This is a genomic window from Gilliamella sp. wkB292 (assembly GCF_001690235.1).
Lineage (GTDB): Bacteria > Pseudomonadota > Gammaproteobacteria > Enterobacterales > Orbaceae > Gilliamella > Gilliamella apicola_F.
Genome location: NZ_LZGO01000062.1, coordinates 1 through 57,671, shown reverse-complemented (window position 1 = coordinate 57,671; position 57,671 = coordinate 1). Strand labels below are relative to the sequence as shown.

General features: G+C 34.7%; 48 protein-coding genes, 1 tRNA gene and 1 pseudogene (1 of these 50 running past the window's edge). 39 read left to right on the top strand and 11 right to left on the bottom strand.

The features are described from left to right. The 5 genes from aspS to A9G09_RS07495 form a co-directional block, all read left to right on the top strand. Window positions 1-340: the end of an aspartate--tRNA ligase gene (gene aspS / locus A9G09_RS07515; RefSeq protein ID WP_065634250.1), read on the top strand. It extends 1,418 nt beyond the left edge of the window; the window shows 340 of its 1,758 coding nt (coding positions 1,419-1,758); its start codon lies off the left edge, out of view; it ends in the stop codon at window positions 338-340. Window positions 341-351: 11 nt separating this feature from the next. Further along, on the top strand, window positions 352-792 hold the full coding sequence (nudB, locus tag A9G09_RS07510) for a dihydroneopterin triphosphate diphosphatase (protein WP_065634249.1): 441 nt from the start codon (window positions 352-354) through the stop codon (window positions 790-792). 21 nt (window positions 793-813) lie between these two features. After that, a complete protein-coding gene (locus tag A9G09_RS07505) occupies window positions 814-1,227 on the top strand; it encodes a hypothetical protein (RefSeq protein ID WP_065634248.1) in 414 nt (137 codons plus the stop codon). Between the two features lie 79 nt (window positions 1,228-1,306). Continuing rightward, window positions 1,307-2,770 (top strand): 4-hydroxy-3-polyprenylbenzoate decarboxylase, encoded by a 1,464-nt coding sequence (gene ubiD / locus A9G09_RS07500; protein ID WP_065634247.1) that lies wholly within the window; start codon window positions 1,307-1,309, stop codon window positions 2,768-2,770. A 124-nt stretch (window positions 2,771-2,894) separates the two neighbouring features. Continuing rightward, the gene (locus A9G09_RS07495; protein ID WP_065634246.1) at window positions 2,895-3,956 is read left to right on the top strand and encodes an SEL1-like repeat protein; all 1,062 of its coding nucleotides are present in this window, start codon (window positions 2,895-2,897) and stop codon (window positions 3,954-3,956) included. Window positions 3,957-3,993: 37 nt separating this feature from the next. On the opposite strand, the gene ppc is transcribed toward A9G09_RS07495, so the two are convergent. Then, complete coding sequence (gene ppc / locus A9G09_RS07490; RefSeq protein ID WP_065634245.1) at window positions 3,994-6,639, bottom strand: phosphoenolpyruvate carboxylase; 2,646 nt, start codon at window positions 6,637-6,639, stop codon at window positions 3,994-3,996. 348 nt (window positions 6,640-6,987) lie between these two features. Between ppc and A9G09_RS07485 the strand changes: the two genes are divergently transcribed. The 9 genes from A9G09_RS07485 to A9G09_RS07445 all read left to right on the top strand — a co-directional run bounded on the left by A9G09_RS07485 (window position 6,988) and on the right by A9G09_RS07445 (window position 16,579). Next, entirely contained in the window at window positions 6,988-7,479 is a 492-nt protein-coding gene (locus A9G09_RS07485) for an NADH-quinone oxidoreductase subunit J (protein ID WP_065634244.1), read from the top strand. Between the two features lies 1 nt (window position 7,480). Further along, entirely contained in the window at window positions 7,481-7,783 is a 303-nt protein-coding gene (gene nuoK / locus A9G09_RS07480; protein WP_065634243.1) for an NADH-quinone oxidoreductase subunit NuoK, read from the top strand. Beyond that, complete coding sequence (locus A9G09_RS07475) at window positions 7,780-9,627, top strand: NADH-quinone oxidoreductase subunit L (RefSeq protein ID WP_065634242.1); 1,848 nt, start codon at window positions 7,780-7,782, stop codon at window positions 9,625-9,627. Before nuoK ends, A9G09_RS07475 begins: the two co-directional genes overlap by 4 nt. A 17-nt stretch (window positions 9,628-9,644) precedes the next feature. Further along, window positions 9,645-11,189 (top strand): NuoM family protein, encoded by a 1,545-nt coding sequence (locus A9G09_RS07470; protein ID WP_065634241.1) that lies wholly within the window; start codon window positions 9,645-9,647, stop codon window positions 11,187-11,189. Between the two features lie 207 nt (window positions 11,190-11,396). Beyond that, window positions 11,397-12,923: an NADH-quinone oxidoreductase subunit N gene (locus A9G09_RS07465; protein ID WP_176700965.1), complete on the top strand. Its 1,527-nt coding sequence runs from the start codon at window positions 11,397-11,399 to the stop codon at window positions 12,921-12,923. Window positions 12,924-13,114: 191 nt separating this feature from the next. Beyond that, complete coding sequence (gene yajC / locus A9G09_RS07460; RefSeq protein WP_065634239.1) at window positions 13,115-13,447, top strand: preprotein translocase subunit YajC; 333 nt, start codon at window positions 13,115-13,117, stop codon at window positions 13,445-13,447. 60 nt (window positions 13,448-13,507) lie between these two features. Then, on the top strand, window positions 13,508-15,364 hold the full coding sequence (gene secD / locus A9G09_RS07455; RefSeq protein ID WP_081297515.1) for a protein translocase subunit SecD: 1,857 nt from the start codon (window positions 13,508-13,510) through the stop codon (window positions 15,362-15,364). A gap of 9 nt (window positions 15,365-15,373) precedes the next feature. Then, window positions 15,374-16,375, top strand: coding sequence for a protein translocase subunit SecF (gene secF / locus A9G09_RS07450; protein WP_065634237.1), 1,002 nt, complete (start codon window positions 15,374-15,376; stop codon window positions 16,373-16,375). A gap of 128 nt (window positions 16,376-16,503) precedes the next feature. Next, window positions 16,504-16,579: transfer RNA gene (locus A9G09_RS07445), tRNA-Ala, on the top strand. A 215-nt stretch (window positions 16,580-16,794) separates the two neighbouring features. Here A9G09_RS07445 and A9G09_RS07440 read toward each other — a convergent pair. The 7 genes from A9G09_RS07440 to A9G09_RS07410 all read right to left on the bottom strand — a co-directional run bounded on the left by A9G09_RS07440 (window position 16,795) and on the right by A9G09_RS07410 (window position 26,549). Beyond that, the gene (locus A9G09_RS07440; RefSeq protein ID WP_065634236.1) at window positions 16,795-17,655 is read right to left on the bottom strand and encodes a putative type VI secretion system effector; all 861 of its coding nucleotides are present in this window, start codon (window positions 17,653-17,655) and stop codon (window positions 16,795-16,797) included. Next, a complete protein-coding gene (locus A9G09_RS07435; RefSeq protein WP_141671544.1) occupies window positions 17,648-18,016 on the bottom strand; it encodes a hypothetical protein in 369 nt (122 codons plus the stop codon). Before A9G09_RS07435 ends, A9G09_RS07440 begins: the two co-directional genes overlap by 8 nt. 286 nt (window positions 18,017-18,302) lie before the next feature. Further along, window positions 18,303-19,412 (bottom strand): DUF6708 domain-containing protein, encoded by a 1,110-nt coding sequence (locus A9G09_RS07430; RefSeq protein ID WP_065634234.1) that lies wholly within the window; start codon window positions 19,410-19,412, stop codon window positions 18,303-18,305. Window positions 19,413-19,456: 44 nt separating this feature from the next. Next, complete coding sequence (locus A9G09_RS07425; protein ID WP_141671543.1) at window positions 19,457-20,515, bottom strand: DUF6708 domain-containing protein; 1,059 nt, start codon at window positions 20,513-20,515, stop codon at window positions 19,457-19,459. Between the two features lie 40 nt (window positions 20,516-20,555). Next, a complete protein-coding gene (locus A9G09_RS07420) occupies window positions 20,556-23,234 on the bottom strand; it encodes a T6SS effector BTH_I2691 family protein (RefSeq protein WP_065634232.1) in 2,679 nt (892 codons plus the stop codon). Next, on the bottom strand, window positions 23,221-24,078 hold the full coding sequence (locus tag A9G09_RS07415) for a DUF4123 domain-containing protein (RefSeq protein WP_065634231.1): 858 nt from the start codon (window positions 24,076-24,078) through the stop codon (window positions 23,221-23,223). Before A9G09_RS07415 ends, A9G09_RS07420 begins: the two co-directional genes overlap by 14 nt. Further along, the gene (locus A9G09_RS07410; RefSeq protein WP_065634230.1) at window positions 24,078-26,549 is read right to left on the bottom strand and encodes a type VI secretion system Vgr family protein; all 2,472 of its coding nucleotides are present in this window, start codon (window positions 26,547-26,549) and stop codon (window positions 24,078-24,080) included. The genes A9G09_RS07415 and A9G09_RS07410 overlap by 1 nt, the downstream gene beginning before the upstream one ends. A gap of 513 nt (window positions 26,550-27,062) precedes the next feature. Between A9G09_RS07410 and A9G09_RS07405 the strand changes: the two genes are divergently transcribed. The 6 genes and pseudogenes from A9G09_RS07405 (at window position 27,063) to A9G09_RS07380 (ending at window position 34,991) form a co-directional block, all read left to right on the top strand. After that, window positions 27,063-27,551: a hypothetical protein gene (locus A9G09_RS07405; protein WP_065634229.1), complete on the top strand. Its 489-nt coding sequence runs from the start codon at window positions 27,063-27,065 to the stop codon at window positions 27,549-27,551. 721 nt (window positions 27,552-28,272) lie between these two features. Next, window positions 28,273-30,228 carry an extracellular solute-binding protein gene (locus A9G09_RS07400; protein WP_218056865.1) on the top strand — a complete coding sequence of 652 codons (1,956 nt, stop codon included), beginning with the start codon at window positions 28,273-28,275 and terminating at the stop codon, window positions 30,226-30,228. 1 nt (window position 30,229) lies between these two features. Next, a complete protein-coding gene (locus A9G09_RS07395; protein ID WP_065634228.1) occupies window positions 30,230-31,318 on the top strand; it encodes a microcin C ABC transporter permease YejB in 1,089 nt (362 codons plus the stop codon). Beyond that, window positions 31,318-32,349 (top strand): ABC transporter permease, encoded by a 1,032-nt coding sequence (locus A9G09_RS07390; RefSeq protein ID WP_065634227.1) that lies wholly within the window; start codon window positions 31,318-31,320, stop codon window positions 32,347-32,349. Before A9G09_RS07395 ends, A9G09_RS07390 begins: the two co-directional genes overlap by 1 nt. Beyond that, window positions 32,346-33,920 (top strand): annotated as a pseudogene (yejF, locus tag A9G09_RS07385) (microcin C ABC transporter ATP-binding protein YejF); the annotation flags it as partial. The gene A9G09_RS07390 and the pseudogene yejF, both read left to right, overlap by 4 nt. Window positions 33,921-34,127: 207 nt before the next feature. Beyond that, window positions 34,128-34,991 (top strand): hypothetical protein, encoded by an 864-nt coding sequence (locus A9G09_RS07380; protein WP_065634225.1) that lies wholly within the window; start codon window positions 34,128-34,130, stop codon window positions 34,989-34,991. Window positions 34,992-35,061: 70 nt separating this feature from the next. On the opposite strand, the gene frdD is transcribed toward A9G09_RS07380, so the two are convergent. Both frdD and A9G09_RS07370 read right to left on the bottom strand, forming a co-directional pair. After that, the gene (gene frdD / locus A9G09_RS07375; protein ID WP_176700963.1) at window positions 35,062-35,430 is read right to left on the bottom strand and encodes a fumarate reductase subunit FrdD; all 369 of its coding nucleotides are present in this window, start codon (window positions 35,428-35,430) and stop codon (window positions 35,062-35,064) included. 14 nt (window positions 35,431-35,444) lie between these two features. After that, window positions 35,445-35,849 (bottom strand): hypothetical protein, encoded by a 405-nt coding sequence (locus A9G09_RS07370; protein WP_065634224.1) that lies wholly within the window; start codon window positions 35,847-35,849, stop codon window positions 35,445-35,447. A gap of 621 nt (window positions 35,850-36,470) precedes the next feature. Between A9G09_RS07370 and A9G09_RS07365 the strand changes: the two genes are divergently transcribed. The 8 genes from A9G09_RS07365 (at window position 36,471) to yciH (ending at window position 45,219) form a co-directional block, all read left to right on the top strand. Continuing rightward, on the top strand, window positions 36,471-38,489 hold the full coding sequence (locus A9G09_RS07365; RefSeq protein ID WP_065634223.1) for a KUP/HAK/KT family potassium transporter: 2,019 nt from the start codon (window positions 36,471-36,473) through the stop codon (window positions 38,487-38,489). Window positions 38,490-38,564: 75 nt separating this feature from the next. Beyond that, on the top strand, window positions 38,565-39,197 hold the full coding sequence (tmk, locus tag A9G09_RS07360) for a dTMP kinase (protein ID WP_065634222.1): 633 nt from the start codon (window positions 38,565-38,567) through the stop codon (window positions 39,195-39,197). Window positions 39,198-39,204: 7 nt separating this feature from the next. Next, on the top strand, window positions 39,205-40,191 hold the full coding sequence (holB, locus tag A9G09_RS07355) for a DNA polymerase III subunit delta' (protein WP_065634221.1): 987 nt from the start codon (window positions 39,205-39,207) through the stop codon (window positions 40,189-40,191). A 63-nt stretch (window positions 40,192-40,254) separates the two neighbouring features. Next, window positions 40,255-41,655 (top strand): MBOAT family protein, encoded by a 1,401-nt coding sequence (locus A9G09_RS07350; RefSeq protein WP_065634220.1) that lies wholly within the window; start codon window positions 40,255-40,257, stop codon window positions 41,653-41,655. Window positions 41,656-41,673: 18 nt separating this feature from the next. Further along, window positions 41,674-42,984 carry a DUF459 domain-containing protein gene (locus A9G09_RS07345; protein WP_081297513.1) on the top strand — a complete coding sequence of 437 codons (1,311 nt, stop codon included), beginning with the start codon at window positions 41,674-41,676 and terminating at the stop codon, window positions 42,982-42,984. Then, window positions 42,977-44,152, top strand: coding sequence for a GDSL-type esterase/lipase family protein (locus A9G09_RS07340; RefSeq protein WP_065634218.1), 1,176 nt, complete (start codon window positions 42,977-42,979; stop codon window positions 44,150-44,152). Before A9G09_RS07345 ends, A9G09_RS07340 begins: the two co-directional genes overlap by 8 nt. A 33-nt stretch (window positions 44,153-44,185) precedes the next feature. Beyond that, window positions 44,186-44,890: an orotidine-5'-phosphate decarboxylase gene (pyrF, locus tag A9G09_RS07335; RefSeq protein ID WP_065634217.1), complete on the top strand. Its 705-nt coding sequence runs from the start codon at window positions 44,186-44,188 to the stop codon at window positions 44,888-44,890. 8 nt (window positions 44,891-44,898) lie between these two features. Continuing rightward, window positions 44,899-45,219: a stress response translation initiation inhibitor YciH gene (gene yciH / locus A9G09_RS07330; protein ID WP_065634216.1), complete on the top strand. Its 321-nt coding sequence runs from the start codon at window positions 44,899-44,901 to the stop codon at window positions 45,217-45,219. Between the two features lie 50 nt (window positions 45,220-45,269). Here the strand turns inward: yciH and tmaR are convergent, their stop codons facing one another. Beyond that, entirely contained in the window at window positions 45,270-45,590 is a 321-nt protein-coding gene (gene tmaR / locus A9G09_RS07325) for a PTS system regulator TmaR (protein WP_065634215.1), read from the bottom strand. A 311-nt stretch (window positions 45,591-45,901) separates the two neighbouring features. Between tmaR and accD the strand changes: the two genes are divergently transcribed. The 11 genes from accD to A9G09_RS07270 all read left to right on the top strand — a co-directional run. Further along, entirely contained in the window at window positions 45,902-46,792 is an 891-nt protein-coding gene (gene accD, locus A9G09_RS07320; protein ID WP_065634214.1) for an acetyl-CoA carboxylase, carboxyltransferase subunit beta, read from the top strand. A gap of 6 nt (window positions 46,793-46,798) precedes the next feature. Then, window positions 46,799-48,070: a bifunctional tetrahydrofolate synthase/dihydrofolate synthase gene (folC, locus tag A9G09_RS07315; RefSeq protein WP_065634278.1), complete on the top strand. Its 1,272-nt coding sequence runs from the start codon at window positions 46,799-46,801 to the stop codon at window positions 48,068-48,070. Window positions 48,071-48,074: 4 nt separating this feature from the next. Further along, on the top strand, window positions 48,075-48,668 hold the full coding sequence (locus A9G09_RS07310; RefSeq protein WP_176700961.1) for an SPOR domain-containing protein: 594 nt from the start codon (window positions 48,075-48,077) through the stop codon (window positions 48,666-48,668). A gap of 56 nt (window positions 48,669-48,724) precedes the next feature. Further along, window positions 48,725-49,210: a CvpA family protein gene (locus A9G09_RS07305; protein ID WP_065634277.1), complete on the top strand. Its 486-nt coding sequence runs from the start codon at window positions 48,725-48,727 to the stop codon at window positions 49,208-49,210. Between the two features lie 18 nt (window positions 49,211-49,228). Then, entirely contained in the window at window positions 49,229-50,755 is a 1,527-nt protein-coding gene (purF, locus tag A9G09_RS07300) for an amidophosphoribosyltransferase (protein ID WP_065634212.1), read from the top strand. Window positions 50,756-51,208: 453 nt separating this feature from the next. Continuing rightward, a complete protein-coding gene (locus tag A9G09_RS07295; protein ID WP_065634211.1) occupies window positions 51,209-53,908 on the top strand; it encodes an inverse autotransporter beta domain-containing protein in 2,700 nt (899 codons plus the stop codon). A 116-nt stretch (window positions 53,909-54,024) separates the two neighbouring features. After that, window positions 54,025-55,098 (top strand): hypothetical protein, encoded by a 1,074-nt coding sequence (locus tag A9G09_RS07290; RefSeq protein ID WP_065634210.1) that lies wholly within the window; start codon window positions 54,025-54,027, stop codon window positions 55,096-55,098. A gap of 155 nt (window positions 55,099-55,253) precedes the next feature. Continuing rightward, a complete protein-coding gene (locus A9G09_RS07285; protein ID WP_065634209.1) occupies window positions 55,254-55,460 on the top strand; it encodes a YheU family protein in 207 nt (68 codons plus the stop codon). A gap of 86 nt (window positions 55,461-55,546) precedes the next feature. Then, window positions 55,547-56,179, top strand: coding sequence for a cAMP-activated global transcriptional regulator CRP (gene crp, locus A9G09_RS07280; protein ID WP_065634208.1), 633 nt, complete (start codon window positions 55,547-55,549; stop codon window positions 56,177-56,179). Window positions 56,180-56,241: 62 nt separating this feature from the next. After that, window positions 56,242-56,973 carry an isoprenyl transferase gene (locus tag A9G09_RS07275; RefSeq protein ID WP_065634207.1) on the top strand — a complete coding sequence of 244 codons (732 nt, stop codon included), beginning with the start codon at window positions 56,242-56,244 and terminating at the stop codon, window positions 56,971-56,973. Continuing rightward, the coding region (locus A9G09_RS07270) for a phosphatidate cytidylyltransferase (protein WP_065634206.1) at window positions 56,967-57,671 on the top strand (705 nt) is incomplete at its 3' end. The genes A9G09_RS07275 and A9G09_RS07270, both read left to right, overlap by 7 nt.

Here is a 57,671-nt window from a genome sequence, read left to right as displayed (position 1 = left end):
TGACATGGTTATTAATGGTTATGAAGTAGGGGGCGGTTCAGTGCGTATTCATCGCAGTGAAATGCAACAAGCGGTATTTTCAATTTTAGGTATTAATGAACATGATCAACGTGAAAAATTTGGCTTTTTACTTGATGCCTTAAAATATGGAACCCCGCCTCATGCAGGACTGGCATTCGGATTAGATCGCTTAACTATGCTATTAACAGGCACGGATAATATTCGAGATGTGATTGCATTTCCGAAAACCACAGCTGCTACCTGTTTATTGACTGATGCACCGAGCCCGGCAAATCCAGCAGCATTAGTAGAACTAGGAATCGAAGTTTGCAAAAAATAGCGAAATGTTAAATGCAAACATTTAAAAAGCCTGAATCGGTGTTAGTTGTTATTTACTGCCAAAGCACTTTGCGTTGTTTGATGATGCAACGCAAAGATGATCCTAATTTTTGGCAGTCAGTAACAGGCAGTTTAGAGAATAACGAATTGCCAGTTGAAACGGCAATTCGTGAAGTGTTTGAAGAAACAGGTATTGATATTGTTGGTAGTAATTTGTCGTTAGTCGATGCTAAACATGTGGTTGAATTTGAAATCTTTCCACAGTTTAGACATCGATATGCACCACAGGTTGAGATAAATAAAGAACATTGGTTTTATCTGCCTTTGACTACAGAGGTAGAACCTATGTTGAGTGAACATTTAGCCTATCAATGGATGTCAATTCAAGATGCGGCTAATTTGACCTTATCGCCTAATAATCGAGAGGCGATCAAGAAGATTGTAAATTATTAAAATTCAGTTAAGAGGTCGGGTATGAAATTAAATCGTTACATTATGTCAATTTGTTTATCTTTTTTTACCCTAAATAGTTATGCTGAAATAAACATACCAAAGTGTCAAATTAACCAAAATCAATACATGATTTTTGATGAATATGATACTCAAATTGCAGAAAAAATAATTGATTATAAATTACATGATCAACCTGAAAAACGAGCGAGTAGTATTATTAAAATATTTGCTAATGATAATAGTGAAAATCGAAATTACTGGTTAGCTTCTTTTCAATTTGACGATAACACTACGCAATATTTATTCTTTCAAGTTAAACCAGAAAAGTTTATTGAAGTTGATCAAAAACAATTTCAAACCTTATTACCTAAAATTATTGAATGCAATCAGAATAAACAAACGCCCATTTATAGTGAAAATTTTGATGAAGATTAATCCAAGACATAAGTCAAACATCATTTAATAAACAAAACCCCTTTGGATTGGGTATCAAAGTAACAGGGAGTAATAGTGAATGAATTTTTCTAATTTTCGTGATTTTTTAACTTATCTTGAGCAACAAGGTGAATTAAAAAGAATTACTTATCCTGTTAGTCCTTATCTTGAAATGACCGAAATTGCCGATAGAGTTTTACGTGCACAAGGTCCCGCATTATTATTTGAAAACCCTATTGGTTATACGATGCCTGTATTATGTAATTTATTTGGTACAACAAAACGGGTTGCAATGGCAATGGGGCAAGACGATCCCTCGGCATTACGTGAAATCGGGCAGCTTTTAGCTTTTTTACGTGAACCTGAACCGCCAAAAGGTATTCGACAATTTTTCAATGTTTTACCGAAATACAAGCAGATATTGAATATGCCGGTTAAGCGCCGATCATCGGCCGCTTGTCAAGAAGTGGTATTAAAAGATGAACAAGTTGATTTAACACAATTGCCTATTATGCATTGCTGGCCAGGGGATGTTGCTCCATTACTTTCTTGGGGATTAACTATTACTAAAGGTCCTTATAAAGAAAGGCAAAATGTTGGTATTTACCGATTGCAATTATTAGCCAAAAATAAATTAGTGATGCGCTGGTTGTCGCATCGAGGTGGTGCACTTGATTTTGCCGAATGGCAACAAGCTCATCCTCATGAAAAATTTCCTGTGGCGGTGGCTATTGGCGCAGACCCTGCAACAATTTTAGCCGCAGTTACACCAGTACCCGATACTTTACCAGAATACGCATTTGCAGGGTTATTAAGGCAAGGTCGAACCGAGGTAGTTAAAGCATTATCTAATGATTTAGAATTGCCAGCCACAGCAGAAATTATTTTGGAAGGTTATATTGATCCAAATGAAGTGGTACCAGAAGGGCCTTATGGTGATCATACCGGTTATTATAACGAAGTTGAAAATTTTGCTGTTTTTACTGTTACCCATTTAACTCATCGCAAAGATGCCATCTATCACTCAACTTATACTGGACGACCACCCGATGAACCGGCTGTGATGGGATTAGCGTTGAATGAAGTTTTTATTCCCATTTTACAAAAGCAGTTTCCCGAGATTGTAGACTTTTATTTACCGCCAGAGGGATGCTCATATCGAATAGCTGTTGTGACTATCAAAAAGCAGTATCCTGGTCATGCTAAACGTATCATGATGGGGGTTTGGTCCTACTTACGACAGTTTATGTATACCAAGTTTGTCATTGTTTGTGATGATGATATTAATGCACGTGATTGGAAAGATGTTATGTGGGCGATTTCAACACGTATGGATCCTCATCGAGACACCACGTTCATTGATAATACTCCGATTGATTATTTAGATTTTGCTTCTCCGGTTTCGGGCTTAGGATCTAAAATGGGATTGGATGCCACAAATAAATGGCCAGGAGAAACTAACAGAGAGTGGGGCAAAATAATTAAAAAAGATCCTAAGGTCGTTGCTTATATTGATGAAATTTGGGATAAACTTGGCGTGTAGCCAGTTAATAATAATGCTTGATAAACAATATCTTTTACATAAATTTACTTAAAATAAACAAAAACTATCACCTTTTTATGCATTTATGTATAATTATTCCCCATGTTATGGCAATTAAATAATTATGAAAAAATTTCGAATTTTATTGGCGCTTATGTTTTGTTTTTCTTATGGCGCCTTGGCAAGTGAAACTAAAACTCAGACAGATACTGAACTGAAGGTTGCAGATCCTGGTTCATTAATCCCTTCTTTACGGGTTTCAGCTGAAAAAGGTGATGCACAAGCTCAATTTTCATTAGGAACTATTTATAAACAAGGTTTAGGTGTTGAAGTTAGTGATATTCGAGCCTTTTTTTGGTATAAAAAAGCAGCGGATCAAGGGTTAGCTAAAGCGCAAAATAATCTGGCTTATATGTATCAAAATGGTTTGGGTACCACAGCTGATCTTGTGCAGGCATTTCAATATTATAAACGCGCAGCAGACCAAAATTATGCCTTAGCTAAATATAATTTGGCGTTAATGTATAAAAATGGTGAAGGGACAACTAAAAATACCTTAAGTGCAATTGATTATTTTACTCAAGCTGGCGAGCAAGGCGTTTTAGATGCTTACCTTAATTTAGGTATCATGTATTTTTTTGGCGATGGTGTTAAAGAAGATAAAATGGTTGCAGCAGATTGGTTTAGTAAGGCCGCTAAAGGCAACAATCCTGAAGCTCAATACTATTTAGGTTTGATGTCAGAACATGGTGATGGTTTGACTAAAGATTATGTCGCTGCTACTTATTTTTATACTCAAGCTGCAGAACGAGGGCATGTACTGGCGATGTATAACTTGGGTATTATGTATGCAACAGGAACTGGCACAAAATCTGATAATTCTAAAGCTGCATACTGGTTTACTAAAGCGGCTGAAGCAGGTAATGCTGATGCACAATACAATATTGGCGTGATGTATGAAGTTGGTGGCGGCGTGCCAAAAGATGCCAAGAAGGCTGTAGAATGGTACATTAAAGCCGCAGAACAAGGTAGTGTTGATGCGCAATATAATTTAGGTATAAAGTACCTTGAAGGCGAAGGTATTGAAAAAAATACCAATCGGGCGATCTATTGGTTTACTAAAGCAAGCGAGCAAGGTGACAAAGATGCTAAAGCTTATTTAGATCAGTTATTATCAGGAAAATAAAAAGAGCAATTTGCTCTTTTTATTTTTTGATGGTCCGTTACCCTGAATTACGCATACCAGCAGCAATTCCGGATATAGTAATCATCAATCCTTGTTCAACCGTTGTATTTTCTTCTTCACTGCGATTACGCGAACGTCTCAATAATTCAGCTTGTAATAAGTTTAACGGTTCGATATAAGTATTACGTAATGCAACCGATTCAGCAATCCAAGGCAAGTCAGCCATTAAGCTAATATCATCGGTGATAGTTAGTACGGTGTTAATGTCTTGAGTTAATAAATTTCTTAATTCTTCACCTAACGGCCATAAAATCGGATCGACAAGTCTTTGCTCGTAATATTCATGAATATTTGGCGCAGCTTTAGCATATACCATTTCGAGCATACCTAAACGAGCGTTAAAGAATGGCCAATTATGATACATGTCTTTAAGTAAATCTTTTTTCCCTTCTTCAATGACTTGTTTAAGTGCACTACCGGCACCTAACCAAGAAGGCACCATTAAACGGTTTTGTGTCCAAGCAAAAATCCACGGAATGGCTCGTAAACTTTCAATACCGCCACCTGTACGTCGTTTTTGTGGACGAGAACCAAGTGGCAGTCGTCCAAGTTCTGCTTCTGGCGTTACCGCTCTAAAATAATCGACAAATTCGGCACGTTCACGTACATAACTTCGATAGCAACGACATGATATATCAGACATTTCATCCATAATATCACGCCATGCTTGTTTAGGCTCTGGAGGGGGTAATAAGTTAGCTTGTAAAATGGCTGATGCGTATAGCATCAAACTGCTCAAGGCTACTTCTGGTAAACCCAGTTTAAAACGGATCATTTCACCTTGTTCTGTCACTCGAAGCCCACCTTTTAATGATCCTGGTGGTTGTGAAAGTAATGCCGCATGTGCGGGTGCACCGCCTCGACCGATAGATCCACCTCGCCCATGAAAGAGCACTAGATTGATATTATATTTTTCAAATAGGTGAACCAACTCTTCTTGTGAACGATATTGTGCCCATGATGCGGCAAGTGTACCTGCATCTTTAGCAGAGTCAGAATAACCAATCATGACCATCTGTTTACCTTGAATCTTTTCACGATACCAAGGAATATCCAGAAGTTTTTGCATGACAGATTTGGCATTATTTAAATCATCTAAGGTTTCAAATAATGGAGCAACAGGAATATTTTTTTGGCAGTCGACCATTTTTAATAGTAGGTAAACCGCTAAAATATCTGAAGGCGCTTTGGCCATTGATATAACATAAGATGCAATCGATTCTTGTCCAGCCTTTTTGATAACACGGCAAGTATCTAGAACTTCTTGTACCATTTCTGGTGGTTGCCAGCGGTAAGGCAATAAAGGACGATTTGATTGTAATTCTGCTAATAAAAATGCTTGTTTTTCATCTTCAGACCACTGGGCATAACTGCCTAGGTTGAGCTCTTTAGTTAATGCATCTAGTGCTTCAGTATGGACAGAGCTATCTTGGCGAATATCTAACCTGACTAATTGCAAACCAAAGCTTTTTATACGTCGTAACGTATCAAGTAGTGGACCATGTGCTATTGTTGACATGCCATTTTCAATTAATGATTCATAGCAGGTATAAAGTGGCGTCCATAGTTGTTCATTTTTAATTAAAATATCTGTAGGGGGGATGACTTGTTCATTATTTAGTAATGAAACAATATAACTATGGGTTTTCATCAGGCGAGCTCGTAACTGTTTCATCACTGCTCGATAAGGTTCAGAGGCAGATTTATTATTTTCATCTAACAAGTTGATAACCGCTTGGCTACATTCACTCATCGATAATTCACGAACCAGTATTTGAATGTCAGCTAAAAATAACTCAATTGCTTTTAACCTAGCTTGTAACATGACCTTTTCCGTCACTTTAGCTGTTACATTTGGGTTGCCATCACGGTCGCCCCCCATCCATGAGGTAAACTTAATTGGAACATGATCAACCGATAATTGTTCGTTAAATGCATCAACTAATTGATCATTAAATTCACGTAAAAACAGTGGCACTCCTTCCCATAAACTATCTTCAATGACTGAAAATCCCCATTTTGCTTCATCAAGCGGTGTAGGACGTTTTTTACGGATTTCATCGGTGTACCATGCTTGGCAGACAAGTTGTTTAAGACGGCGCATAATCCGTTCTATTTCGTAATCAGCTAAATCATCATGATCTAGTTGAGATAAACAATTATTAATAGCAGTATAGGTATTAATCATTGTTCTGCGATTAATTTCGGTTGGATGAGCTGTTAATACCAGTTCAATCGAAAGATCATTAATAGCTTGTGTTATGGTTTGATTTGAAAAATTGAGTTTTTTTAATGTACTAAATAATTCCGTCATTTTTTTGGGGCTACTCGATGCTTCACCATGAGGAGAAATACCATAATATTCGGCGGCAGTATTAACCAAATTTAAGAATTGATTAAATGCTCGAGCAACATGTAACAAGTCCTCATCATTCAAATTTTCAATCAATTTGAGTAATTCATTATGGGCTTGTTTATTACCTTGCTGTGCTGATTTTGATAATTGCCTTATTTCTTCTACTAAATCAAATGTTTTATTACCAGTGGCGCGTTTGATTGCATCACCGAGTAAAGTCCCTAGCATATTGACGTTGCTTCTCATTGAGGAATATTCACTGTTCATTCTCTTCTCATTTTCTTTATTATGGCTAACTAAACTTTAAACTGTAAAACGGTTATTACAGTTTAGAGGCTAAGATATAAGTCATTGCTAATTTGTTTAAGATATATACTTTATAACAATACCATATTGAATTTAAATAATAAAATTTTATATTCTTTATTATTTTAATTGTTTTAATTATATTCTCATCATTATCTAAAAAGATAAAAAAATTAATTAAGCGTATTTTTTAGTCAGATTATGTTTTTAAATGCTTGTTTTCTGTTAACAGATTGTCTGTAAACTGTATCTTAATAGGATTTGGGTATATACTAACGCAATGATTAATGTATATTGGATTGTTATTTGATGCTTATTGTTTTCTATATTGCGTCGATTATTACTGTTATTGCCAGTATAAAAGTGATTAGTTGCTTACGTGTTGATAAAGCCATTTTATACCTTATTATTGCGCTTTTCGCTTCAGCTTTAATATTTATTTTACTCGATACGTATTTTTCTGCTGTTTTATACATTATTTTATTTATTGGTGGCACAGTGATGTTATTTTTATCTGTTGCAACTATTCTACGAATTCGTGTCGACAATGTTGAGAATAAAAAACGAGGTATCAGTCCTAAAATTTGGCTAGGTCCATTAGTTTTAGCTTTTATTTTATTAGTTGTACTGATTTACGGTGTAGTGAGTACTGACTACTCACAAATTAAAGAGGCTCATGAATTGATGCATGAAATGTCAGTATATGCTTACATTTTGATGTCGGAATTGGCTGGTTTTTTGTTGTTAGGTGCAGTTGTTATTGCCTATCATTTTATGCATCGACTATTGTCGGAGAAATAATATGATTCCTTTAATGCATTGTCTTATTCTCGCTTCTGTATTATTTGTAATTGGCTTATTAGGCGTAATGATTCGACGTAATTTTTATTTTTTACTGCTAAGCCTTATGATTATGAATAATGGCGCTATCGTCGCAGTGGTTGCTGCAAGTAGTTATTGGCAACAGGCAGAAGGTCAAGTACTGGCTATTTTAGCTGTCATTACTGTATTAGCTCAAGCTTGTGTTGGGCTTGCGTTACTGATGAAATTAATTTATCGCCGTAAAATAATTAATATTGACTCATTGAGTGAAATGAAAGGATGAACTTACTTTATTTAACTATTATTGTTCCCCTAGTCTCTTTTTTATTGTTGGTCTGTCTAGGGAGACATATTCGATCAATTAATGTCATCATTATTGGCTTTAGCACCATGCTAATTGTTGCTCTTATTACGCTATTTTCATGTATTGATTTTAGTAAAAATACTGTACCTGATATGACGTTAGTCTATAGCCGACCACTTTGGAATTGGTTTTCAGTCGGCGATTTTGTTGTTCCTTTATCTTTAACATTAGATGGTTTATCCCTTACTTTTTTGGTGCTAATTGCTTTTTTTGGTCTATTAATTTATTTTTTCGCCGCCTGTTATTTAACTTCCAAAAAAGATATCTATAATTTTTATGCGTATAGCAATTTATTAATTGCTAGTATGTTAACTATTGTACTTGTTGATAATCTCTTGGTTATGTTAATTGGTTGGGAGGGTGTGAGTTTAAGTACATACTTACTTATTGGTATCTATTATAAACAGCTGCGTAATGGCTATGCTGCTGTTAAAGCATTTGTCATTATGCATTTAACCGATATTTTTCTTATTATTGGTATATTTTTACTGTATCAAACTTTAGATACGTTAAATATACGTGATATTTTGACACAGGCTCACGATAATTTAGCTGTCGATTCAGATGTTATTTTTTGGATAACATTAATGTTATTTTTAGGGGCAATAAGTAAGTCAGCACTATTTCCTATGCACTCATGGTTTGTTGAAACAACATTAGCACCTATGCCGGCGGTGGCTTTGCTGCAATCATCTACCGTTATTTTAGCAGGGGTATATTTGGTTCTACGTTTAAGTAATTTGTTTATGATGTCGAGTGATACATTAGCCATTATGACAATTATTTCTTCGTTAACCGTATTATTTGCTAGTTCAATTGCTTTAGTTCAAAGTGACATTAAACGTATAATCACTTTTACTAACCTTGCTCAGCTTAGTTACTTATTTTATGCGTTTTCCACACAAAGTTGGAATTTGTCACTCAATTGTTTAATTAATTATGCGGTAACCAGCTCTTTACTCATTTTTGCCTCTGCGATTTTAATTAAAAAATGCCATGGTGAGCGAGATATCAATAAACTTGGTGGATTAGTCAAATCATTCCCAATGTTGTATGCCATATTTTTGCTTATTATGTTGTCTTTAAGTGCTATGCCTTGGATCTCTGCCTCTTTTTATATCAAAGGTGATATTATTTGGGGGCTAATGGCTAAAGATCATCTAATGGCTGGAACTATTGGTTTATTAGGTATTTTGTTATCAAGTTTAAGTATTTGGCGACTAATTTTTACCGCATTTTATCATAAACCAAAGATTTTTGAGTTTAATAAAACAATGTGGATAAGTTATTGCCCAGCCTTTATCCTATTGATTTTTACAACAGCAATTTTTATCTATTTCCCGCTTCCTGTTCAGGGGCTTATTCCTATTGCTGAACTTGATACTAATGGTCAGTTATCATTTCAATTGTTACTTGCTGCTGTAACATTATTGAGTTTTCTTATCGCCTATATTTTGTACGCGCATCCAAATAGTGAAGTGCAAGAAATACTCAATACACCAATGATTAAATTCTTTGCGCGATTATGTAATGGCGATTGGCGCTTTGATTATGTTGTCAGTTACCTATTTGTTAAACCTTATCTATTTTTAGCTAACCTGCTTAAACAAGATCCTTTAGCGTTATGGGATAATTGGATAATGTTAGGAATAAAAAAAATTAACTCATATATTGTCAGCTTAGAAAATGGGCATATAAGGTGGTATATGGTTTCAATTGTCATGGGAAGCATTATTATATTAATGTTACTCGTTTTTATTTAATAAAGGTGTAATCTTTCATGTTGTTATCGCTTGTATTCTTACCTGTAATAGGCGGATTTATTAGTTGGTTATGCCATGTATTTTTATTGCGAATTGTCAGAACTTCTTATCTACCATCACATTGGTATAAGTTACCAATGGTTATTGCATTTATAACAATTTTAATTACGTTAATGCTTGCTTTAATCTTATGGCTAGATGGGTTAACGGTATTACAACAAGGTAATAACTGGCTTGAAGAAGTGAATATTGAATGGATTCCTTTGCTAAATATTCATTTTCATCTGGTATTAGATGGCTTATCGTTAGTGATAATCGCTTCCACACTATTTATTGTGTTACTGACAATTGTTTATTCAAGTAAAGAAAGTTTAAATAATTTTGGTTTATTTTATTTATGCATTTTATTTATGACATCAGCTATTATGATGTTATTTGTTATCACCGATCTGTTTTTGATGTTCTTTTTTTGGGAAGCGGTAGCAATTCCTATTTATTTTATCATTTCTTTATGGGGGCGTCGCGACTCAAGTTCCCAATTGCGCTTTAATGGTGCAAGCAAGTTTTTGATTTATACTCAAATTAGTAGCTTGTTAATGTTAATATCCATTGTGTCATTAGCGCTAATTAATTGGAATTTAACGGGGCACTGGACATTTGATTATCAAGTTTTAACCAAAACCCCCATTTCTAGCTATACTGAATTTTTACTAATGCTCGGTTTTTTAGCTGCTTTTATTGTACGCATTCCTTTTGTGCCATTTCATCGCTGGTTTATTGATGCGCATATTGAATCATCAACCTCGGGATCAATGATGATTAGTGGTTTACTTCTAACAACAGCTACTTTTGGGCTATTTAGAATTGTGATTCCTTTGTTTCCAAATGCCTCAGTTATGATTATGCCATTAATCTTAATATTAGCATTATTTACTTTGGTTTATGCAGCACTATTAGCGTTCAATCAAACTGATATCAAAAAGTTAATTGCTTATGTACATATTGCTTTAATGGGCTATATGACAGCAATCATTTACAGTGGTTCAGTGATTGCTTATCAAGGTATTGTGATACAAATGATTGCCATTAATTTAGTTATCGTTGGCATGTTTATTATTAGTGGTCTGTTAGTTGAATGTTACTCAACGCGTAATATTAATCAATTTACAGGTCTTAAACAGAAAGTTCGTTATCTTTCGACATTTACCTTATTTTTTATTTTGGCTATTTTAGGTATTCCAGGTACTGCTAATTTTGTTGGCAACTATATGATGTTGCTTGGTAGTTATACATCATTCTCTTATTACACTATTTTGTTAGTGATTGGTTTACTATTATTGTCAATTTCATTGATTATTCGCATGCAACCAATTTTTTATGGTGTTGTCGAAAAAAATCATTCAGCTAAATCTCACCTTAGTAGAAGAGATATATCATTATTAACGAGTATATTAATGGTATTAGTTTTTATTGGCTTATATCCACAAATAGTGTTGGATATGTCATATTCTATCGTCAACCAAACCCAACAATACATTACAGCAGAGCGCGCGGGAGAGTAATAACTTATGATAGCCTTATCGCCGATATTTGTATTAAGCTTCACTATCATTGTTTTGCTTATTGCCCTATTTTTTCTGAAAATGAATACAAAAGGGTGCGCTTTTTTAACTGTTTGTGGTTTAGTTTGTGCATTAATATGTTCTTCGATGATTGGTTACAAAATATCGTTCAATACCCAGATGATAACCGATATCAGCAGCGATAATATGCAAATATCTTTAAATTCGGATGTAACAACCAAAGAAGACTCTGTACCAAATAGTGAGGAAACGATTGCTGTTGATGCTGTGCCCACTGAACCCGAAACAAAGGCTGATAATAACGCTCAACAAAATAATCAAACTGATGTTAATTCCAACATAACCTCAGATACCAATAATGAAAATATTGAAGATAAATCAAACACAGATCCATCAGTTGAAGAATGGAAAGCGCATCAAATTACTGCCTTATTTACTTGTGATGGTTATGGATTGCTTTATACCAGTTTAATTTTAATCATTGCAATTACGGTATCTTGCTTAGCCTATCGTTGGTTTGTTCATGAAAGAGTTGCTCATGGTTTGTTTTATGTTATTTTACTGTTTATGACATTAGGCGGCGTTACACTAGTCTATGCTAGCCATTTGATTTCTTTTTTTGTTGGCATTGAATTACTTTCAATTCCATTTGTTGGGTTAATTGGCTATCAATATATTCAAACTCATTCATTAGAAGCTGCCGTTAAATATATGATTTTATCCGCTGTTGCTAGTGTGTTTTTATTGATGGGAATTGCCTTTTATTATGCAACAACTGGCGAGCTAACTTTTAGCGGGTTAAGTTACCAACTTTCAACCATGTCTTATCCAAGTAATTTATTACTAATGGGTGTTTGTTTAATGTTAGTTGGGATTGGTTTTAAACTTTCATTAGTGCCTTTTCAGTTATGGTTGCCCGATGTTTATCAAGGTGCACCGACAGTTGTTGCTCTATTATTATCAACAGTAGGAAAGGTTGCACTATTTTGTGCCATTGCAAGGTTGTTTTTATTGGCGCCGATTGTTAATAATGAAACCATTCGAATGATACTTGTTATCATGGCACTATTATCAATACTATGGGGGAATTTAATTGCTTTAATGCAAAGTAGTCTAAAACGACTATTAGCGTATTCCTCCATTGCACATTTTGGTTATTTACTCATTGCATTAATTGCTGTGCAATATCAAGTATTAGCTTTAGAAACAATTGGCGTATACTTAATTAGTTATATTTTAGCCAATATCTGCATACTCGGAGTGATTAGTTTAGAATCGCATTCTGATGAATTGCAAGATCATGAAAACGAAGTAGATTTATCGGGATTGTTTTGGCGTAGACCTATCTTAGCATTAACGATGGCCGTTGGTTTATTATCGTTAGCTGGAGTACCGCTTACTGCTGGGTTTGTTGGTCGATTTCTATTAGTACTATTGGGAGTAACCGCTGAATTATGGTGGTTAATTGCTGCAGTGGTAATTGGTAGTGCTCTTGGTTTATATTTTTATGCACGTTTAATTATTAATCTTTATATAAGGCCTTCTTGTCGAGACGATCAGATATTAAATAGTGCTATTATCAAACTAAAATGGCAGGATATTAAAATAAGCGAGCTCATTATTGCGTTGTCAGCCTTATTAATTCTTATTTGTGGTATTTATCCTAAATGGTTATTTAATCTAGTGAGTATGGCACAATATCTAACGACTTAATAAGCGCTTTTGCGCTTTTAAAAAGTTTTTACAGGTAGGTTGAAATTGATTTGAACAATTTACTTGGGTCTTGTTTACATTAAGAAATATCTGTTACCTTAAACATTTTGACAAGAAATAGTTAATAATAGATTTAGTTATTGTGTTATAATTCCGACCTTTAATATTTTATTTGAATCAAGAGGACCTATATGGACTTTTTAATTTCTAATGCTTATGCAAATGAAGGGGCTGCGGCTGAAAGCAATCCTTATTTTTTACCTATCATGTTGGTTGTGTTTGGTCTGTTTTTCTATTTTATGATTATGCGCCCACAACAAAAACGTGCTAAAGCCCATCGTGAACTTATGGCTTCGATTTCAAAAGGTGACGAAGTGTTAACCAACGGTGGACTTATTGGTCGTGTATCTAAAGTTAACGACAATGGTTATATTGCGTTAGAGTTAAATGATACAACAGAGGTTGTTATCAAACGTGACTTTATCACATCTGTTTTACCAAAAGGGACAATGAAGTCACTATAATAGCAAGTAAGCTATTATAGTTCATTGTGTTAATTAGCTAATTCCACAAGAGAATATGTCGTGTTAAATCGCTATCCTTTGTGGAAGTACATTATGTTGGTCGTCGTTATTCTCGCCGGCCTACTTTATGCACTTCCAAATATTTATGGTGAAGATCCCGCTATACAAATTTCCGGTTCAAATACTGCTGAAATTAATGTTGCTACCCAAGATAAAATTAAAAAACTCTTGACCGATAATCATATAGAACCTAAATCATTTGTCTTTGAAAACAAATCTATTTTAATTCGTGTAGGTGATAATGATACTCAGCTCAAAGCTAAAGAGTTAATTTCACAAGAGTTAGGGAATGATTATATTGTTGCACTCAATTTAGCACCAGCAACCCCAGCTTGGTTAACGGCTTTAGGTGCTGAACCAATGAAACTTGGTCTTGATTTACGTGGTGGTGTTCACTTCTTAATGGAAGTTGATATGACAACAGCACTCAGTAAGCTCATTGAACAATCCACTGAAAATTTAAAATTTGAGTTAACAAATAGCAAATTAAATTATGCAGCCATCAATAAAGAAGGCAATCAACAAATTGTTGTGCAATTTGCGAATACTGAAGATCGTAATAAAGCTATTACTAAAATTAATGGTTTACCCGATTACAAACTTACCTCACAAACTGAAAATAGTATTACTATCAATATTAGTGAACAGCGTTTACAACAAGCCAAAAATGATGCAGTTCAACAAAATACCACTATTTTACGTAATCGTGTAAATCAATTAGGTGTTGCTGAGCCTATTGTGCAGCGTCAAGGTTCAGATCGCATTGTAGTGGAATTACCGGGTATTCAAGATACTGCTTTAGCTAAACGTATTTTAGGGGCAACAGCCACCCTTGAGTTTAGACAAGTAAATGAAGATAACACCCCTAATTTACCCGCTATTATCAAAGGTGATATGCGCGTTCCATATGGTTCTGAAATCAAATATATGGAAAACGGGCGCCCTGTTTTGCTCTATAAACGTGTAGTACTAACAGGTGATCACATCACTGATTCTTCATTCAGAGTCAATGAATATAGCCAACCAGAAGTTGCTATTACGCTTGATAGTTCTGGTGGTAAAACGATGCTAGATTTTACTCAGAAAAATCTCAAAAAATCGATGGCAACGTTATTTGTCGAATATAAAGATACAGGAAAACGTGACGAAAATGATAAACCTATTCTTGAAAAACAAGAGCGGGTGATCAATGTTGCGACAATTCAAGGTATTTTTAGTGATCGTTTTCAGGTGACGGGGATAAGTAGTGTTGATGAAGCTAAAAATCTATCACTACTATTACGAGCGGGCGCCTTAATTGCACCGATTCAAATTATCGAAGAGCGTACAGTTGGACCATCAATGGGACAAGAGAATATCACGCAAGGTTTAGAGTCTTGTGTTTGGGGACTACTCATTTCAGTCTTCTTTATGCTAATTGTCTATCGTCTATTTGGTGTGTTTGCTAGCCTTGCGTTGGTCGCGAACTTAATACTAATTGTGGGTGCTATGTCATTATTACCAGGCGCAACATTAAGTATGCCAGGTATTGCAGGGATTGTATTAACAGTTGGTATGGCCGTTGATGCTAACGTTCTTATCAATGAACGAATTAAAGAAGAGCTCAGTAATGGTCGCGGTGTACAACATGCCATTAACGAAGGTTATGCCGGCGCTTGGAGTAGTATTTTCGATGCGAATATTACGACATTAATCACAGCGGTTATTCTTTATGCTGTGGGTACTGGCTCGATTAAAGGATTTGCTATTACATTAGGTATTGGTATTGTAACATCGATGTTTACATCGATCGTAGGTACTCGTGCATTAGCTAATCTGATTTATGGCGGTCGTCGCGTTAATAAGTTATCAATTTAGAGGTTTATTGTGACTGTTGATAAAAAAGAAAATCATGATGTTAGAGAGCTAAATCATGGACGCAGAGTGCTCGACTTTTTAAAATTTGGTTTTATCGCTTTTGTGATTTCAATGCTACTCGTAGTTGCATCAATTGTCGTTATCTTTGTTAAGGGTTTTAATCTTGGACAAGATTTCACAGGCGGTACAACCGTTGAAATTACTGTGACAAAAGCGGTTAATCTTGATGATCTGCGTAATAGTTTACGGGACGCCGGTTATCATGAGCCTGTCGTGCAATACTATGGTAGCAGTAAAGATATTATCATTCGATTGGCTGCTGCTAAACAAGAAAACGGTACGGTATCATCTGTTATTGATAATGCGCTAGGCAGTAAAATTTCTAATTTAATCCATAAAGATATTGATGCTGATGCGCAGATTAAACGTATTGAATTTGTAGGACCGACTGTTGGTGCTGAATTAGCACAAGATGGTATCTTAGCAATTTGTGCTGCGTTAATTTGTATCTTGATCTATATTGCATTTCGTTTTGAATGGCGATTTGGTACTGGTGCGGTAGTTGCATTAGCGCATGATGTTGTGATAACTGCTGGTTATTTATCGTTATTTCAACGTGAATTAGATCTAACGATTATTGCTGCAATGTTATCCATCATTGGCTATTCTCTTAACGATACCATTGTTGTATTTGACCGAATTCGCGAAAACTTTAGAAAAATTCGTCGAGCTTCGCCTTATGATGTCATTAATATTTCGTTAACCCAGACTTTACACCGAACTTTGATGACTTCAGGAACAACGCTTGCAGTTGTGATTATCCTGTATATTTTTGGCGGTTCAATGTTAAAAGGTTTTTCTGAAACATTAGGCGTTGGTATTATTTTAGGGACAATTTCATCAATTTATGTTGCTGCTTATATGTCACTTAAATTAGGTATAAAACGCGAACATTTTATGCCACCAAAAGTTGAAGTTGAAGGCGCAGATCAACCATCGATTTTACGTTAGTTATATAAAGCTCTTTCACATAGTGAAAGGGCTTTATTTGATTGTTTTTTTAACAATTAACATCAAATAGATTGACACCTATGGTCTAGTTGCATATCATTACCAACAGTTTTTATCCCTTTCTATATGGGGCCATAGCTCAGCTGGGAGAGCGCAACGCTGGCAGCGTTGAGGTCAGGGGTTCGATCCCCCTTGGCTCCACCAATTTAATATTTCGAAATATTCTTTTTAAACCCTGCAAAACACATCAAATCATATGTTTAAAAGACTATGGTAATACTACCTACTGACAGCGTGATCAATAAGGCTGCAACACTTAAAATGACCCGACATTATTCGAGCCTAGCTCTTTTGTGTCATCAATGATTTGTAGCTGGCTGACTGTGCCTTTTAAAATGATATACCGTTTAGCCATACTGTTACTGTTCCGTGTGATTTAATTTGGGTGGTGGATTATCCATATCTGGCGTAAAGCCCCGTTCATCAATCACTTCGACCCAATCCGGTACGATTGGCGTTCGACAGTAATAAGTAGCTTTAGCGTCTCGTATTTTGATTCGTTCAAATTCGGGGGTTTGTGGATCGTCATACAGCTCAGGATCGCTCGAGCGATTTAATTTTTTAAAACGCTCATGTTCAACTGACGTATCATGTGACCAAGGTTTAGGATAGCCTAAGGTGGCAAAAATGCGATTACCAATAAAAGAGTAAACACCACCGATTAATAAAAAAATGATAGTTGTAAAAACAAAAAATAAAAAAACAGTGACAGCAGTGAATAATGCAAAATAGTAAAAAAAATCGTCACTAAAATTTGTGAATAACAAAATTAAGTAGATTAGATAAATAAATAAAGAAAATGCACCCGCTATAAAAGCTGAATACTTTAACGCAAGCAAAGTTGACATGCTTACTGAACGAGGAAAATATAAAGCATGGGTTTTCGGTATTCGAACCGCATAAGATTGATAATAGTTATCATCATCATCACTTTTATCCACGACCATTTCCACATAATCTCCATTTTTAAATCTAATATGGATTAATTTGCCTTCGACAAATTTACGCCCGACATAGCAACTAAATTTTTTGCCTTCTAAGGTAATGCTGCCCACTGACAGCGTGGTCAATAACGCGGCCGCCACGCTAAACGCCCCAGTAATTAACGCCCCTATCATGGCGATTAAACCAACATTATTATCCGATCCTAGCTCTTTTGAGTCATCAATGATTTGTAGCTGGCTGACCGTGCCTTTTAAAATGCGATACCGTTTAGACATGTAAAAAAACCCTTTTATGTAAATCTTGTTCTATTAGTGCTAATGCTTCGTCAACACCAATACCGTTGGTGTTGTCTTTATTTGCTTGATTGTTATTGGTTTGTGCTTCATCGTCAATATTAAACATATCTTTTAATACATCATCTTTATAAGCTGAGCTTTGTTGTTCCGGATTTTGATAAATTTTGGCTTTATTATGTGGCATTAAATATTTATCGGTGCGCAGGGCACAGCGTTTTAACCAGGTTTCAAAGTTATCATCGCTAAAATAATCAATGGCAAAATCAAAGACCATAAGCACCAGTCCTAACCAACTCGCTGATCGCATCAAGACCAACCGTACAGCGACAAACGAAGCCACTTTTTTAACACCAATATGCTTTCCAACCTTTTTAAAAATAGCTAACATCATTTTTGAGGTTAAAAAACTTTGACACCAGACAAAATGATAAGATAATCCAATAAGTGAAGTGACTCACCCTATTAAACTTAAAAAGACTTTTTAAAAAAGAATTAAATTTTCATAGGTATACTATTGCTTTAACTTAATTTATTAGAATCTATTTGAATCATCACAAAAGATGCAATCCCCCGCTAATATCCCTGATAATGCTTTACCCTAAGTCAAGAATACATTTTGCATTCCTTTAGACACGGTGGTGATCATTGTTATAATCAACCCATTTGCCTGTCTTTTCGTCACGTACCCCCCACTCTAAACGGCTCTCTAATATGGCTTGTTGTACTTTTGGGGAATAGTCCGATAAGGTGGTTTCTTTTGGGATCGGTTTGCCTTTTTTGCCTGCTTGTCGAATGACCTTAGGCCAGCGAGGTTGCCAACATAAACACTCCGAAATAAAGTAACCTACGGTATAAAAGGGCAATAAAATTAAAAATACTGGGATTAACAAAATATACATCCAAAAAGTTGGGGCGTTTTTTGCGGCGTGTATCATGGGTTTGATATGCCCCTCTAAACCGTGAAAAGGCATGGGTAAATGGGTACCTAAACGGGGTTTAGGCAGATTGTCCGGTCCATGCTCCATATAACGGCGGATAAATTCCCATTCGTCTTTATAGTCCTGAGCGTTATAGGTGTTTTTACCGATGCCGACTGAGTGGGCTACCGGAAAGCCGGTTTTATACGGGTGAAAGGTCATTAGGTTGACCATATTGGTGCCATTCATATCCGAGCCGCTCTCGCCAAAGTTAGATGGCATAATATGTTCCCATTTAAATACCACCGTGCCACCACAGTATTTAGGGCGCTGAATATAGACTTGCCTTGTTACCCGATTAAAGCGCACTCGAATATGGCGTATGGTGAAGAGCTCAAAACGGTAAATATAACGGAAATAGCGGATACATAAATAAATTGAAACTAAAAATATAAATGTAAAAAATATAAAAGCTGTTGTATAACCAGCAATTTTATCTGTTTTATGATTATACAATAAAATAAAACAATATATAGAATTATAAGCAGAACTCACAGGTATCATAAATATAAGTAAACTAATCCAAGTCAGAATTCCCCGAAAATTCTCAAACATCCCGCCTCGAATTTCTAAATAGCGATCGTTATACGCATAGTAGGGACCTAACGGCCTAGGATTATTACTGACCGATTCTTGAGTGTAGTCTTTTTGTACTTCTTTCAGTGTCATATCGGCATGAATATAACCCATTTTCAATTTTTTACGGGTTTCGGATTTCATGGCGTTACCGAACCATAATAAAAATTCGCCTACGTACATTTACCTTATATCCTATTTTTCATTTTAAACATTATGTTTTTATTTTAAGAATTACCATAATCAACCCATTTACCTGTCTTTTCGTCACGTACCCCCCACTCTAAACGGCTCTCTAATATGGCTTGTTGTACTTTTGGGGGATAGTCCGATAAGGTGGTTTCTTTTGGGATCGGTTTGCCTTTTTTGCCTGCTTGTCGAATGACCTTAGGCCAACGAGGTTGCCAGCATAAACACTCCGAAATAAAGTAACCTACGGTATAAAAGGGCAATAAAATTAAAAATACTGGGATTAACAAAATATACATCCAAAAAGTTGGGGCGTTTTTTGCTGCGTGAATCATGGGTTTGATATGCCCCTCTAAACCGTGAAAAGGTATGGGTAAATGGGTACTTAAACGGGGTTTAGGCAGATTATCCGGTCCGTGCTCCATATAACGGCGGATAAATTCCCACTCGTCTTTATAGTCCTGAGCGTTATAGGTGTTTTTACCGATGCCGACTGAGTGTGCTACCGGAAAGCCAGTTTTATAGGGGTGAAAGGTCATTAGGTTGACCATATTGGTGCCATTCATATCCGAGCCACTCTCGCCAAAGTTAGATGGCATAATATGTTCCCATTTAAATACCACTGTGCCACCACAGTATTTAGGGCGCTGAATATAGACTTGCCTTGTTACCCGATTAAAGCGCACCCGAATATGGCGTATGGTGAAAAGCTCAAAACGGTAAATATAGCGGAAATAGCGGATAATTAGATACATTGAAACAATAAAAACAATTATGCAATATATTAGTACAACTATATCCGATACAATATCATTTGATTCATGATCAATTAATTCGGAAATAACACTTAATCCTATATAAAATACATGAAAAGGAATTAGAAAAACTAATAAACTAATCCAAGTCAGAATTCCCCGAAAATTTTCAAACATCCCGCCTCGAATTTCTAAATAGCGATCGTTATATGTATAGTAGGGACCTAACGGCCTAGGGTTATTACTGACCGATTCTTGAGTGTAGTCTTTTTGCACTTCTTTCAGTGTCATATCGGCATTAATATAACCCATTTTCAATTTTTTACGGGTTTCGGATTTCATGGCGTTTCCAAACCATAATAAAAATTCGCCTGCGTACATATTAAAAAGTCTCCTGTATGGCTTGATGCCATTCTGTAAGTTCTTCGCCGAGATCATCAAAGGGTTTACGTTCAAGTTTGCCACTAAAACAGCAGCGATCAAACCATTTTTGCATGGCATTGATATCAACGATAATCAGGTAGATACTGACCACAATAATAATCATAGAAACGTAAAAACTGATTAATGCCAGCACCGCCGCCATTGCTCGACCGATAGCAAAGCGACCTATGACTAACCCGATTTCAGCCACTTTTACCCAAATAGTCCGTTCGATACTGGTTGTGATAATATTATCTAACCAAGGCACTAATGCCCCTAGAGTAACTAAAAATTGGGAAATACTAAATAATATTGTAGCTAGAGCCCTAGTAGAATAAGCAATAATGATAATTTTATTTTTTTCTTTAATCGCATCAAAAATATCCAACACCGCCGATATTCCTCCTGCAATTAACGATAAACTTGCCGACCATAAAAATAATCGCCCAAAAGCAGTATAGGTGACGGTAGCGGTTTTTGATGTTGGGTTGTTTTCGATACAGCACTTTATTGCACTGGTCAGGATTTGCGCGCCTGCTGCTGTAGTTGCCATTAGGGATGCGCTTAGTTCGGCTAATTCTCGGGTATTTTTCCATTCACGATTGATTATTTTTTTGAGTGTTTCGTAACTACTGAATGCAAATATCATCATGGCAATTTTGGTATTAACTAAATCGGCATTATTAAAATTTTCACGCGCAACTCGTGTTATTTGTGAAGCCCCCCGTTTAGGCGTGGCTTTAAAAGAATGGCCATTGATATTATAACCCGAGTCATACATCTCCAAAGCTTTATCACTAATATGTGCAAAAATTAGGTTACCTAAGCGGTTTTTAATATTTTGATTAAATTTTTGAGTTGTGACGCTTAAAAAGCTTCTGACTAAATCAGCAAAAGTAACCGATAATAATGCTATGGGAAAGCCTCGTTTCGCTAATTTTTCTATGAGCGGACCTGTTTGATTAACATGTTCAGTCAATTTGTTAAGTAGGTTAATGGCTGTATCCACATCCGGCAGATGTTCTTTGTTGTCAGATTCGTTAATTGCTATATTTTGTTGTATGTCCAGATATTCGTTAATATCGGCGATTAAGGTTTTATTATTAAAAAGATAGGTTCGCATACATAAATTTGTAGGGGTTATTTGCGGTTCAAGCCACCATTCGTCCAAAACTTTTCTAACTTTTGATGAACTATTTGCACCACACAGGCAAACACCCATTTGTAATTGAAACATAATTCCGTCTAAAGGAATGGTATCATCATATAAATATAAAGCCGAGAGTAATTGCTGTGATTTTAACCATTTTAAGTAATCATCGATACGCTTTGCGGCAAGCTGTTCGGCTAACTTGTTGTGTTCATTGAATTCTTCTTCAAATTTTTTAAGCTTATCTGGTGATAAGCGATTCCAATATTTTTTTTCAAATTCATCTTCTGATAGCTTTGGGGTATAAACGTTATCAATATTTTCAACATACTGTTTTCTGTCTTTTTCAATTCCTCTATTTAGAGCTTCTTTCATTTCATCTGATAATCCAGCGTCATCACCAAATGTTATAACGTAATCATAATATTGATCTTGTTTGTTTATCATTTCTTTAATGCGTCTTTCTCGAAATGATTCTTTAAAACCTAATAGCTGTCTTAAGATAATTAAGCGGTGTTCGTTGGATATGCCTTCCGAATCTTTGCTTTCCATCCAAGGTTTCATCTCTTTTTCAAGTGCTTGATGATATCGGTTATTTAAACTTTGGGTTATGCCAATTGCATCATTAACGACTATTGCCACACCTTGACGCTTTCTTAACTTGTTATAAAGCGATATATAGCGTATGTAAGTTCGTAGTATATTTTTATCATAATAGGTGGTGCGAGTAGTATAAATATCTTGGATAACTTGTAATTGCCTATTTGCGTGATCTCGTTCCCCCATTCTAAATTCAAACACGGGTTTGCTGTTTAAAAACGCTTCTTGCTTAGCTATATCAATTGCTGTTGATATTTCGAGAATATTTGTCAGAATATCTTGGGTTTTTAACGAAGTTTGGCCATTACGAATCTGGTCTGGTGTCATGCCTGACAGTTCAAATTCTGGGGTATCTTGATAAAGTTCTAATCTGGCATTACTGATTTTATTTGGACTGAATACAAAATAGATTTTAAAGATGTCTTTACTGTTTTTAAAACTAATATATGATGCATCTGCGCCGTCAGTTGCAATGTTACAGTTATATGTGGGGGGAATATTCGGTATGGTGTTGTTGTTGCTATATTCCGTTAAGCACCCCTCAGGGCTGGACGAAAATATTCGCCACTTTTTTTGCCCGTTTTTAAAATCTACAAGCACATATAAATACCCTTGTCGTAATATTTGTAGACAATAATTAGAGTGTTCTAATGGTATGTCTGACACCATTTTTTGGGCAAAATCAGGTAACTGAGGCAATTCTATTTTCGCCTCAGAACCATCTTTTAATACTTTATTTTGGGCTAAATAGCCTGTGATTGATAACCGGGTTGGTAGAACAATTAAATCGCCTTCTTTTTCTTGGCACTTTGGGCAGCGTTTGCCAGAATTATTTTCGTAGGCTTTTGCCATTAATATTGTATATAATAATTGATCAATTGCTGGCATCTTCATGTTCCTTATCTAAACTATTAAAATATTGTTCCAATTGGCTAACTGTCTGATTTCTGATTAGATTGATAAATAAATCATGATCAATTTGTTGGAAAACGTGTTCCGATTTAACCATTGAATAGTTGACTATATAATCCATTTTTTGCTGATCAGGTTTATTAAATGTAACCGTGTAAATCCAATCCAGTAACTGCCAAAGTGTGCTTTTCTGATTATTAGTTAATGGTTTTTTTTGCTTTTTTACTGTTTGATGTTCGTAAGCGTTATAGTGTTGTGCTATTTTGATTTGTTGCCATTGTATGGTCGTTATTTTATAGTTGATATCCCACAGTATTAATTCGGGCTTATGGTGTAATTGCACATAATTATCTTGCCAGTAGTACCAATATTGCACACAACCTAACATTTTGCTTATTTGTTGTTTGTCAAAAATATTAACTAGATGCCTAAGAACCTGCGGATCGTAAAAGCGTAATATAAAATAATTTGCCTGATACGACATAAACATTGCATTGCTAATGTGCTGTTGTATATCTTTAATCGTATAAGGTGAAGCGATCAATGCGATTAGTGATGTTTGATTGTTTTTTAACTCCGCTACTAGTGGATTAATATCAGCAGACCCTTTTTTTATTGTGCATAATTGCAAACATTCATGATCAGAGGATACGGTGTCTTGCCTGTCTCTGATTGGTACTATTGAATCGAATTCAACATTATGTTCCCAAAAAAAATTGTCATTAATTTGTGGATCAATTAAAAAATGTATTTGTCCAAATTGCTGAATTTGTTTTGCGATTATTTTATTGATTTCCTGTTCTGGTATGAGTTCAATCATTATTGCCTTTCCACAACAATTGCATGTTTTTCAGCTTCGTCCTGCTTGACTCCATTGCAAATTGGAGGCAATTCATTTTGAATATTTGTTTGCGCTGTTCCCATTTTTTGCATCGCATTGCATTTAAAATAGGCATTAGCTGGCGAACCTAACTCAATACCTGCTTCGTTGATTTTTATGTACGAACCACCGCAAATTAATGTCATTTCTTGTGTTGCTGTAAACTCAATATTACCGTCAACACTATCAATTTTAATATCTTGTTTAGCCGCCATATTTAGATTGGCATTTTGGGCTTGTACGTTAATATCGCCTTGATTAGCAAATACTTTCATCCCAGATTTGTGGGCAAATAATCCTATCGCTTCACCCGATGATAATGTGATGTTTTTTAATGCCGTGATGTCGGTTTGGTTTTCTGTCGTGACCGTCACACTGTTATCCGTCGATAATTGAATATTTTCCGGACTAGTTAATGCAATGCCTTCTTGTGCATATGCGAGAATGCCACTTAGGGTTAAGTTGGTTAAATTTGCCTTGAGCTGGTCTTGACTGTTGGTGTCTGCACCGTGTGCTTGGGATTGATTGGCAGCATTTTGCAGTGCTTTGGCTATCGATAAGGCATTTTCCAGTTGGGTGATCGCACCTTGCATGTCTAGTTGATTGCCGTGTGCTTTCGGCTCGGTTTGACTGGTCAGATACAATCCTCGGTTCGCCGCAATTGCCCCCCATTCATCGGTACGTAGCTCAAACCCTTCACCCCGTTGTTCTTTGTTATTGTTAACAAGATGTCCAATATTGAGTTGTGTTTTGCCGTATTCGGTCGCCAGCTTGATATGCTCTTGCCCTCGTTTGTCATCCATGCGTAATTTATTATTGGTTGGTGTACGAATCACATTGCGATGTTTGTTTATGGTAGTTACATGGTCGGGGTGCGTACTGTCATGCATGGCATGGGCAATATACGGGCGGTCTGGATTACCGTCCATAAACGCAATGGCAACTTCCGTGCCGTCTATTAGCGGAAAGTGGAAACCATAGGTGCCACCTGCATACGGTTTTGCCAGTCTGACCCATAAACTTTCGCAACCTTTTTTCCACTCTTTTAGGTCATAATTAAATTTAACCCGATACCGTCCTTGCGTATCAATATAGCCGTAAGTATCATTGTCTGGGCTGGTCACCCGTGCAGGTAAAGTGCCCATGATTTGTGGCCACATTAAGGGTGCAGGGCGGTATGGTTTTAATACCTGATATGGTATGGCTGTAAAACTTAGTTCATAAGCATCTGTACGATTGCCTTTACCTTCCACGCTTAAAATAATTACACCATCATCAATATCAACTAGCGGACTGCTGTTAATCTGAATACGTTGTCCCGGTGTCAAATTGGCACGATTGCTTTTTCCGCTAATTACTATTTTTTGACTAATTGCCTGTTCATGTCGAATTTGGGCATACCATTGCCCGCTTTCAATAAAATAGTGTTGTTCGATTTGGTTATTGACGTTATCTTTATCACCACGTTGTTTATCTTCTTGAATATTAGGGCTTGACCCTTTGTAGTGCTCGCCATAACGGTAATCAATTCCATAGGTGGTGCTGTCATTGGGTTGAGTATTGACATAACCCAGTAAATTGGCTTTGGCGTCACGGTAGTTGTAATCTTGAACCTTAACTGATGACTCCACAACCCGACTGCGTAACTGAATATCCCAGATACTTTCTGTTCCGCCATCTAATGTGCCATTGGGTAATTGATAATCAATGTTATTGACTTGCTCATAACCTTGTTCGTAATCACTGATAACTATCACATCACAATTGTGCTCGGCATGGGTTTCAAAACGAAACCAAACACCAACATCGGCTAACAGACGTTGTATAAAGCTTAAATCACTCTCTTGCCATTGAGTAATAAATTCACGTTCAGGATAGCGATTGTTTAATTCCAGCCGATAATCAATGCCAGTAAAACCGTGACTGTGTAGCACTTCTTCAACCACACTAATCACACTTTGGTTTTGGTATATCGCATTATTTCGATTCAGTGCTAATTTTGCTAAACGGGGAGACAACACTATCTGATAATGTGCCTGTTCTTTACTTACCGATAACAAACTAAAACGGGTAATGACACCATAAATTTTACGTAAGTCACTTTGAACAGGTAGCTCACTTAAGGAACGAATTGCTGTTCCCAGCATGTTTTTAATAGCAGGATTAAAAGAAAATGACGCATTTTGGTTAAGTAACGTATCGGGCGATAAGGTTTTATCAATGCTAGTGAATTCAATGGTGTAATGCCATGGTTGATTAAGCTGTTCATTCCCTTGAACGCGTAAAACAGAAATCGGCGAAATTAGGTTATCCACCGTTAAGGTGTAGCGATTGTGGCTCACCTCTCCCATTAATTCATTCAATAACCCTTCACCAAGTTGATTGATAAGTGGGGGTAATTTGTTCGCCATTTTGGGGTCCTTTTATACACTTAATTATTTAATATTATTCGATAGTGATTATCTAAACCACGTAAATAATTACTTTTTTTTAAAAAATTTGCAATAACTAATTTTAGTAAATAACGTTATAAAATATTTAATGTTATTTATATAGAATTGAATGTACTGTTATATGCTTGAAATTAACCGATAACCGTTCAATCCCTTTTTGGGATCAAAAAATCAAAGCTTATTCGATAAAATTATTTTTTTGCGAGTATATTTATTCGATTTAGAGTCAATATACGAGCAATTTCATACCATTTAATCTTGTTGCTCATTATTTTGTGGAATTTTAATACTTATTTTAGTGGACAATGTTTAAAAATTATTTAGTTGTTTTTCTATAATGATTATAATTAGTGAACTACCTTTTTAAATTTCCATCTTGGTAAAGTGTAATTATGTTATAATCTCGCGACATTAATTATCTACTCACTGACTTTCAATTATTTTACTAAGCTAACACAAAAGGAATATCTTATGAAAAAATTCATATCAGTATTTTTCTTGTTTATGACATGTATTAGTTATAGTTATGCTGATTCACTACAAGAAAGTTTTAAAAAGCAGCCTTCATCTTCCAGTAATCCTAAATTTACTGAATATAAAGCTCAATTAGCTAATGATTTATTTTTGTCTTTTTTTGTTGATGATCAAGAACAAAAAGCGGTTCCCGTTTTAATCAAAGAGGGTAAAAAATACCAACCAATTAGTATTAAATATTGTATTAAAAATACTGATGAGTGTTGGCGGCAAATCATTTATCACAACTCTTTATCCCATATCACAAGTAATTTAGATAAACCCGAAAATAGAAAAGATTTATTGATATGGAAGATTGAATATATTAATAATAATCAATTAAATGAAACTGATTTTTTACAAACGCCATTGACAGGTGCTTTACCGAATGGTGATGATGATTATGATCCTTATATTCTTTGGCAATCTGATTTAAGCCTTTATTAATCCTATTACCGGTTCATTTGATTGGTTGGTCGTTAAGTTAATATAATTCAGATGAAATTTACTAAATCTAATTTTTTAATCTTTAATTATATTAACTTACGCGAAATTTTTTGATATCAAAATTTTTTATATTGGCTATTTAAGCATATTGTTAAATTTTATAACGCGTTTAGCTACATAGAATATCTTATCATTTTTATCGTTGTTGTGGTTGCTCACTAAATTAGTGTTAAATAACTGCATAAAATGTTATTGTTATTTACGCAATAAAGTTTAGTCTATTCTTATTAACATATTTCAATTCATATTTTTCAACAGGCTAAATAGCGTCTGGCAAATACATATCTTTTTTACCTGTATCAATAATACTATTTATTTCAAATGTTATTGTTAATTATTATGCACAATGGCTAAATCTATCAATTATTACAGTTGATCATAATAATGATTTAAAAACTGCTATAGCTCGAGATATAACATCCTATTTAATTTCAGTGCTAACTAAATAAACTTAATATAGCGAAGTTATCATGATAACGATAATTGATTGATGTTATTGTCGGCATTTATGATTAAATTGAATAATTTAATTTTGCTCATTTAATGGAAGTTTGGCAAAATAGATAACATTATTATCAATAGTCTATTAACTCTATAATTTTGATAAAAGTGTTAAGCTTAAAACTATTTATTAAGCTAATTGAATAGGAATAGCATTAGGATGATCAACCAAATCAAACAAAAATTATCTACAATACTTGTATCAAGTTGTATGAGTGGGTTGGTCATATGTTCGGTAGCGGTTAATGCTCAAGAAAATCAAAAAGATGTATTTCAAGTCAATACTTCATCAAATGTGCTTTCAGCAAATCAATCTAATGACAATAATTTAATTGAAATTGTTGGTCCAAAGCCAGTAACTGAAAAAATTTATCACCAAACTGTTTTTTCGCTATTAGGTGAACCTAAATATCACGATGGTTTTCAATATGTTAATTACGTTAATCCTTACGCGCCAAAAGGTGGTGTAATTAAATTGGCTGAAATTGGTACTTTTGATAATTTTAATCGTTATGCTAGCCGAGGAGCCCCCGAAAAAAATTCAGGATCATTATATGATACTTTGTTCACTAATTTAGCGGATGATATCACAAGTTTTTATCCGCTCATTGCTACCTCGATTACTTATTCCGACAAATATCGTTGGGCTGAAGTTTCAATCAACCCCAAAGCGCGTTTTCAAGATGGAAAACCCATTACCGCACAAGATGTTGAATTTACCTTTCATAAATTTATGACAGAAGGTGTTCCACAGTATCGAGTATATAATCAGGGTATTAGTGTTAAAGCTATTGATAATTATCATTTGCGCATTGAGCTACCAGCAAGCGATCGTGAAAAATTGCTATCTTTTGTTGGTAATCTGCCGGTTATTCCAAAACATTTTTGGCAAGATCATAATTTTTCAGAGCCATTAACTATTCCTCCAGTTGGCAGTGGTCCTTATTTTATTAGCGATTATAAAATGGGGCAGTTTGTTGTGTATAAACGTAACCCTGATTATTGGGCTATGGATTTACCGGTAAACAGGGGAATGAATAATTTTGATGAAAAACGTATTGAGTATTATATGGATAGCAGTGTTTCGTTAGAAGCATTTAAAGCTGGCGAATATGATTTTCGTGGAGAAGGTCAACCCAAGAATTGGTTTACCCAATATCAGGGGCAGTATTTTGATGCCAGGGATATTATCAAACAAGAAAAATCTGTACAAACAGCAACCGATAGCAAATGGTTAGCGTTTAACTTACAAAAAGAGCTGTTTAAAGACATTAATGTACGCAAAGCCATTACGCTGGCATTTGATTTTGAATGGTTAAATCACGCTTTTTATTACGATAGTTATAAAAGGCCATATAGTTTTTTCGAAAATACCATTTATGCAGCGATTGGTAAGCCAAGCGAACAAGAATTAAAATGGTTAATGCAGTATAAAAACATTATTCCAGATGCTGTGTTTGGTGATGCTTATTATGTACCTAAAAGTGACGGTCAGGGGTTTAATCGCAATAATTTATTAGTTGCAGCTGAATTATTAAAACAAGCAGGATGGATCATCAAAAATGGTCAACTAGTGAATATAACTACCAATCAGCCTTTTGAGTTTGAATTGGTTACCTATCTTGGCGATGATATTAAATATGCTATTCCTTTTCAGCAAAATTTAGCTCGTTTAGGTATTACCATGAAGATTGTTTCACTTGATTATACTCAAGTGACTCGTCGCTTACGTGAACGCGATTACGATATGATGCCACGGACTTATAATGCGTTTAATTATCCAACATCAGATTTGATGATTTTATGGGGTAGTGAGTATCTCAATTCATCATGGAATGGTTCAGGGCTACATAACCAAGCGATCGATAGTATTATTGATGAAATTACTAAAAATGTTGATAATCAAGCTGAGTTAATTTCACTTGGTCGAGCGCTAGATCGCATCTTAACGCAAGAATATCCTATGATCCCAATGTGGTATAACAGTAAAACCTATTATGCTTATTGGAACAAATTTGGGCAGCCAGCGATTCAGCCAACTTACGCTATTGGTGTCGATAGTTGGTGGTACGATGCTGACAAAGCAGCTAACCTGACAAAGAATCGGAAACATTAATATGCTCAATTATCTTATTCGTCGTTTATTATTGATTATTCCAACGTTGTTTGTGATTTTAACTATTAACTTTTTTATTGTACAAATTGCACCTGGTGGTCCGGTCGATCAAGCTTTAGCGATGATTGAAAATGGTCCAGATTCTGGTCAAGCATTATTACCGGGAGGTGATAATGCAGCAGTAAAATTATCACAGCATAAAAATGAGTCTAATTATCGCGGGGCTCGCGGGCTTGATCCACAAATTGTTGCAATGATTGAAAAACAGTATGGCTTTGATAAACCCATTATTGAACGTTATTTTGATACTTTAAAAAAATATGTGTTGTTTGACTTTGGTGACAGCTTTTTTAAAAGTGAATCGGTATTAGGTTTAATTGCTAAAAGTTTACCGGTTTCGATTTCGCTTGGTCTTTGGAGCACGTTAATTGTTTACCTTATTTCGATCCCTTTAGGTATTAAAAAAGCTGTTAAAGATGGCTCGGCATTTGATTTTTGGTCAAGTACATTAATCATTATAGGATATGCAATACCTGCTTTTTTACTCGCTGTATTGTTAATAATATTATTTGCGGGCGGTAGTTATTGGGATATTTTTCCATTGCGAGGGTTAGTTTCAACGCATTTTGAGCAACTCGATTTTTGGGGAAAAGTAAAAGATTACGCATGGCATATTTGCCTACCGACTATTGCGATGGTTATTAGTGGTTTTGCTTCACTGACTATGCTAACTAAGAATTCATTTTTAGATGAAATTCGTAAACAATATGTGATTACCGCAAGAGCTAAAGGTTTAAGTGAACGACAAATTTTATATAAACATGTGTTTCGTAATGCGACATTATTAATTGTGTCAGGTTTTCCTGCTGCCTTTGTTGGCATTTTATTTACCGGTTCGTTATTGATCGAAATTATTTTTTCACTCAATGGGCTTGGGCTATTAGGCTATGAAGCCATTATTCAACGTGATTATCCAGTCATTTTTGGATCACTATATATATTTACGTTGATTGGACTAATTGCCAAACTGTTGTCTGATTTATCTTATATGATAATCGATCCACGCATTGACTTTGAGGCACGCAACTGATGAACAGCCATTATTCTATTAATCAGCAACGTTGGCAACGATTTAAACATAATCGACGTGGATACTATTCGCTTTGGCTGTTTTCTTTGTTGTTTGTTATTAGCTTGTTTTCTGATTTTATCGCCAATGATAGACCGATTTTTATCAAATACCAAGATAACTACTATTCGCCTATTTTTCACTTTTATCCCGAAACTGAATTTGGTGGACAATTTAGCACTCAAACAAATTATTTAGATCCAAAGGTACAACAAAAAATAGAATCTAATGGTTGGATTTTATGGGCACCTTTTCGCTATAGTTATAATACGTTAATTTATGACACGCCAACGACGTTTCCAACCCCACCTTCAGCGTCGCATTGGTTAGGAACAACTGATGCAGGTTTTGATGTGCTTGCTAATATTTTATATGGTTTTCGTATTTCGATGTTTTTTGCCATTTTACTGACCGTTTTTACTACAATTATTGCGGTAATTATTGGGGCAATACAAGGTTATTACGGTGGTAAAATTGATTTAATCGGACAACGCTTTATTGAAATTTGGTGTGGATTACCAGAGTTGTTTGTCATTATTTTACTTGCCAGTATTTTGCCTCTTGATTTTTGGTGGTTATTGGCAATCACGGTACTATTTGGTTGGATGGCTTTATCGGGTATTGTACGAACTGAATTTTTACGAACACGTAATTTTGACTATATACGTGCAGCTAAAGCGATGGGGGTCGGTGATGTTAAAATTATGTTTCGTCATATTCTACCTAATGCAATGGTGGCAACATTGACATTTTTACCTTTTATTTTATGTGGTTCAATTACTACATTAACGTCGCTTGATTTTTTGGGATTTGGTTTGCCTATTGATTCGCCTTCGCTTGGTCGTTTATTGTTACAAGGAAAAAATAACTTGCAGGCTCCATGGCTTGGTATTAGTTCGTTTTTGATTATTGCTACTTTGCTTTCACTGCTTATTTTTATTGGAGAAGCAGTTAGAGATGCATTCGAACCTAACAAAGGAGGGTATCGATGAGTTCTCCTTTACTGTCTGTTGAGGATTTGAGTATTGCTTTTAAGCATGAAAGTAACACATTATTGCAAGTGGTAAATAATATAAGTTTTGATATTCACGAGCAAGAAACGCTAGCATTAGTCGGCGAGTCAGGCTCGGGTAAAAGTGTAACCGCTTTGTCTATTTTGCGTTTGCTACCTAAAAGCTTAGTGTCTTACCCTACCGGCGATATTGTGTTTGAAGATCAATCATTACTACATGCACCCGATAAAGTACTTCGTCAGATTCGAGGTAATCAGGTAAGTATGATTTTCCAAGAACCTATGGTATCGCTTAATCCACTGCACACAGTAGAAAAACAGTTGTACGAAGTGTTATCTTTGCACCGAGGTATGCGCGCTAATGCTGCTCGAAGCGAAATTTTACAATACCTTGATCGTGTTGGCATAAAAGATCCAAAAAATAAATTATCCGCTTTTCCCCACCAACTGTCTGGCGGCGAACGGCAGCGAGTGATGATTGCGATGGCAATTTTAACTCATCCTAAATTATTGATTGCTGATGAACCCACAACCGCGTTAGATGTATCAGTACAAGCACAGATCATTCAGTTACTTAAAGAACTAAAAAATGAATTAAACATGAGTATGTTATTCATTTCTCATAATTTAGGTATTGTCAAAAAGTTAGCCGATAAAGTTGCGGTTATGCAGCAAGGTGACATAGTTGAATATAATAATAAGCAGCGTATTTTTTTACGGTCGGAGCATGAATATACGCAAACATTACTCAATTCAGAACCGAGTGGCGATCCTGTTCCGTTACCTGATACACCAGGAATCTTACTGAATGTCAATCATCTTGATGTTGAAGTGACTACTAAAAAACGGCTTTTGAGTAGCCAAAAAAAGAAAATTGTCGACAATGTTGGTTTTACTGTGCATCAAGGCGAAACAGTTGGCATTGTTGGGGAATCGGGTTCGGGTAAAACAACTACCGCATTAGCGGTATTGCGTTTGATAAAATCACACGGCGATATTTTATTTGATAGTTATCCAATACAGCATTTAACAGGAAAAAAATTACTGCCATTTCGTAGCAGAATCCAAGTGGTATTCCAAGATCCATTTTCGTCACTCAATCCACGTTTTAATATAGAACAGATTATTTGTGAAGGTTTAACAACTCATAAAAAATTGACTAAAGCGGAACAAGAGCAGGCATTAATTGATATTATGCAAGAAGTAGGGCTCGATCCCAATATGCGATACCGCTATCCAACGGAGTTTTCAGGTGGACAGCGTCAGCGTATTGCGATTGCGCGAGCTTTAATTTTAAAACCTGAATTGTTAGTTTTAGATGAGCCTACGTCATCTTTAGATCATACAATTCAAAAGCAAATAATTCATTTGCTCAAATCATTGCAACAAAAATATCAGCTTAGTTATCTGTTTATTAGTCATGATTTAGCCTTAGTTTATTCAATGTGTCATCAAGTGGTTGTGATGAAAGAGGGTAAAATTGTCGAGCAAGGCTCGCGAGAAAAGATCTTTTATTCTGCGCAAAATGAATATACCAAAACGTTACTTTCGTTTTTAGATAAACCACTTAAAGCTAAAAATAAAACATTTATTCATGCAGATATGGTAAATAACAAAGATAAAAATGATGCAAAAGTAGAAGAACAAGTCGATTGGACCGATGCTTTATTAATGGGAAAAAGTCATCGCTATGTCGATAATTAAATTACTTCAAGTTTATAACACGATTAATAAATTAATTCACTTTATAGGATAATCATGCATAAATATATTTTACCTTTTTTATTCACACCATGCTTATCGTTGATTTCGTTAAATGCAACCGCTTTGACTTGTAACGATAATCCTGCTGAGAATTTGGTTTCAGCCAATAATTATATTTTTCAAATTTTAGATTATATTGATTTGCCAACTAAAGGTATTAAGCAAGAAGTACGCTCTATAGCAACTAAACTTGATAAGGGAAATAGTATCAGTTCTACTGCTAAGCATACCTTAGATTATGACTCGAATGGACTGATAACGCAGAGTCAATATGAGCTGTTTTCAAACGAAAATCAACGCGTTTATTCTGAACATCTGCAAAAAACCAATGTTGGATGGGAAAATATTATTGAAGATGTGGAAGATAGAACAAATAGTATCATTCAATTTAAAACCGATAACCAAGGTAAAATTGTTGAATCACAACAAGCCAAAAAAGCAGTTGATTTTATCTTTATTGAAACTGACAGCTATCAGTATGATGCGAATAATTGTCTAATTAGTAAAAATGTACAATGGAAACTTAAGGGTGTTGATGAGAAAGGAAAATTTACTGGTGTAGATCAAAATGGTGGTTCATCTTATACTTTTGCTTACCAGCAACAGCAATTGGCTAAAGTTTTGTATCAATTTAGTAACAATATGAAAAATGAAAATGATTTTTTATATCAGTTTGATAATAATCACCGTTTAAGCTCAATACAAACTTCTTATTGGTCAAGTGGTAAGAATGTTGCAAATTATATGACTCAATTTTTAACGTTTAATGATAAAAACGATTGGCTTACAGCCAGTAAAGTGAAAGTCGATCAAAGTGATAAACAAACTCAAATTAGTAGGCAGATTAATTATTACTGATGTTTACCGTTCTAACTGAGGGTTATTTATTAAATAACCCTTTTTAATGATTATAAGAATTATATTTGATTTATATTCGTATAAAAAGAATATAAATTGCATGTAAAGTCCAAGCAAGAGCTAGCCCGTAAGTTAGCATTTTTTCACGTTTTGGGTAAATATTAAATTGATGTAATATCGTTAATATCTGTTGTAATCCACACCAAATAGGTAGAGATATCATTAAAAATAAAAATAGTTTTCCTACTTCTGTGTTTGCTATTTTTAAAATATAAGAACGCGTTGTTGCATCACCAAAAGGAATAATATAAGCCATTATGATAATAATCACTGGCGAAAAAATTGCTGCCCATATTCCTCCTAAAGCAAACAATCCTTTTGCTACTTTTCCTTGCTTTTTTTGTTCTAAGTGCTGTGTTTGGATTTGTTGATTTTTCATGATGTAAAGACCGTTTATCTTAAAATAAATAACAGTAAGCAAATTGAAATGATGATCGAAACGAACCATAAACCTGCTGTAAGTAGGTAACACTTGGTTGTTTTAGTTGAATTCGCCGAAAAAACTACGTTTGGCGTTAAGTTAAACCAACGTATTGAATGGTAAATTGCTCCTAGTAAGGCAATACAATTAAGTACAATCACAAAAGGACTTTGTAAAAAAAAGATAAAACGATAAAACTCATCTTGTCCCATCATATTGGTATACATACAAATGACCCCGTACATTAATACAAGACTTACCCAAATCATAGAAAAGGGTACCAATTTTTGTATGATAGATAATAGCCAATTCGGTTTTGGTGAAAGATTATTAAGATAATTTTCTATAGGATATTGATTGTTATTTTTTTTATTCATAAATTTCTTTACATTGCCTATTCTAAACTAGGTAATTTATTATATTAGTGTAATTGGAAGTTGGATCACTCATTATAATAGTAAAACTAATCCATGTCGTTAATTTAAGATTATTTATAATAGCGATTTTCACTATGATTAGGCTTGGCATATCGTGCCGCAAATATAAGTTATTGAATCGTGCGTTTACCAGTGTTATTAAAAACATGGTTCTTTTATTCATTTGATAAAAGCTAGATGAAAAACATCTTGTCAAATGACACAGAGCAAAACATTAAACTATTTCGATTTACTTAATTTTTACCTAAACAGTTATAATCAAGGTAAAGAAACAACAATCATTATTATTCTTATAGTTGCATCAATAAAGTATTATTGATTAATGATGATTATTAGAATTAATAATTTAGAAAATATCTTTTATTTTCATGGTGATAAAGTTAATTTTTTTAAGAAAAGTAGTGATTTAGTATTAACTATCACAAATTTTGTGCAACGATTAATTATTATTTGTATTTTTTGGATAATTGAATAATATAGCAACAAAACTTACTAACGCTATATTATTTGCATCCTCGATATTATGCTAGTTATAACAAGGATGTTTTGATTTAAACGAAAATGAACAACTCAAGTCATAAAATTCCAGTCGGAATTGTGGGTATTATTAGTGCCATTGGTATTGTCTATGGGGATATCGGTACATCGCCGCTGTATGTGCTGAAGTCTATCATTCATGGTTTACCTAATAATCAATGGGCAAACCCTTTCTATATTTTGGGCGCCGTCTCTTGTGTAATTTGGACATTGACTATTCAAACTACCTTAAAATATGTGATTATCACATTGCGAGCCGATAATAAAGGTGAAGGAGGAATTTTATCCTTATATGCTTTAATTCGGCGACGTTACCAGTGGACATTTATTATTGCAATTATTGGGGCAGCAGCGTTACTAGCAGATGGCGCTATCACACCTGCTATTACCATTATCACTGCAATTGAAGGCCTAAATGTTATTTATTCTAGTATTCCAATCATTCCAGTCACCTTACTTTTAATTGCGGTACTATTTTTTATCCAACCTTTTGGCACCGGCTCTTTAGGACGATTTTTTGGCGTTGGAATGCTGATTTGGTTTTCAACATTGGGTATTTTAGGACTGTATCGATTATTGCCGCATTTGAATGTGTTAGCCGCTTTTAATCCTATGTATGCGATAAGATTTATTATTGAAGCGCCCGATGCATTAGTTATCTTAGGTGCTATTTTTATGTGCACAACAGGGGCTGAAGCACTTTATTCTGATTTAGGCCATTGTGGACTGAAAAACATTCGTATTTCTTGGGGATATGTAAAGAGCTGCCTGATTATCAATTATTTAGGTCAAGCGGCATGGGTGATTTCTCATCCGCAAATAATTGGTCCTGATGTCAATCCATTTTTTATGATGATGCCAGAGTGGTTTAGATTAACGGGGATTATTATGTCGGCATTGGCTGCGTTTATTGCGTGTCAAGCCTTAATTAGCGGTGCTTTTACCATAATTAGCGAAGCTATTTCATTAGATTTATGGCCAAATGTGCGGGTGAAATATCCAACTCTGATTAAAGGCCAGATGTATATAAGATCGATTAATTATATATTGTTTACGCTTTCTGCATTGATGGTAATAAGTTTTCAATCCTCAATTAATTTAGAAGCGGCTTATGGATTAGCCATTACTCTTAGCATGTTAATGACCACCGTATTGTTATTTTTCTATTTTATGAAAAATAATAAGCCACTTTGGTATAGTGTCCCACTGACATTATTTTTTATGGTAATTGAAATTGGTTTTTTTGTCGCTAATATCCAAAAATTCTTCCATGGTGGGTTTGCCTCTATTTTAATTGCCGGTTTTATATTTATTATTATGTATTCATGGTTTACAGGGCGTCGTTTAAAACGTGAGCATAATTCATTTGTTAAATTAGATGCTGAATATTTAGCTAAAATTGTAGCAATTAGCCATGATAAAACTATTGATAAAACCGCAACCCATCTTTTTTACTTAACCCGAGCACAAGGGTTACATGCGGTTGAAAGTAAAATCACTTACTCGTTATTTGAACGGAAACCTAAACGCGCTGATACATATTGGTTTGTTTCAATTAATCGCATGGATGAACCCTATAAATTTGAGTATCAAGTTGAAGTTTTAGTGCCATATAAAGTGTTTCGTATCGATTTGAATATTGGTTTTAAAGTCGACATGCATGTTGAACAATATGTACAATTAATTGCAACTAGAATGGAGCAACAAAATTTAGTTAATTTGTCATCACGCTATCCTTCAATAAAAGAACAACGAGGTGATAGTTTATATGTTATTGTTGAACGTACATTACGAAACGTAGATGTCAATTTTATCAATCGCCCAATGCTGGCTATTTACTCTTTTATTAAAACGAAATTTACCTCTGATGCTGAAATGTTTGATATCGATCCAACATTAACATTAGTGGAATTTGTGCCAATGATTGCTAACGAGTATGAATCAGACTGTGAAACGTTAAAACAACTTATTGAGCAATCACAGATGGGAATTACAACTGATCAGGACATTGCAGATGCCATATCCGATACCGATCATAATTGAATTCAACGAAAATTAAAAAATAGCGTACAATAGTCATCATTCAATAAACGTTCATTAATATAGTAGGAAATGAATATGACAGGTAAATTTATTGTCATCGAGGGGCTGGAAGGGGCAGGTAAAACCACTGCAATTGATACTGTTGCTCATATTTTAAGTCAGCATAACGTTGGCGATATTCAATTTACTCGTGAACCTGGTGGAACGCCAATTGCAGAAGCGCTACGTAATATTATTAAAAATGGTTTAGATAACGAACCTTTGACAGATAAAGCCGAATTATTGATGTTATATGCTGCGCGCATTCAACTCATTGAAAATGTGATTAAGCCTGCACTTAAATTGGGAAATTGGGTGATAGGTGATCGACATGATTTGTCGACGCAAGCCTATCAAGGTGGTGGTCGTCAATTAGATGATGTTTTTATTAAAACATTAAAAGATCAGGTGCTTGGCAATTTTAAACCGGATTTGACATTATATTTGGATATTGAACCTAAAATTGGTTTATTACGCGCAAGATCAAGAGGTGAACTCGATCGGATTGAACAACAGTCTTTATCTTTTTTTGATAGAATACGCGAGCGTTATTTAACACTTGCGGCACAAGATAATACTATTGTAACAATTGATGCTTCGCAATCAATTGAAGTAGTCACTAAACAGATTGAAACAGTATTAACTCAATGGCTGTCAACACAGGTTTGATGTATATATGATTTTTAATGATTATCCTTGGCTTTCTTTACCTTATCAACAATTAGCTGATAGTATTTTACATCAGCGAGCTCATCATGCTTGGTTAATCAATTATGTACAAGGCAGTGGCGAAGATAAGTTTGTTAATTTGCTTGCTAATCGTTTGTTGTGTCAATCATCACATCAGTTAGAACCATGTTTACACTGTCACAGTTGTCGATTATTTTTATCTCATCATCATCCTGATTTTTATATAGTCACTAATGAACAAGGTAAGCAATCTATCGGTATCGATCAAATACGAACACTTACTACTAAAATTTATGAAAAATCGCAACAGGGTGGTAATAAAGTCATTTGGATTGAGAATGCTGCATTAATGACAGAGGCCGCAGCAAATGCATTATTAAAAACGCTAGAAGAACCACCTGAAAATACTTATTTTATTTTGAGTAGTGAGCATAATAGTCATTTATTACCGACTATACATAGTCGGTGTTTTCGTTATTTCATACCTGTTCCTGAATTAGAACAATCTATTTCATGGTTAAAAAAACAACACATTCAGCCATATAATGATAATGAACTTGCCTGTGCATTGTTATTGAGCGAAAATGCACCAATAACAGCTGTAGCGTTATTAGCGCCTGAAAAATGGCAACAACGAAAACTTTTTTGTGAGCAGTTATTAAACGTTTTACCACAAAATGATTATTGGCAATTAGCTAAAACACTTAATAATGAACAAGTGGTTGAATATATAATTTGGTTTTCAAGTTTGTTAAGTGATGCTTTAAAAGCACAGCAAAAAGCGGGACGTTTTATTATTAATCGCGATCAGGTGCCTTTGGTAAGGTTATTGGCGAGAATGGATAATGAAAAAATTTTAGCTCTTTATGATTTATGGTTGCAAGCAAGAATATTATTATTATCGGTTACAGGTTTGAATAAAGAATTAATGGTTTATAATGTGCTTGCTCAATCGGAATTAATTAGTCAATGATACACTAATTATATTTTGTAACTACATTTTCGTTTAATGTATGTTTAAGTAAAAAGGATAACTGTGAGTTATTTATCTATTGAATTTGGCCTACTTTTTATTGCTTTCTTTGCTTTGTATTGGGGATGCTGTTTTTCACCTAATTTACAAAATAAATTACTATTAATAGCAAGCTATCTGATTGTTGCCAGTTATAGTTGGCAGTTCGCACTAATTTTGCTTGTTTATACCTGCATTATTTATCTATTTTCACTTGCTATTGCCTCATTACAACGTCATGCAAAGCGATGGCTAATTTTGGCGTTGTGTGTATCGATAATTAATTTAGCTTTGTTTAAATATTTTGATTTTTTCCGATATGAATTACAAGCATTACTAAATTTTTGCCATTTACCCATTTTATTACCCGTTATCACCGTACTGATTCCAATCGGAATTTCATTTTATACTTTTCATTCTGTCAGTTACTTAGTATCGGTGCAAAAAAAAGCGTTACCTGTAGCAAAATTTTGGGATTTTGCTCTGTTTTTGTCTTTTTTCCCTAGTATTATTGCCGGTCCAATCAATCGCGCAAAAGATTTCCTGCCTCAAATTGCGGTGAGTCAACCTCGTGAAATATTACAACCGTTTCGAGCTTTTACTTTAATAATTTTAGCCGTGATTAAAGTGTATTGTTTAGGTGGGTTAATTAGTGAAAACTGGGTAAAACCAATTTTTGCTAATCCATTAGAATTTAATGTTATTGATTTGTTAGTCGGCCTTTATGGTTATGCAATGCAAATCTATTTGAATTTTTCTGGTTATACTGATTTAGTGACAGCAATAGCTTTATTATTAGGTTTTCGTTTACCAATCAACTTCAACTTTCCTTATTTAGCTCTGAATTTACGTGAATTTTGGGATCGTTGGCACATCAGTTTATCACATTGGATTCGTGATTATATTTACATACCATTAGGTGGTAGTCGAAAAGGATTTATTCGCACACAAATAAATGTCTTGTTAGCGATGTTATTGTCTGGGTTATGGCATGGAGCAGGCATTAACTTTATCATTTGGGGAGCGTGTCATGGCATAGGTATTATTGTCCTTAATATAGGTGATCGTTATTTAGGTCGAAATTGGATAACGTTACGTTCACCAATAATAGCAAGATTAATTACCTGGCATTATGTCTGTTTTACATGGCTATTTTTTAATAGTGAAAGTTTGCCTGATGCTATCGATTATTTAACGGCATTAACACATAACTTTTTTATTGAACCTAATTATATTGGTGCTTTTTTATTTATATGTATTATATTTTTTACTTATCCAGTGTTTAAAAATATTCCTGATTGGTTTACTTTGCAATTAAGCAAAATAAAACCATGGTATTTGCCTTTCATTTTTATTTTGATATTGTGGGTAACTATATACATTGCACCTTCAGGTGTGCCAAACTTTATTTACGCTAACTTTTAATTATGATGTTAACTCATTATGTTATATAAGAAATCGTTTTCGAAAAATAAGAAAAAAAACAGATCGAATGTGAAACGGCGACGTCATAATACGATCAATAAAAGAGAAGTAGCTAATAAGTCTTATAAAAAGAGAGAGATTGCGGTAAATATCAATACTTGTTTATCAGCAAGATGTATTTTTATTTTATTGTTTGTAACTGGAATAGCTTTAATGGTGCTTTATTATAAATCGATACTGATTTATTGGCAGCAAACTTACCATTCTGATCTATTTCATTCTAATACTTTAATAGAAGACTCTTTATCAGAAGAACAAAGTGAAGAATCGAGTGAAGATGCTATAGCTCAAACACAGGATTCAACTATAATAAAAGATAGTAAACATGAGCCACAAGTTGATAAAAATGTAAATCCAATAGAGCAAAACCATACTGTTAAACCAATAATTATTCAACCTGATGCGATTAAGCGATTAAGTAAAGATAAAATTAAAGATGAAATCTTAGCAAAAGATAAATCACTATCAGATAAAAATAAACAGGTTGAAAGTAGTATTAAAAAAACACTTGAAAAATCTAATAAAGAGCCAACGTTATCACCAGTAAAAGAAAAAGATGAATTACCAAAAGTTCAAATACATGATGTCCCGTTGATTCATCAACCGTTGCCAATTGTTTTAACTGAAAATGATAAGGTTTTTTTTGCGGGTGACTCATTAATGCAAGGTGTTGCACCATATGTTAAAAAAATGTTATTCAAACAGTATAAAATAGAAAGTATAGATTTGAGTAAACAAAGCACGGGGCTTGCTTATCCCAATGCTTTTGATTGGCCCAAAACTATTAGTGATACACTAGCCGACGATCCTTCAATTAAGCTGCTTGTGGTTTTTTTAGGGCCTAATGACCCTTGGGATTTTCCCGTTAAAGGATACGCTAAATACGCGAAATTCAAATCTGAATTATGGGAAGAACAATACCGTTTACGTATAGCCAATATTTTGAGTAATGCTCGTGAACATCATATACAAGTGCTTTGGCTAGCTGCGCCATGTATGCGTAAACCTAAATTGAATGATGGCATGGTTTACCTTAATACATTATATAAATCAGAGATTGACAAAACTCAACAGCATTTTTTGACAACCAATGAGTTACTTGGTTGTACCTACGAAAAATTCAATAGTTTTATTGAAACAAATAATGAAAAAATAAAAGTACGGGTGGATGATGGGGTTCATTTTACACCAACTGGCCAAAAGATTCTGGCAAAGGCCATTATGGAAAAAATAATTTTTAAAGAATTAGAGGGTACCCATAGTGATTAAGTTTTTAAAGTATATTCTAGCTATTATTGCGGTAACATTTACTGTTGGATGTAGTGTAGCAGAAAGTACGACCACAACAACTGTATCAGGGATTATTGATTTTGGCGATCCCAACGCTAAACAATTTGCAACACGGTTAAAATCGTTAGCAGCGAACAGAAATAGCGATGATGTTGTTAATATAACCCAATTTGGTGATTCGCATACCGCAGCAGATTTTTTCACCGGTGAATTTAGAACGTTAATGCAAGGCAAATATGGTGATGCGGGGATTGGCTGGATAACGCCTGTTGCGATCAAAGGACAAAGTCATGCAGCGGTTACTTGGAAAAATAAAAATTGGGATGTATTAAGTAGTAGAACACTAAGCAATTTAGATTTTCCTATGGGTGGTTTTATTGCCAAACCGCTGAAGGATTCTGCTGTAATACAAATTTCACCAAAATCATTAACCAATAAAGATTGGCAAGTAAAATTCACTTTTAAAACATTAAAAAATACGCCTAATGTATTTGGAATTTATGATGTTAATAATAAAAAGATTAATTTTAATTATGTGCCTCAAGCGAATGTGTGGCAAACGGCTTCTATTGTGTCGAAACTGCCTTTAATGATAAAAGGGCAAAATGATGTTGAACTCGGTGGAATATGGTTAACGCGTTATCAACAGCCAGGGGTAGTTGTATCGGCTATAGCCACTAATGGCGCTAAGCAAACCATATGGCAAAAATGGAGCCCTAATTGGTTTAAAGAGTTAGCTTTATCAAAAACTGATTTAGTGATACTTGAATATGGGACAAATGAGAGTTTTGATGAAACGTTAGATCCTACTGCTTATCGCAAAAATTTAGTGAATAGTATAAGACAAATTCGTAAATCTTTGCCTGATGCAACTATTTTATTAATGTCACCACCAGATACCATGGCGAATGAAAAAGATACCCCAAAATCTTTTTCAACAATTAAAAATATTCAAAGACAAGTCGCTAAATCCGAAAAGACGTTATTTTGGGATTGGCAACTGGCAATGGGGGGTAAATTTGCAGTTAAAGAGTGGCGACAGCGGGGATTGGCTCGTGCAGATTTAGTTCATCAAACATTACAAGGTTATAAAGAGAGTGCTCGAATGTTTTATGCTGACTTGAATGACTTTGTACAAAAAAAATAGACAAATTTAAGATTAAAAAGGAATAACTAAGTTATGTCATCTCCAATTATTGTTGCTGTTGATTTTGCTGATGTTAAATCAGCATGGAATTTTATTGATCGTGTTGATCCTAAAGATTGCCGTCTTAAAATTGGCAAAGAGTTATTTACTCATGCTGGGCCTGAATTTATTAAACAAATTATGAATAAAGGCTTTGATATTTTTTTAGATCTTAAATTTCATGATATTCCAAATACGGTAGCTAAAGCAGTTTCTGCCGCTGCCGATTTAGGGGTTTGGATGACTAATGTGCACGCAAGTGGTGGTGCTCGCATGATGCAAGCAGCAAAAGATGCACTTTATCCTTATGGTAAACAAGCACCAATATTAATTGCAGTGACAGTATTGACGAGTATGGAGTCTTCTGATCTTCAAGAAATTGGTATTCATGTCTCACCTTTAGAACAGGCTACAAAATTAGCTATACTGGCTAAGAATTGTGGCCTTGATGGCGTCGTATGTTCGGCTAAAGAAGTTCAAAGTTTTAGAACTCGGCTTGGCAGTGATTTTAAATTAGTTACTCCAGGTATTCGTCCAGCCGGTTCGACGCCAGATGATCAACGTCGTATCATGACACCTCAACGAGCTCAAGCTGCGGGTGCTGATTATCTTGTCATTGGCCGACCAATTACTCAAGCTGAAGATCCTGCTAAGGCATTACAGTCTATTTTAACTACACTTGATTTAACTAAGAGCTAAGCAAAAGCATGTCTGATAATTTAGTTGTATATTCAACCGATAAAGGTCGAATTAAACCGAAAGAGGCGCAATTATCTCGTGATAAAGGTGATGGTATTATTCGTATTCAAAGGCAAACTTCAGGTCGTAAAGGCAAGGGTGTTTGTGTGATTTCGGGTTTTGATTTGGATGATAGCCAATTATCAAAGTTAGCAGCAGAACTTAAAAAACGCTGTGGTTGTGGTGGGTCTATCAAAGATGAAACCATCGAGATTCAAGGTGATAAACGAGATTTACTGAAAACATTGTTAGAAGAAAAAGGTTTTAAGGTAAAACTAGCAGGTGGTTAACTTTATTAGCTAAAAAAATAACTCCCATTGTGGGAGTTATTTAATTGCAATTAATTTGAGCGATATGTCCGCATTTTTTTGCTAATATCACGGCGTTCTTTAGAAATTTCAGCATTTTTGATAATATAATCATCAACACGATCATCATAGTCACTTTTCATGTTAGCAATGATCGCTTGAAGCTCTTCGTATGTCATATCAGGCTTAATATATTCACTTAAGTTTTCAAGTAATAGAACGCGTTTTTGGTTGTCACGAATCTTTTTCTCGTTGTCTGCTATTTCACGTTTTAATTTATTTAATCGACGCGATAGACGAATGTACTCTAAAACATCTTGAAACGATGGTGCGCTTGCTTTTTCCTTGTCCATCTGTAACCCCTTATTTCAAAAAAATGGAAAAATATATTAGAGGCAATTATATACTAATAATTTTTCAAGATCATATTAATTATATTTTTAATGTTATCACGATGGTATGTTGATTTTATCCCGTCATTATGCCTTTATAGATATAACTATTCTTTTATAGCTTTTATTTTGAATTTTTTATATTTAAATGCAGATAATTTTTGAAAAAAATTGATTGAAAAGATAAAAGTTAAAACAACTATTAAGAATTATTACAAAATATTATACAATACCCCGATATTTCTAAAAGCGTATCAAATGAGAGAATCATAATGAGCTGGATTGAGAAAATTCTAAGTAAAAATAATATATCGTCAGATCATAAAAAAGCGAATATTCCTGGTGGTGTTTGGACCAAATGTAGTAACTGTGAGCAAATTATTTATCAAGCTGAATTGGATCGTAACTTAGAGGTTTGTCCTAAATGTGATCATCATATGCATATTCCTGCACGTGTAAGATTATATCGGTTTTTAGATGAAGGTTCTGATGTTGAAATTGGATCTGAATTAGCGCCTAAAGATATTCTAAAATTTAAAGATACTAAAAAGTATAAAGATCGCTTATTAGCGGCTCAAAAAGAAACGCACGAAAAAGAAGCTATGGTTGTAATGAAAGGCACTTTATTAGGGATCCCTGTTGTGGTAGCTTGTTTTGAATTTGCTTTTATTGGTGGGTCAATGTCTTCTGTTGTGGGTGCTTTATTTACACGTGCAGCAGAACAGGCAATTGCTGATAAATGCCCATTAATTTGTTTTTCAACTAGTGGTGGTGCTCGCATGCAAGAAGCACTTTTTTCACTCATGCAAATGGCAAAAACAAGTGCAATTTTAGCTAAAATGCAAGATGAAGGTTTACCTTATATTTCGGTGATGACCGATCCTACTATGGGCGGCGTATCAGCGAGTTTAGCTATGCTAGGTGATATTAATATTGCTGAACCTAAGGCATTAATTGGCTTTGCTGGTCCAAGGGTCATTCAGCAAACTGTACGTGAAACCTTACCTGAAGGTTTTCAGCGTAGCGAATTTTTACTTGAAAAAGGTGCATTAGATATGATCATTCATCGTAAAGATATGCGTTCTAAAATTGCCAGTTTATTAGCTAAATTAATGAAATTACCAAGCCCTTTTTATGATGTCACCAATAACGAGACAAATTAAGTGAGCATTCAAAATAAGAAACCTAATGCTAAGTCTGATTTACAATCATGGCTTAGTTATTTAGAGCAACTACACCCTTTGGCCATTGATTTGGGGTTAGATCGTGTTAGAGCCGTTGCTCAAAGGCTTAACTTATTACAACCAGCTCCTTATGTATTTACTGTTGCAGGAACAAATGGTAAAGGCACAACGTGTAAAACACTTGAAATGATATTGCTTGCAGCAAATATGCAAGTAGGCGTGTATAGTTCCCCTCACCTTTTACGTTTTACTGAACGCGTACGAATCAATAATCAAGAATCGACCGAGCAAGAAACAATAAATGCATTTATTGAAATTGAAAATGCTCGAGGTGATATTTCACTGACTTATTTTGAATATGCAACACTTGCGGCTTTATATCAATTTAAGCGAGCCAATTTAGATGTTGTTATTTTAGAAGTCGGGTTAGGTGGGCGTTTTGATGCGACTAATATTGTTGATGCTGATGTGGCTATTATTACTTCGATAGCTATAGATCATGTCGATTATTTAGGTAATACTCGTGAAAGCATTGGTCGAGAAAAAGCAGGTATATTTAAGTCTAAAAGTATTGCTATTGTTGGGGAGCCAGACATTCCTCAATCAATTTTTGATGTTGCAAATGCTGTCCATTGTCCTTTATATGCGGTAAATCAAAATTGGTCTTATCAGCAAACAGATAAAAGTGTTTGGGAATTTTGTTCTGACAAATGTCAATATCCATCTTTAGTGACTCCTCATGTGCCGTTAGCAAATGCAGCCACTGCTATTGCTGCGTTAAATTATTCATCAATTAAGATTTCTCAGCAACAAATAAATGAAGGATTAGGTAAAGCAAGCCTAACGGGACGATTTCAAATCGTAAAAACTAACCCACTTGTTATTTTAGACGTTGCACATAACCCTCATGCTGCGCATTATTTAGCTAATCAGTTAAATTCTTTAAAAGCCGAAAATAAGCATATTGGTCGAGTCATGTTTGTAATTGGTATGCTGAAAGATAAGGATATCAAAGGTACTTTGTCGTTATTAAATGGGGATGCTTGGTATTGTGCATCACTTTATGGCGATCGAGGGTGTAGCTGTGATGTATTAAAACAATATTTAGTAGAGAATAATGCCCATAATGTTTTAACATTTGATCATGTTTGTGATGCTTACCGGGCAGCACTTCAAGATGCTCAAAAAAATGATATTATTGTGGTGTGTGGATCTTTTCATACTGTATCTGCAGTCTTAGCTGAAATTGATGATTAATTTTATGGAAAATAAAAAAAATAATAACAGCACTCCAAATAGGATCCGAAATCGATGGGTCGGTTTTGCCACTTTATTGTTAATTTTAGCAGCAGTTGCTCCATCGATTTTAACCGATAAATCCAATTTACCCACTTCTTCAACGCCTATTTTACAACCAGAAATTGTTAACCAGCAAAATCAAGTTATTACATCACCAACTGAATCTGGAAACCACCTTGATAATTCAAATAATGAGGTTGTTGATATTCCTTATATTCCGGAAGATGACCAAAATTCAAATACGTTATCTTCAAATAATATTTCAACAAGTGATGATAGTGTTTCATCAGTAAATAATAAGCCAGTAGTATCAAGTCAAGAAACTAAACCTTACATGATTCAACTTACTGCGTTAAAAAATAGACAAAAAATAGAAGAGCTTGTAGCTTTATTACGATTGAATAACTATAACGTTAGGCTAATTCCCAAAAATCCTGAACCTAATCAGCTTATTAAATTGCAGGTTGGGCCTTACGCTAAAAGAGAACAAGCAGAACAAGTTATTGTTGATCTAGATACTTTGACAAAACTTAAAGGTATTATAGTGGCGAACTAAATACAGTAACTATAATAAAATAAATTCTTAATATAAGATTGTGAGTGATTATGATGATGAATTGGGTTGATTTTACGATTATTGGGGTCATTGTTTTTTCTGCATTAATTAGCATTGTTCGAGGTTTTGTTCGAGAAGCTTTATCCCTTATCAGTTGGATACTTGCTTTTTTTATTGCTAGCCGATTTTATTCTCATATTACCCAGTATTTGACTTATTTTGATAGTGATGTGGTTAAAATTGCGGTTGCTATTGCTATTTTGTTTATTGCTACATTATTGGTTTGTACTATAGTGTCTTATATTATTGGTCAGTTGGTTCAAAAAACTGGGTTATCAGGTACAGACCGCGTTTTAGGGATTTGTTTTGGTGTGTTACGTGGTATTTTAGTCGTTGCTGCAGTACTTTTCTTTATTGATACTTTTACTCCTTTATCACAATCTCAATATTGGACTCAGTCTCAGCTTATTCCACATTTCCATTTTATTATTCGTTGGTTTTTTGATTATATCCAAAATTCGTCTTCTTTTTTAGCGCATTAGATTTGAGGTGATAGTTATATGTGTGGTGTTGTTGGTATCGTAGGATGTAGTACAGTTAATCAATCAATTTATGATGCTCTAACGGTGTTACAACATCGAGGGCAAGATGCGGCCGGGATTGTTACTATTGATGAGCAAAATCGCTTTCGTTTACGTAAAGCTAATGGTTTGGTTAAAGATGTTTTTCAAGAACATCATATGCAACGGCTTCAAGGTAAACTGGGTATAGGGCATATTCGTTATCCAACAGCAGGTAGTTCTAGCCCATCCGAAGCTCAACCTTTTTATGTTAATTCACCTTACGGTATTGCGCTTGCACACAATGGTAATTTGACTAATACCGACCAATTGCGAGATAAAGTATTTGAACTTGCTCGCCGCCATATCAATACTAACTCAGATTCAGAAGTCCTTTTAAATATTTTAGCTAATGAACTGGATAAATTTCCAACTTACCCGTTAACGGCTGATAATATCTTTCAGGCTGTTCATCAAGTACATAATATTATTCAGGGTGCTTACGCTTGTGTTGCTATGATTATTGGGCATGGGCTTGTTGCATTTCGTGATCCATATGGTATCCGTCCTTTAGTGATAGGAAAACGCGTACTTGATAATGGTAAAACTGAATATATGGTTGCGTCTGAAAGCGTTGCATTAGATATTCTTGATTTTGAATTAATGCGTGATGTTGAACCCGGGGAAGCTATTTATATCACTCAAGATGGTCAATTATATGCACAACAATGTGCAGATAATCCTCAATACTACCCATGTATTTTTGAATATGTCTATTTTGCCCGACCAGATTCGCTAATGAATGGGGTATCTGTTTATCAATCTCGTATTTTAATGGGGCAAAAGTTAGGTCAAAAAATAGCGAGAGAATGGAAAGATATCGATATTGATGTTGTTATTCCAATTCCTGAAACTTCTTGTGATGCAGCACTCGAAATTGCACGTATCTTAAATAAACCTTATCGACAAGGATTTGTTAAAAATCGTTATATTGGTCGTACATTTATTATGCCAGGACAAAGTGCACGTAAGCTTTCAGTGAGAAGAAAGCTTAATGCTAATCGTATAGAATTCGAAGGAAAAAATGTTCTTCTTGTTGATGATTCAATTGTACGAGGCACTACATCAGAGAAGATTCTTGAAATGGTACGTTCTTGTGGTGCTAAAAAAGTGTATTTGGCTTCGGCTGCGCCAGAAATAAGACACCCTAATGTTTATGGCATCGATATGCCCGTTGCCAGAGAGCTTATTGCTTATAATCGTAACGTTGAGCAAATCGCTAAAGATATTGGTGCAGATAAACTTATTTTCCAAAACCTTGATGATTTAATTGCTGCAATACGAGAATTAAATCCTAACATTACTCATTTTGAATGTTCGGTCTTTGATGGCAAGTATATTACTCAAGGTATAAATGATACTTATTTGTCACTTTTAGAAAAAAAACGCAACGATGATAAAAAAGTGTTTTGCCAAAAAGAATCCGAAAATTTAGAAATTTATAATGAAGATCAATCGTATAATTGATTAGTTGAAGATATCTAAAAACAGATAAATTTTTGTTAATTTGTCTGTTTTTTTATTTATTTTCTATTTTTCCCTCTCGATATCTTTTCAATAACAAAAAAGTCATAAAAATAATATCATTATATATCAATTAATTATAACTTAATGTAAAAAAGCCTTTTAATAATTAAATCATATTAATCATTTGAAAAAAAACAATATTTGATATATTTACAAAAAAAAATCAAAAAAAAATAATAAAATCATTTTGATAAATGACAGTTTTGTAATATGATCCTAGCCAATAAGAGGTTTTGTAAAAAAATCCACAATTTTTAAATAAATTTAAGTATAGAAAAACAATAAATTTGAACCATAAATGTACAAGGTTTGATGACAACTATGCTTATTGAGAATAAAAAAAACTTGTTACTTTGTAGCAATGTTGCCGGTGAAATATAAGGAATAATTAAGATGAGAAACAATCTTAATTTAAAAGTTATCTCTGCGCTAATTGTTATAGCTCTAGGTTGTCAAACAACATGGGCTGCGGACAGTAACGTTTCTAGTCCAGTAACTGCTGTTGATAGCAATAAGATAATTGAATTAAAAGATGGTACTAAAGTTCGTGAAATGGTGAATAACCAACAACGTAGTTTATATCAAATTGCTTTGCTAAGTAGTATATCTATTGCTGAATTAAGAGCAATGAATGCTGGTCGTTATGATAAAAAAGATGTGGTTGAGATTGGAGAACGATTGGTTCTTCCTGAAAATTCGCCATTATTACCAGCGATAAAGAAAGTAGATCCTGATAGCCAAAATAAATATGCGAATTTGCCTAAATTAGGATCTGATGACACATATGATCCTAAAGTGGATAAAGGTGCTTTAGCCAGCCAAGTTGCATCAACAATTCAAACTTTAGCGAGTCAAGATTGGAAACAGATAACCTCTCCAGATAATGGCGGTTTGTCAGGTCATATAAAGAGTAGAGCTAAAGATTATGCTGAGGATTATGTCCGCAGTGGTGTTAGAAACCAAGTTGTTGATCCAATCAAAAGTGCAGCACAAGACTTTTTAGGTCGTTTTGGTACTGCGCAATTGCAATTCGATTTAAGCGATAAAGGTACGTTTAATAACGTCAATCTTAAATTGTTTAGCCCTTGGTTAGATACAGAAGATACATTGATATTTACTCAACTTTCTTTTCAAGAATATGAACATAATCGGCGTATTGGTAACTTTGGTATAGGTCAACGTTGGGATGTAGCAGATAAAAAGTGGTTATTGGGTTATAACGTATTTTTTGACCATGATTTTCAACGATCTCATAACCGTTTAGGGGTAGGTGCTGAAGCTTGGACCGATTACATGAAGTTTGCTGTTAACTATTATCATCCATTATCAGATTGGAAAGACTCCAAAGACTTTGATGATTATTTAGAACGAGCAGCTAGAGGATTTGATATCCGTTTCCAAGGCTATTTACCTCAATATCCACATCTTGGTGGTTCTTTAATGTATGAACAATACTATGGTGATAAAGTCGCATTGTTTGGCAAAGATAATTTGCAAAAAGACCCAAGAGCAATCACGGCTAGTATTGATTATACGCCAGTTCCGCTTTTTACGATCAAAGCTGAACATAAGCGTGGACAAGATAATAAAAAGGCAACTAAAGCTGAATTGACGATGAACTATCGTATTGGTACACCTTTAAAAGATCAACTTGATCCTGATATGGTTCAGGCTGCTCGTTCAGTTAAAGGTAGCCGTTATGATCTTGTCGATCGTAATAACTATATTGTGCTTGAATATAAAGATAAAAAAATGAGTGTCGATCTAGGACTTGAAGCACTTCAGTTACTTGAAGGTGAGTCTTATGGCGTTACTATTGGTGTACATAATGCTAAAGGTTTAAATAGCCTTTCATGGTCTGGTGACATGATGGAAATTGATGCTGGAGGCGGATTTTTATGCTCTACTGTTGGAATATGTACAGCTTCTAGTTGGATGACGCCTCCTGCTGATACAAATAATTGGAAGATTGTCGCGCCGAATTATGTTGATGCAAACGGTCAGCGTCACCCAATCAGTACTAATGGTAAATATACTTTATCTGTTACAGTGACTGATGGTAAAGGTAAATCGGCGACATCTAACTCTGTTACTTTCGAAGTTTTGCCTAATCCATCAATGCGCAAAATTGGAGTTTGGGCTGTAGATAAAGGTGGGAATAAAACTGCTTTAGCAATGAATCCAGCAGATGGGCAAAGTGCAATAACCGTATTAGCAACGTTAGTTAAACCAAAGGTTATTAATGGTTCAATTACCTCTGCACAAGATGTAATAGGTTTTAGTGATGATGATTTAATGAATCGTATTCCAGAAACTTTTGATGCAGTATTAAAAGGCTGGACAGCGACTAGTAATGGTAAGAAAATTAGTTTAATTAATGGTGTTTCTGGTAATGTTAACTCTTGTCCGACACAAGAACCTTGTATTATTGTTAAAGGTTTTGAAAAAGTAAAAATGGGACAAAAAGCTTCTTCCAAGTCAGCAACAGCAGCAGGCACAGAGGTCATAGGTGATAGTTATCTTTTAGATGTTGCTTCTAACATTGAAGGTGTTGTTGAGTTTTCTATCGCAATTGATCAGTTTGGGACATCGTTTAATAAAGCGACCGTAGATTTCTCTGGCGGTAAAGCGGGAATAGTAAAAGTTTATCGTAGTGATGGTGTATTAGTAGCAAGAAGTGAAGGTCATCTTCTTCAATTTGACCCAAGCGGCCCAAATGAGTGGAAAGTTGATTCTGAATATTATGTAAAAGCTTATCCTATGGGTTACGAAGATGAAGCGCACGAAATTAAAAATCCATTTATAATTTGGTCATTAGTGGGTTCAAATGAGCTTGCATGTCCTGGTAGTAAGGCAACAAGTGCATTACCAGATTTTGTGAAGAATCCTAATGGACCTTGGTTTAATGTCGCTATGGGTGTTGATGCTCATTACACATTAAGAAGTTTAAGAACACAAAGTTATGCGTCTTCAGGGATGAGTATTGAAAAGAGTGAAGGAGCGCCGACTTATTTGAATTTAGCAACACTTAATGCCTCGCCATTAGCTTGTGCTGGGGATCAAGGGTTTAAATTGCAAGTCGTTGTTAATTAATAATAGATTTTAGGTTGTCGAAGTTAATCGACAGCCTATTACTGGGAACACCAACCAAAGTGGTGTATTTATATAAATACAACATGTTAATTTAGAAATAAAATAGGAAGTTAAACATGAAAAATTTAACGTTAAAAAAAGTCGCATTCGGCTTATTATTAGCTGGTTATGCTTCAAGTAGTGCATTCGCTGTACTAACAACAGAGACAGTAGCACCAATTCATGGTAATGCGCCAGTACTTGCAAAGAAAAGTGCGGATGTGAAAAGTAACGATGCAGACCATACCGTAACTTTAGCAATCACAACTGATGCTGCGGGTGAAACATCAATCGGAGCAAATACGCCGGTTAAAGTTGGTAACTATATTAAAATTTCATATAATTTGAAAGATAAAGATGGTGATGTTGATAATCAAAACATTCAAAAAACAGTTACTTTCTTCGTCAGACAAAAAGATGCTACTGGTACTTTTGGTGATTGGAAAAAAATCAATGTACTTGAAGGTTTAACATCAACAGCAACAAAAAATGTAAATGGTGTGTCTGAAGGTACAATTATATTCAAGATCAATAGTGAATTTAGTGGTGCTGATGAAATTGGTTTCACATTACAAGAACAGACAGAATTTGGTTTACCAAATACAAATAAATGGTTGAACGTATCTGATATCTGGTCAAAAGTACCACCTGAAGTTGATGATAATCAGCCAGTAAAACCTTCAGAGGAAAAACATGGTCCTGGTGATATCCCAGATGGTACAGGTCCAATCATCGACGATAACTATAGAGTTGGTATTTTCAAATATAATACTGATGGTAATTTAGATTTAACTGTTAACTATACAGTTAAACCTGCGACAGGTGATGCTCCAACACCTAAATATGGTGAAAAATATGGTGCTGTAGTATGGGAAGACGCAAACAATAACAATCTTCCTGATGCAGGTGAGTTAGTGAAAACATCTTCGTATACATACACTTGGACGCTATCTAATGATCCAGCAGCAACAGCTGATTATCAGGATGCTGTAACCACCGAAACTTTAACCGGAACCTCAAATACAACAGGTACGAATGATACAATCTATTTAGGTAGTTCAGACGGTACCAAGAATAATAATGAGCTTTATAACACTAAATACAAAGCTGGTGCGCAAGGTCACTTGTTGAAAGTAACAACAGACAAATAATATTATTCGTATTGAATCAATATAGATCTGTTTTTTAATAGATTAAAAACCACTCTCAAGAGTGGTTTTTTTATTAGTTTTTTGTTAGTTACTATCTTTATAGCATGCTATTTCTATTATAGAATAAATATCACAATCACTTATTTGATAATATTATGATCATTCCTTGGCAAGAACTAGATTCAAATACGCTGAATAATTTAATTGAATATTTTGTGTTACGTGAAGGTACGGATTACGGTTTGCAAGAAATATCACTTATTGAAAAAGTAGATAATGTTAAATCTCAATTGATTGCGGGAAAAGCGGCAATTTTTTGGTCTGAACTGCACCAAACGATCGATATCAAGCTTGTTAAATAATCACTAAATTCCTTATAGCTTAGTATATAATTTATCGCTCAACTTTGTTATAGTGTGTAAATTGGAAATTGGATTGAGAGGAAGGAATAATGATTGGTAAACAGCACACGGATACAACATTAGAATGGTTTTTATCGCATTGTCATATTCATAAGTATCCCGCCAAAAGCACTCTCATTCATCAAGGCGAAAAAGCAGAAACTCTCTATTACATTGTAAAAGGCTCTGTTGCGGTATTAATTAAAGATGATGAAGGCAATGAGATGATATTATCTTATTTGAATCAAAATCAATTTTTGGGCGAATTAGGCTTGTTTGAAGAAGGTACAGAACGAAGCGCTTGGGTTAAAGCTAAAACAAGTTGTGAAGTGGCCGAAATTTCTTACAAAAAATTTAAGCAACTTGTTCAAGTCAATCCTGATATTTTAATGCGACTTGCAAGTCAAATGGCAAGCCGTTTACAAGTAACATCAGAAAAAGTGAGTAATTTAGCCTTTCTAGACGTTGCTGGACGCATCGCTCAAACGCTATTAAATCTAGCCAAACAACCCGATGCAATGACTCATCCCGATGGTATGCAAATTAAAATTACCCGTCAAGAAATAGGTCAAATTGTTGGCTGTTCACGTGAAACTGTAGGTCGAATTTTAAAAATGCTAGAAGATCAACATTTAATATCGGCACATGGTAAAACCATTGTGGTTTATGGAACCCGTTAATTGATGATGGCTATATTTGATCAAAAAATTTATAAAAAGCTATATATGGATTGGCATACCTCATGATTCAACAAAGATCTATTCCCAATCATGTGGCAATTATTATGGACGGCAATGGTCGTTGGGCTCAGCAACGAGATCAATTACGTGCAGTTGGGCATAGGGCTGGTTTAAAAGCTGTTCGTAAAATTGTGAGTTATGCATCAACCTTAGGTGTTAAAGCTTTGACTTTATATGCATTTAGTAGTGAAAATTGGAAGCGTCCTCAAAATGAAGTTTCAGCATTACTTTCACTTTTTATTTACGCGTTAAATCGTGAAATGAAAAGCCTGCATAATAATAATGTAAAGTTAAATATTATTGGTGATATTTCGCAATTTAATGAACGATTGCAAACTATGATTATTAAAGCAGAACAACTAACAAAAAACAATTCTGGGTTAGTATTGAATATTGCAGCTAATTATGGTGGGCGATGGGATATTATTCAATCAACTAAAAAAATGGTTAAACGTGTTTTAGATGGTAAAATCACTTTAGATGATATTACCGAAACATACTTTGCTTCACAAATCAGTATGAACGAATTACCCGATGTCGATCTCGTTATTCGCACTGGCGGTGAGTATCGAATTAGTAATTTTTTGTTATGGCAAATAGCATATTCAGAATTTTATTTTACTGAAGTTTTATGGCCGGATTTTGATCAAACTTCATTTGATAAAGCAATTGATGTTTTTAATACCAGAGAACGACGTTTTGGTGGTATTCAAACAGAGGAACATTCATGTTAATTCAACGATTATTGGCTGCAATTGCGCTCATTCCACTTGTGTTAATTATACTTTTTTTTGCTCCATTATCCGTTTTTGTTGTTATTATGATGATAATTGGTGGTATCGCTGCATGGGAGTGGGCTCAATTCTTACATATTACTAACCAACAAAATAAATTGTTTTTTGCTCTTCTAATGGTAGTGATATTGGCTGTACTTTATTTTATTCCAATTCCAATTGAATTAAAAATAACACTCTATAGCGTAATATTATCATTATCCATTATTTGGTGGTTAATTGCACTGATTTTAGTTATCACTTATCCCAAAACTGCACATTATTGGTTCAATTCAATTACATTAAAATTACTGTTTGCTTTTTTTACATTAGTGCCTTTTTTCCTTGGTATGGTGGGGTTAAGGTCGGTCAATTATAGTTCAAATTGTTATACAGGAGCGACTTTGTTGTTATATGTATTTGTTCTTGTATGGGCTACCGATACAGGTGCATATTTTGCTGGACGAAGTTTTGGGAAAAGAAAATTGGCACCAAAAGTTTCACCCGGTAAAACAGTAGAAGGATTTATTGGTGGAGTAAGTCTGGCAGTGGTTATTAGTGTTCTTGCTTATTTTTCGAATCTTATTAATATTAAATTTAATGTATTTTTTATTAGTTCATTATTGGCAATTTTGGTTTCAGTATTAGGTGATCTCACT

Excerpts from the sequence above, each read along its gene's own strand:
- frdD (WP_176700963.1), bottom strand. The coding sequence starts at position 35,430 with ATGAAAAATCAACAAATCCAAACACAGCACTTAGAACAAAAAAAGCAA.
- A9G09_RS07285 (WP_065634209.1), top strand. The coding sequence starts at position 55,254 with ATGATCATTCCTTGGCAAGAACTAGATTCAAATACGCTGAATAATTTA.
- A9G09_RS07370 (WP_065634224.1), bottom strand. The coding sequence starts at position 35,849 with ATGAATAAAAAAAATAACAATCAATATCCTATAGAAAATTATCTTAAT.
- A9G09_RS07475 (WP_065634242.1), top strand. The coding sequence starts at position 7,780 with ATGAACTTACTTTATTTAACTATTATTGTTCCCCTAGTCTCTTTTTTA.
- A9G09_RS07295 (WP_065634211.1), top strand. The coding sequence starts at position 51,209 with ATGAGAAACAATCTTAATTTAAAAGTTATCTCTGCGCTAATTGTTATA.
- A9G09_RS07485 (WP_065634244.1), top strand. The coding sequence starts at position 6,988 with ATGCTTATTGTTTTCTATATTGCGTCGATTATTACTGTTATTGCCAGT.
- tmk (WP_065634222.1), top strand. The coding sequence starts at position 38,565 with ATGACAGGTAAATTTATTGTCATCGAGGGGCTGGAAGGGGCAGGTAAA.
- A9G09_RS07365 (WP_065634223.1), top strand. The coding sequence starts at position 36,471 with ATGAACAACTCAAGTCATAAAATTCCAGTCGGAATTGTGGGTATTATT.
- pyrF (WP_065634217.1), top strand. The coding sequence starts at position 44,186 with ATGTCATCTCCAATTATTGTTGCTGTTGATTTTGCTGATGTTAAATCA.
- A9G09_RS07395 (WP_065634228.1), top strand. The coding sequence starts at position 30,230 with ATGCTCAATTATCTTATTCGTCGTTTATTATTGATTATTCCAACGTTG.
- A9G09_RS07465 (WP_176700965.1), top strand. The coding sequence starts at position 11,397 with ATGCAAATATCTTTAAATTCGGATGTAACAACCAAAGAAGACTCTGTA.
- A9G09_RS07380 (WP_065634225.1), top strand. The coding sequence starts at position 34,128 with ATGCATAAATATATTTTACCTTTTTTATTCACACCATGCTTATCGTTG.
- A9G09_RS07345 (WP_081297513.1), top strand. The coding sequence starts at position 41,674 with ATGTTATATAAGAAATCGTTTTCGAAAAATAAGAAAAAAAACAGATCG.
- A9G09_RS07410 (WP_065634230.1), bottom strand. The coding sequence starts at position 26,549 with ATGGCGAACAAATTACCCCCACTTATCAATCAACTTGGTGAAGGGTTA.
- yajC (WP_065634239.1), top strand. The coding sequence starts at position 13,115 with ATGGACTTTTTAATTTCTAATGCTTATGCAAATGAAGGGGCTGCGGCT.
- ppc (WP_065634245.1), bottom strand. The coding sequence starts at position 6,639 with ATGAACAGTGAATATTCCTCAATGAGAAGCAACGTCAATATGCTAGGG.
- A9G09_RS07415 (WP_065634231.1), bottom strand. The coding sequence starts at position 24,078 with ATGATTGAACTCATACCAGAACAGGAAATCAATAAAATAATCGCAAAA.
- nudB (WP_065634249.1), top strand. The coding sequence starts at position 352 with ATGCAAACATTTAAAAAGCCTGAATCGGTGTTAGTTGTTATTTACTGC.
- A9G09_RS07290 (WP_065634210.1), top strand. The coding sequence starts at position 54,025 with ATGAAAAATTTAACGTTAAAAAAAGTCGCATTCGGCTTATTATTAGCT.
- A9G09_RS07440 (WP_065634236.1), bottom strand. The coding sequence starts at position 17,655 with ATGTCTAAACGGTATCGCATTTTAAAAGGCACGGTCAGCCAGCTACAA.
- A9G09_RS07305 (WP_065634277.1), top strand. The coding sequence starts at position 48,725 with ATGAATTGGGTTGATTTTACGATTATTGGGGTCATTGTTTTTTCTGCA.
- purF (WP_065634212.1), top strand. The coding sequence starts at position 49,229 with ATGTGTGGTGTTGTTGGTATCGTAGGATGTAGTACAGTTAATCAATCA.
- A9G09_RS07310 (WP_176700961.1), top strand. The coding sequence starts at position 48,075 with ATGGAAAATAAAAAAAATAATAACAGCACTCCAAATAGGATCCGAAAT.
- A9G09_RS07275 (WP_065634207.1), top strand. The coding sequence starts at position 56,242 with ATGATTCAACAAAGATCTATTCCCAATCATGTGGCAATTATTATGGAC.
- A9G09_RS07430 (WP_065634234.1), bottom strand. The coding sequence starts at position 19,412 with ATGTACGTAGGCGAATTTTTATTATGGTTCGGTAACGCCATGAAATCC.
- A9G09_RS07420 (WP_065634232.1), bottom strand. The coding sequence starts at position 23,234 with ATGCCAGCAATTGATCAATTATTATATACAATATTAATGGCAAAAGCC.
- nuoK (WP_065634243.1), top strand. The coding sequence starts at position 7,481 with ATGATTCCTTTAATGCATTGTCTTATTCTCGCTTCTGTATTATTTGTA.
- A9G09_RS07495 (WP_065634246.1), top strand. The coding sequence starts at position 2,895 with ATGAAAAAATTTCGAATTTTATTGGCGCTTATGTTTTGTTTTTCTTAT.
- accD (WP_065634214.1), top strand. The coding sequence starts at position 45,902 with ATGAGCTGGATTGAGAAAATTCTAAGTAAAAATAATATATCGTCAGAT.
- A9G09_RS07405 (WP_065634229.1), top strand. The coding sequence starts at position 27,063 with ATGAAAAAATTCATATCAGTATTTTTCTTGTTTATGACATGTATTAGT.
- A9G09_RS07425 (WP_141671543.1), bottom strand. The coding sequence starts at position 20,515 with ATGAAATCCGAAACCCGTAAAAAATTGAAAATGGGTTATATTAATGCC.
- A9G09_RS07400 (WP_218056865.1), top strand. The coding sequence starts at position 28,273 with ATGATCAACCAAATCAAACAAAAATTATCTACAATACTTGTATCAAGT.
- A9G09_RS07470 (WP_065634241.1), top strand. The coding sequence starts at position 9,645 with ATGTTGTTATCGCTTGTATTCTTACCTGTAATAGGCGGATTTATTAGT.
- tmaR (WP_065634215.1), bottom strand. The coding sequence starts at position 45,590 with ATGGACAAGGAAAAAGCAAGCGCACCATCGTTTCAAGATGTTTTAGAG.
- yciH (WP_065634216.1), top strand. The coding sequence starts at position 44,899 with ATGTCTGATAATTTAGTTGTATATTCAACCGATAAAGGTCGAATTAAA.
- A9G09_RS07390 (WP_065634227.1), top strand. The coding sequence starts at position 31,318 with ATGAACAGCCATTATTCTATTAATCAGCAACGTTGGCAACGATTTAAA.
- holB (WP_065634221.1), top strand. The coding sequence starts at position 39,205 with ATGATTTTTAATGATTATCCTTGGCTTTCTTTACCTTATCAACAATTA.
- A9G09_RS07505 (WP_065634248.1), top strand. The coding sequence starts at position 814 with ATGAAATTAAATCGTTACATTATGTCAATTTGTTTATCTTTTTTTACC.
- ubiD (WP_065634247.1), top strand. The coding sequence starts at position 1,307 with ATGAATTTTTCTAATTTTCGTGATTTTTTAACTTATCTTGAGCAACAA.